The organism is Streptomyces sp. NPDC046925, assembly GCF_040644915.1.
Classification (GTDB): domain Bacteria; phylum Actinomycetota; class Actinomycetes; order Streptomycetales; family Streptomycetaceae; genus Streptomyces.
In genome coordinates, this window is the sequence record NZ_JBEYWZ010000002.1 from 1,248,047 (window position 1) to 1,305,078 (window position 57,032).

Below are 57,032 nucleotides of genomic sequence, written 5' to 3' on the forward strand. Positions count from 1 at the left end.
CCGGTCATGCCGCACATGCAGGGCGCCGAGGGTCACGAGCCCGCGGCAGGACCCCGCGGCACGCGCGCCGGGCGACCCGGCGATGCCCCGCACCAGCTCCCCGTTCACCCGGTTGATCTCCTTGCGGACCTCCGCGAGGTCAGGCCGCTCCTCCGGCGTCGGCGCCTGCGAAGGGTCCGCGTCCCACCGCCGGTGCAGTTCGCGCTGCACGACCTTGTTGGCCTCGATCTGGTCCCGGAAGATCCGCACGGTCGCCTCGGGGTCGGCGCCCAGCTCCCGCGCCTGCCGCGCGACGTCGTCGAGCACCTGCTGCTCACGGGCAGGGTCGTCGATCGGGCTGTCCGTGCCGTACTTCGCGGCGGCGACGAGATCGGCGGTGGCCAGGCGCTGGGCGGCGAGATCGGCCAGGGAACGCAGCTTTGCGTACGAACCCCCGGCGACGGAAACCGCGGACGGCTGCGCGGGGGCAGCGGCGACGGCGCCCCCGCTCCCGGCCAGCAGAACCGCACACACGGCCCCGGCAGTGAACAGACGTCCCGCGGACGAACCGATACGCACGATGACTCCTCTGGTAGCTCTAGTCCTGCGCGAGGAATCCTGCCACCCGTCGCGCGAACCACTCCGGGTCGTCCAGCCACGGGAAGTGCCCGCCGCCCGGCTGCACTTGCCGTGTGGCGCCCGGGAAGAACGCGGCGAACTCCTGTGCGTGCGCGGGGTTGGGGACACCGTCGTGCTCCCCCGCGAGGACAAGGACCGGCGCCGTGAGCGCGGTGAGGGCGGCGCGCGTGGCGGGCGGGTCGAAGGCACCGTCGCCGTAGAACACGGCTGCCGCGCCGGCGTTCTTCTCCCGCGCGCTCGCCGCCTGGTGCGCCTGCGCCGCGGCGTCCCAGCGGCCGTACCCCAGGGGCGCGAGCGCGTCCCACACCTCGGCGGGGCTGCGCCCGGCCTCGATCTCGTCCAGCGCGGCCTCGGCGGCCGGGTACCAGGGCTCGTCCCGGTGGGCCGCCGCGGCGTCACGGTGGTCCCGGGGGCCCGGCGTGAGGCCGAGCACGTGCGTGGCCGGAGTGATCAGGACGAGGCGGCGGACGCGCTTGGGGTGGCGTGCCGCGTACAGCGTGGCGATGTTGCCCGCCGCCGAATGGCCGAGCAGGTCGATCCCGTCGAGCCCCAGGTGCTCGCGCAGCGCCTCGACGTCGTCCACGAGCCGGTCGCAGCGGTACGTCGCCGGGTCGGCAGGCGCCGCGGAGTCGCCCGTGCCGCGCAGGTCGAGCATGACCAGGCGGCGGTGCGCCGCCAGACCGCCGAGATCTCCGAGATAGGCGGAGGCGCGCATGGGGCCGCCCGGCACACAGAGCAGCGGCTCGCCCTGCCCCTTCTCGTGGTAGGCCAGCTCGGTCCCGTCGTATGCGGTGAAGGTCGGCATGAAGGTGATCATCACATCTCGCGCCACACCCGGACAACGTTGTTCGGCCAAGGTGTCCCAGCTCAAGGCCGGGCTGCGAGATCTCTTGACGACCGCCCCCGGGGGCTGGATTACTGAGCTCGACGGAAGATCGACGACCGAATGATCGGTCGCCCGTTTGGGACGGGAGAAACCGCATATGACGGCGATGCTGGACGCGGCGGAGCGCCTGGGGCGCGAGGAGCTCGAGGCACTGCAGCTGGAACGTTTGCAGGACACCTTGCTGCACGCGTACGAGAACGTGCCCTTCTACCGGGCGGCCTTCGACAAGGCGGGGCTGCACCCCGACGACTGCCGTACGCTCTCCGATCTGGCCCGCTTCCCGTTCACGGCCAAGAGTGATCTGCGGGACAACTACCCCTTCGGGATGTTCGCGGTCGAGCAGTCCGAGGTGCGGCGCCTGCACGCGTCCAGCGGCACGACGGGGCGCCCCACGGTCGTCGGCTACACCGAGCAGGACCTGTCGATGTGGGCGGACGTCGTCGCGCGCTCGATCCGCGCGGCGGGCGGCCGTCCCGGGCACAAGGTGCATGTGGCGTACGGGTACGGCCTGTTCACCGGCGGCCTCGGCGCGCACTACGGGGCCGAGCGGCTCGGCTGCACGGTGATTCCCGCGTCCGGCGGCATGACGGCACGCCAGGTCCAGCTGATCCAGGACTTCCGCCCCGAGATCATCATGGTGACCCCCTCGTACATGCTGACGCTCCTGGAGGAGTTCGAGCGCCAGGGCGTCGACCCGCGCACGACGTCCCTCAAGGTCGGCATCTTCGGCGCCGAGCCGTGGACGGAGGAGATGCGCCGCGAGATCGAGGAGCGGTTCGCGATCGACGCGGTGGACATATACGGGCTCTCCGAGGTCATCGGCCCCGGAGTCGCCCAGGAGTGCGTGGAGACCAAGGACGGTCTGCACATCTGGGAGGACCACTTCTATCCCGAGGTGGTGGACCCGATCACCGGCGAGGTCCTTGCGGACGGCGAGCGCGGCGAGCTGGTCTTCACCTCCCTCACCAAGGAGGCCATGCCCGTCGTCCGTTACCGCACCCGCGATCTCACCCGCCTGCTGCCCGGCACCGCGCGGACGTTCCGCCGGATGGAGAAGATCACCGGCCGTTCGGACGACATGGTGATCCTGCGCGGCGTGAACCTCTTTCCCACCCAGGTCGAGGAGATCGTCCTGCGCACGCCGGGCGTCGCCCCGTACTTCCAGCTGCGCCTGAGCCGCGAGGGCCGTATGGACGCGCTGACGGTCCGGGCCGAGGCCCGCGCGGACACGACTCCCGAGCGGCGCGAGGCGGCGGCCCGGGAGATCGCGACGGCGGTGAAGGACGGGATCGGCGTCTCGGTGGCGGTCGAGATCGTCGATCCGGAGACGATCGAGCGGTCGGTGGGCAAGTTCAAGCGGATCGTGGACCTGCGGGGCAAATAGCCGGTGGGGTGCCTATGAGGCGCTGAAGCGGTCCCGCAGCTCCCGCTTGAGGATCTTCCCGCTCGCGTTGCGCGGCAGCTCGTCCACGAAGAGGACCTTCTTGGGTGCCTTGAAGTGGGCGAGCTTCTCGCGTGCGTGGTCGATGAGTTCGGCTTCGGTGACAGCTCCGTTGCGTACGACGACCGCGGTGACCGCCTCGATCCAGCGCTCGTCCGGCAGCCCGATCACGGCCGCCTCCGCGACCCGCTCATGGGTGTAGAGCGCGTCCTCGACCTGGCGCGAGGCGACGAGGACGCCGCCGGAGTTGATGACGTCCTTCACCCGGTCGACGATCGTGAAGTAGCCGTCCTCGTCGCGCACGGCGAGGTCCCCGGAGTGGAACCATCCGTCGCGGAACGCCTCCTTGGTCTCCTCGGGCTTGTCCCAGTAGCCCTCGCACAACTGCGGCGAGTGGTAGACGACTTCTCCGGCTGTCCCGTCGGGCACCTCAAGGCCGTGCTCGTCGACGACCCGTGCCTCGACGAACAGGACGGGCCGACCGCAGGAGTCCATCCGCCCCTCGTGCTCGTCGGGCCCGAGGACGGTGGCGAGGGGGCCGATCTCGCTCTGCCCGAAGCAGTTGTAGAAACCGAGCGACGGCAGCCGTTCGCGCAGGCGCTCAAGCACGGGGACGGGCATGATCGACGCCCCGTAGTACGCCTTGCGCAGCCCGCCGAGGTCGCGGGTGGCGAAGCCGGGGTGGTTCGAGAGGCCGATCCACACGGTGGGCGGCGCGAAGAGGCTGTCGGCGCGGCCCGCTTCGACCAGCTCGAAGATCCGCTCGGTGTCGGGCGCGTCGATGATCGTGTTCTCCGCGCCCACCGCGAGGTACGGCAGGAGGAAGACGTGCATCTGCGCCGAGTGGTAGAGCGGCAGCGAGTGGACGGGCTTGTCCGTCTCCTTGAGGTCGAGGGCAGTGATGGCGCTGACGTACTCGTGCACGAGCGAACGGTGCGTCATCATCGCGCCCTTGGGCAGGGCGGTGGTGCCGGAGGTGTAGAGCAGCTGGACGAGGTCGCCGTCGCCGGGCGCGTCCCCGTCGAAGGCCGGTGCGACGGCGAGCCGCGCGAGCAGCGAGTCCTCCGTGTCCCGCAGGGTGAGCACGCGTACGTCACCGGGCAGGCGCCCGGCGAGATCCGGGTCGGCGAGGACCACGGAGCTGCCGGACTGGCTCACGATGTACGCCAGGTCGTCGCCGACGAGGTTCTGGTTGACCGGCACATGGACGAGGCCCGCCCGCGAGCAGGCCAGGAAGCCGATCAGATACGCGTCGGAGTTGTGCGCGTAGGCGCCGACCCGGTCGCCCGCGCCGAGGCCCGCGTCGCGCAGCACCCGGGCCGCGCGCGAGACGGCCGCGTCGAGCTCCGCGTAGGTCCACACCCGCTCGCCGTAGCGCAGGGCCACGCGCCCCGGAACGCGCCGGGCACTGCGGTGGAGGACATCGTCGACCGTATTGCTGCGTACACCCGTCATGGCGTGATCCTGTGCCGCACGCGTCACGGCGGTCAAGGCTCCGGACGGGGCACGAACAGGTCCGTTCCGGTACTCGAATTCACATACCGGTTGGTACGCTCAACCGCCCCTTCCCTCAACCCCGTTGGGAGGCTTTATGCGCAGCCGCACCAGACGCCTCATGGCTCTGGGCATCAGCCTGTTGACCGCCGGAGCCCTGCTGCCGTCATCGGCCGGCGCGGCGGAGGACCGTGACGCCCACCCGTCGGGCGGCGGCCTGTCCGCGACCGTCCGCTACACCCAGTACGGCATTCCGCACATCCTGGCCAGGGACTACGAGAACCTCGGCTTCGGCACCGGCTGGGCGCAGGCCGCCGACCAGGTGTGCACCCTCGCCGAGGGATATGTGACCGTGCGCGGGGAGCGGTCACGTCACTTCGGCGCCGACGGCAAGCCCGACGGCTCGCTGTCCTCGGCGACCACGAACCTCGCAAGCGACCTCTACTTCGGCGGTGTCCGCGACACGCACACGGTGGAGAAGCTTCTGAAGCAGCCCGCGCCCGCGGGGCCGAGCGCCACGTCGAAGAAGCTGATGCGCGGCTTCGCCGCGGGCTACAACGCCTGGCTGAAGCAGAACCGCGTCACCGACCCGGCCTGCAAGGGCGCCGCGTGGCTGCGCCCGATCACCTCCCTGGACGTGGCCAGGCAGGGCTTCGCCGTCCAGGTCCTCGGCGGTCAGGGGCGCGGCATCGACGGCATCACCGCCGCGCAGCCCCCGGCCGCGTCGGCCCCGGACCGCGCCCCCGACCCCGGGCGCACCGCCGAGGAGGCACGCAAGCTCTTCTCGGCCGACGAGGCCGTGATGGGGTCCAACGCCGTCGCGTTCAGCGGGAAGACCACCGCGAACGGCAAGGGCCTGCTGCTCGGCAATCCGCACTATCCCTGGCAGGGCGGCCGCCGCTTCTGGCAGTCGCAGCAGACCATCCCGGGCGAGCTGAACGTCTCGGGCGGTTCGCTGCTCGGCACGAGCGTCGTCAACATCGGCTTCAACGGCGATGTGGCGTGGAGCCATACGGTGGCCACGGGCGTGACCCTCAATCTGCACCAGCTCACGCTCGACCCGGCCGATCCGACCGCCTATCTGGTGGACGGCAAGCCGGAGAAGATGACGAAGCGGACGGTCGAGGTGCCGGTCAAGGGCGGCGCCCCGGTGACCCGCACGCAGTGGTGGACCCGGTACGGCCCGGTCACCAACGGCCTCGGCGCGCAGCTCCCGCTGCCCTGGTCGGCGAAGACCGCGTACGCCCTGAACGACCCGAACGCCAGGAACATGCGCGGCAGCGACACCGACCTCGGTTTCGGCAAGGCGCGCTCCACCGACGGCATCCTGAAGGCGCTGCGCGACACGCAGGGACTCCCCTGGGTCAACACCATCGCCGCCGACCGCAAGGGCCACTCGCTGCTCAGCCAGTCGCAGGTCCTTCCCCGCATCACCGACGACCTCGCACAGCGCTGCTCCACCGATCTGGGCAAGGTCACGTATCCGGCGTCGGGTGTGGCCGTGCTCGACGGCTCGCGCGGCGACTGCAAGATCGGCTCGGACAAGGACGCCGTACAGCCCGGTGTCTTCGGTCCGTCGAAGATGCCCACCCTCAAGGACGCCCCGTACGCGGAGAACTCCAACGACAGCGCCTGGCTCACCAACGCGGACAAGCCGATCACGGGCTACGAGCGGGTCTTCGGGACGATCGGCACCCAGCGCTCCATGCGCACGCGCGGCGCGATCGAGGATGTCGCCGCGATGGCGAAGGAGGGCGGTCTGACGGTCAGGGACCTCCAGAAGCAGCAGTTCGCGAACCGGGCGCCGGCGGGCGATCTGGCCGCCGACGACGCGGCGCGCGCGTGTGCCGCGCTGCCCGGCGGCACCGCGACGGGCACGGACGGCAAGGCCGTCGACGTGCGCAAGGCCTGTGACGTCCTCAAGACCTGGGACCACAGCATGAACACGGACAGCAGGGGCGCCCTGCTCTTCGACCGGTTCTGGCGCAAGCTGGTGGCCTCCGTGCCGAACGCCCGGCTGTGGAAGGTGCCGTTCTCCGCCGCCGACCCGGTGCGCACCCCGAACACCCTCGACACGGACGCGCCCGGCTTCGCGCCCGCGCTCGCCGACGCGGTGTCCGAGCTGGGCGGTGCGGGCATCGCCCTGGACGCCCCGCTGGGCAAGAACCAGTTCGTCGTACGCGGCTCCCAGCGGCTGCCGGTGCACGGCGGCACGGAGTCGATCGGCGTGTGGAACAAGGTCGAGCCGGTCTGGGACGCGAAGGGCGGCGGCTACACCGAGGTGGCGCACGGTTCGAGCCACATCCAGGCGGTCGGCTGGGACAAGAGCCGCTGCCCGCAGGCGCGCACGCTGCTCACCTACTCGCAGTCGTCGAACCCGAACTCGCCCCACTACAGCGACCAGACACGGCTGTACTCCGGTGAGCGGTGGGTGACCTCGCGGTTCTGCGAGAAGGACATCATGCGCGACCCGAAGCTGAAGGTGGTCAAGGTGCGCGAACGCCGCTGAGGCCCCCCGCCACGCCGATCGCCACAGGGTCACCCCGCGTCCTGCCCGACGCGGGGTGACCTGCGGGTGCGGACTACAGCGCGCGTTCCCTTCCCTCCCAGTACGGCTCACGCAGCCTGCGCTTGTAGAGCTTGCCGTTCGGGTCGCGTGGCATCGTCTCGATGAAGTCGACGCTCTTGGGGCGTTTGTAGCCCGCCAGTCGGCGCTCGCAGTGGTCGAGGATCTCGGTGGCCAGCGCGTCGTCCGCCGTGCGGCCGTCCGCGACCTCCACGACCGCCTTGACCTGCTCGCCCCACTCGTCGTGCGGGATGCCGAACGCGGCGGCGTCCGCCACGGCGGGGTGGGTGAGCAGGGCGGACTCGATCTCGGCGGGGTAGATGTTGACCCCGCCCGAGATGATCATGTCGATCTTGCGGTCGCGGAGATAGAGATAGCCGTCCTCGTCGAGATAGCCGAGGTCGCCGACCGTGAAGAAGTCGCCGATGCGGTTCTTCTTCGTCTTGGACTCGTCCTTGTGGTACGAGAATCCGCCGGTGCTCATCTTCATGTAGACGGTGCCGAGTTCACCGGCGGGCAGCTTGTTGCCGTCGTCGTCGAAGACGGCCAGTTCGCTGATGGGCCAGGCCTTGCCGACGGTGCCGGGCCGCTTCAGCCAATCCTGCGCGGTGGCGAAGGCGCCGCCGCCCTCGCTGGCCGCGTAGTACTCCTCGACGCACTCGCCCCACCACTCGATCATCGCCCGTTTGACGTGGTCGGGGCAGGGAGCGGCGCCGTGGATGGCGTGCCGCATCGATGACACGTCGTACGCCTCCTTCGTCGCGTCCGGCAGTGCGAGGAGGCGGTGGAACTGGGTCGGCACCATATGGGTGTGCGTGCACTTGTGGGTGTCGATGAGGCGGAGCATCTCCTCGGGCGTCCACTTGTCCATCAGGACCAAGGGGTGGCCGATGTGCAGGGCGGCGCCGGCGAACTGGAGGACGGCCGTGTGGTAGAGCGGCGAGCAGACGAGGTGCACGTTGCCGTCGAAGGGCCTGACGCCGAAGATGCCGAGGAAACCGCCGAGGTAGGACTCCTCGGGGAGCTTGCCGGACAGCGGGCGCCGGATGCCGCGTGGGCGTCCCGTGGTGCCCGACGTGTAGTTCATGACCCAGCCGAGGGTGCGGTCCTCCGGCACGGACTCCGGCTGCCCGGCCAGGAGTTCGGCGTACGGGCAAAAGCCGTCGATCGCGCCCACGGAGTACCGGTGGGTGGCCGGGAGCTTCGCCTCGTCGGCGGCGTCGGTCGCCGCCCGGCCGAAGCGCTCGTGCGCGACGAGCACCTTCGCTCCGGAGTCGGCGACGATCCAGGCGATCTCGGGCCCGACCAGGTGGTGGTTGACCGGCACGAGATAGAACCCGGCCTGCGAGGCGGCCAGATACGCGGTGAGGAACTCGACGCCGTTGGGCAGCACGACGGCGAAGGCGTCGCCTCGTTCGAGGCCCGCGGCGCGCAGCCCGTGGACGAGCTGGTTGACGGCCGCGTGCAGGCGCCGTGCGGTCCACTCCTCGCCGTCGGGCGCGATCAGTACGGCACGGTCCGGGTCGGCCTGGGCCTGCGCCCAGAAGCCGTTGGGGGGCGCGCTGTCCGGCATGCTGCTCATAAGGGCCTCTCCTCCGTCGTCTCGTCAGTCGCGTCCGGAGCGTCAGTCGCGTCCGGCGATGCGGTTCACGCGGTCGATGGCGCGCTCGAAGCCGCGGGTCAGGTCGTCGAAGACCGCCTGGACGCTGCGTTCGCTGTTCATCCGGCCGACGATCTGCCCGACGGGCGTGCCGAGCAGCGCCTGGACCTCGTACTTCTGGATGCGCGAGACCGCCTCGGCGACCAGGAGCCCTTGCAGCGGCATGGGCAGGGTGCCGGGCCCGCTGGGGTCGTCCCAGGCGTCGGTCCATTCGGTGCGCAGCTGGCGTGCGGGTTTGCCCGTGAGGGCGCGCGAGCGGACCGTGTCGCCCGAGCCCGCCGCCAGGAGTTTCTCGGTCAGGGCCCGCGAGTGCATGTCGGCCTCCGTGGTGGTGAGCCAGAGGGAGCCGAGCCACACGCCCTGCGCGCCGAGCGCGAACGCCGCCGCGATCTGCTCGCCGCTGCCGATGCCGCCCGCCGCGAGCACCGGCAGCGGCGCGACGGCCTCGACGGCTTCCGGGGTCAGGACCATGGAGGCGATCTCGCCGGTGTGCCCGCCCGCCTCGTAGCCCTGCGCGACGACGATGTCGATGCCCGCGTCGGCGTGCTTCTGCGCGTGCCGGGCGCTGCCCGCGAGCGCGGCGACCAGGACGTCGTTGTCGTGCGCGCGTTGGATGACGTCGGCGGGCGGTGAGCCGAGCGCGTTGGCGAGCAGCTTGATCGGATAGTCGAAGGCGACGTCGAGCTGGTTGCGCGCGACCTGCTCCATCCACCCGGTGATGCGCCAGCCGGAGGCTTCGCCCTCGGCGAGTTCGGGTACACCGTGCTTGGCGAGGGTGTCCTCGACGAACCGGCGGTGGCCTTCGGGGATCATCGCCTCGACGTCGGCCTCGCTCACCCCCTCGACCTTCTTGGCGGGCATCACGACATCGAGTCCGTAGGGCCGGTCCTCGACGTGCTCCTGCATCCAGTCGAGGTCCCGGGCCAGCTCGTCGGGCGCCGTGTAGCGGACCGCGCCGAGCACACCGAATCCGCCCGCCCTGCTGATGGCGGCCGCCACCGCCGGGAAGGGCGTGAAGCCGAAGATGGCGTGCTCGATCCCCAGTTTCCTGCTCAGCTCTGTCTGCATGGGCGCAGGATGCCGCAGCCGTCCGGACGACGGAAGAGATTTTCTGATGCAGTGTCAGATCTTTACGGGGCGCGCTCGGTTGACAGGGCCGGGCGCTGACATGAAAGTTTCAGCAGTCTCTTGTGATCCCGAAAGATAATTTCAGCTCAGAAGAGTTCCAGGAGGGGGCGCGGTCATGGCCGAGGACAGCGGGGCGGCGGGCAGAGCGGGCGGCGGTCTGAGCCGACGCCAACTGGGAGCGCGGGCCGTGGCCCTCGGCGGGGCGCTCGCGCTCGTGCCGTTCCCCGCGGGTCCCGCTGCCGCCGCGGCGGGTGCGGCGTCCGGCGCCGGGCATCCGACGCTGCGGCCCGGCACCCCCGAGCGCGCCGGGCTCCTCGCCGGGCACCTGCGGCAACTGGTCGCCGACGCAGAGCAGTTCCTCGGCCCCTCGCCCAAGCACCCCTGGTACGCGGGCGCCGTCCTGCTCGCGGGCCGCGGCGGCACGGTCGCCCTGCACCAGCCCATCGGCAAGGCGGTGCGCTACGCGGCGTACGACGAGAAGACCGACACCGGCACCGAGTTGCCGGCCGACCGGCAGATCGCGATGGCCAAGGACACGGTCTTCGACCTCGCCTCCGTCTCGAAGCTGTTCACCTCGCTGCTCGCCGTGCAGCAGATCGAGCGCGGCAAGCTGGACCTCGAGGCGAAGGTCGCCTCGTACATCCCCGACTTCGGGGGCGGGGGCAAGCAGGACGTCACGATCCGCCAGCTCCTCACCCACACCTCGGGTTTCCGCGCCTGGATCCCCCTCTACAAGGAACCCACGCGCGAGGGTCAGCTGCGCCTCATCTGGCAGGAGAAGCCGCTCAACCCGCCCGGCACCAAGTATCTCTACTCGGACCTGAATCTGATCTCGCTCCAGCTGGTCCTCGAAGAGATCACGGGCCGCCGCCTCGACGCCCTGCTCCGCGACGAGATCACCGCTCCGCTCGGAATGCACCGCACCCGCTACAACCCGCCCGCCTCCTGGCAGCGGAAGATCGCCGCCACCGAGGACGCCCGCCTGCCCTGGTCGGGCCTTGACCGCGGCATGGTGTGGGGCGAGGTGCACGACGAGAACGCCTTCGGCTTCGGCGGGGTCGCCGGGCACGCGGGAGTCTTCTCCTGCGCCTGGGACCTCGCGATCCTCGGCCGGACCCTGCTCAACGGCGGCGTCTACGGCCGCTCCCGCATCCTGTCCGACGCGTCCGTGAAGCTGATGTTCACCGACTTCAACACCGACTTCCCCGGCGACGAGCACGGCCTGGGCTTCGAGCTCTACCAGCACTGGTACATGGGCGCGATGGCGACGCCGCGCACCGCGGGCCACACGGGCTTCACCGGCACCTCCCTCGTCCTGGACCCGACGACCGACTCCTTCCTCGTCGTCCTCGGCAACTCGGTCCACCCGGTGCGCAGCTGGCGCTCCGGCTCGGCCCCCAGGGTGGCGGCGGCGAACCGCATGGCACGCGCCGTTCCGGTACGCCCCGCGCGGGGCCGCACCGCATGGTTCTCCGGCATGGCGAACGCGGCATCGGCCACCCTGACCCTGCCGCCGCTCACCCTCGCCACCGACCGGGCGAGGCTGCGCTGCGAGCTGTGGTGGGACACCGAGCCGGGCTCCGACCAACTGCGCCTGGAGGCCTCGCGGGACGACGGCGCGACGTGGCAGCCGGTGCCGTTCACGACGCAGCACCGGGGCTCCGATCCCCGCCCGCACCCCGACGGCACCGCCTCCGGCTGGTCCGGGCGCGTCTGGCACCGCCTCACCGCCGACCTCTCCGGGTTGCGGGGCGAGCTGGTGCGGCTGCGCTGGCGCTACGCGACCGACCAGCTCTACGTGGGGCGCGGCGCGTACGCCGACGGGCTGCGGGTCGAGGACGGCGGCCGTACCGCCTTCGACGAGGCGCGGCCCGCCGACGCGGCCCGCATCGAGGCGGTGGGCTGGGCCCCCTCGGCCGACTGAGGCGGGGCGGGGCCCTGGCGGGACTCTGGCGGGGGCCTACTCCCCCAGCGCTGCCATGGCCGCGTTGTGTCCGGGGATGCCGCTGACCCCGCCGCCGCGCACGGCACCCGCCCCGCACAGCAGGACGTTCGCGTGCCGCGTCTCCACGCCCCAGCGCCCGGTGCCTTCCTGCGCGTACGGGAAGGCCAGGTCGCGGTGGAAGATGTTGCCGCCGGGAAGGCGCAGGTCGCGTTCGAGGTCGAGCGGGGTCTTGGCCTCGATGCAGGGGCGCCCGTCTTCGTCGGTGGCCAGGCAGTCGGCGAGCGGCTCGGCCAGGTGGGCGTCCAGCTGCGCCAGGGTCGACTTCAACAGTTCGGCCCGTGCGGTGTCGTTGTCCCGGGCGAAGAGGCGGGCGGGCGTGTGCAGTCCGAAGAGGGTGAGGGTCTGGCAGCCGCGCTCCACCAGCTCGGGGGCGAGGATGCTGGGGTCCGTGAGCGAGTGGCAGTAGATCTCGGACGGCGGTGCGGCGGGCAGCTCACCGGCCGCGGCCTGGGCGTACGCGGTGGCCAGCTCGCCGTACCCCTCCCCGATGTGGAAGGTCCCGGCGAAGGCCTCGTGCGGGTCGACCGAGGTGTCGCGCAGCTTCGGCAGCCGTTCGAGCAGCATGTTGACCTTGAGCTGCGCGCCTTCGGCGGGGGCGGGCGGTGCGTCGCCGACGAGGGCGGCGAGCTCCTGCGGGGACGCGTTGACCAGGACGTGCCGCGCGGCGACGGTGGCTTCGCGCCCGGGCGTGCGGTACGTGACCTCGGCGCTCCGTCCGTCCGACTCGATGCGGGTGACCTCGTGGTCCGTGGCGAGCTCGGCGCCCGCCGCGCGAGCCGCGTCCGCGAGGGCGCCGGTGAGCGCGCCCATGCCGCCGACGGGCACGTTCCAGTCGCCGGTGCCGCCGCCGATGACGTGGTAGAGGAAGCAGCGGTTCTGGCGCAGGGACGGGTCGTGGGCGTCGGCGAACGTCCCGATGAGGGCGTCGGTGAGCACCACCCCGCGCACCAGGTCGTCGTGGAACCGTTCCTCGATGGCGGCGCCGATGGGCTCCTCGAAGAGCGTCCGCCAGGCGTCCTCGTCGCCGATCCGCTCGCGCAGCGCCTCGCGCGTGGGCAGCGGCTCGGTGAGCGTGGGGAACACCTGCTCGGCGACCTGCCCGGTCATGGCGTAGAACTCCCGCCACGCCTCGTACTCCCGCGGGCCGCCGGTGAGCCGCTCGAACGCGTCCCTGGTACGTGCCTCGCCCCCGCCGACGAGCAGTCCCGCCGGGCGCCCGTCGCGCTCGGTCGGCGTGTAGGAGGAGACGGTGCGGGTGCGCACCCGGAAGTCCAGGTCGAGATCCCGGACGATCTTCCGCGGCAGGAGGCTGACGAGGTACGAGTAGCGCGAGAGGCGGGCGTCGACGCCGGCGAAGGGCCGGCTGGACACGGCCGCGCCGCCGGTCCCGGACAGCCGCTCCAGAAGCAGGACGGAGCGCCCGGCACGGGCGAGATAGGCGGCGGCGACGAGGCCGTTGTGACCACCGCCGACGATGACGGCGTCGTAACGATCGCGAGGAGGCATAGCCCTTGGTAACACGCGGGGGCGCCGAGCGCCCCCAAGGGGCGCGGGGAACTGCGCGCCCGGCCACGACGCACCGGCAGGCGGCCACGAACCCGGGACGCCCCCGCGGGTCAAGCCCGCCGCTGGCGAAGCGCCGCCACCCGCCGGTAGAGCTCGACCGCCTCGGTGCCCCGGCCCAGCTGCTCCAGACAGTGCGCCTCGTCGTTGCGGCTGGCCAGGGCGTCGGGGTGGTCGGCGCCCAGGACTTGTTCGCGGGCGGCCGCGACCCGGCGGTACTCGGTCAGGGCGTCCGCCCAGCGGCCGAGCCAGCCCAGGCCCACGGCCACCTCGCGGCGGCTGACCAGGGTGTCGGGGTGGTCGCCGCCCAGGACGCGTTCGCGGATCGCGCAGACGTCACGGGCCTCGGCCAGGGCTTCCTCCCAGCGGCCCTGACGGCCGAGATTGACGCCGAGGCCGTGCCGGGCGCGCAGGGTCTCGGGGTGGGAGGGGCCGTTGACCCGGGTGCGGTCGTCGATCAGGTCGCGGTACAGCTCGAGGGCCTCGCCGCTGCGGCTGAGCCGTCCCAGGCTGATGCCCACCTCGTAGCGCGCGGCGAGGGTGTCGGGGTGGTCGGCGCCGAGCGCCCGCACGCGCGCGTCGGCGACCTCGCGGTACGTCTGGAGCGCCTCGGGCCATCGGCCCAACTGCCCCAGGGCGTAGGCGACTTCGTAGCGGGTGACCAGGGTGTCGGGGTGGGTGGCGCCGAGGACGCGGGCCCTGGCCGTCGCGACCTCGCGGGCCAGCCGGTAGGAGTCCTCCAGACGGCCGAGCCTGCTGAGGTTGTATGCGAGGTTGTGGCGGCAGCGCAGGGTGTCGGGGTGATCGGCGCCCGCGGTCCGCTCCCGCACGGCGAGCACCGAGGTGTACATCTGGTGTGCCTCGAAGTGCCGTCCCAACTGCCCCATGACGTACGCCATTTCCTGCCGGGCGGCGAGCGTGTCCGGGTGCTCGGGGCCGAGCGTGCGCTCCCTGCCCTGCGCGACGCGGCCGTACTCCCGCAGGGCGTCGGCCGCGCGGCCGGTGCGGCTGAGGGTGAAGCCCACTTCGTAGCGGCTCGCGAGGGTGTCGGGGTGGTCGGGGCCAAGGGCGTGCTCCCGCTCGGCGGCCACCGCGCGGTGCACCTCGCCCGCCTCGGCCCAGCGGCCCAGGCGCCCCAGGCTCAGGCCCGCGTTGTGCCGGCTGAGGAGGGTGGCCACCACCTCCGGGGACGGGGTGGGCCGTTCGGGCTGCCGCGGGGTGGCGGCACGGCGCGCGTCGGTGCGCGGGATCCACTCGCCGGTCAGGCCCGCCGCCGCGTCGGGCGGTGTCGTGCGCAGTTCGGACACGCCGTTCGCCTTGTGTCCGGTGGTCATGCCGCGGGTCCACGAGGGCAGCCGCGGTTCGTGCGAGGGCGGCTGCTCGGGGCGGCGCACGGGCGGGGTGACGACGGTAGGGACGTACGAAGGGACAACGGGGACGACGCTGCGGCCCGAGACGATGCGGCGCCCCAGTTCGCGGGCGTCGCCCGGCCGCTCGTCCGGTTCCTTGGCGAGCAGGTCGAGGACGATCCGCTCGAAGTACTCGGGCAGTTCGCCGCGGTGCCTGCGGGGCGGCTCGGGAGTCGTGTCGCGGTGGCCGACGAGGACGGCCCACGCGTCCTCCAGGTCGAACGGCGGCGCGCCGGTGGCGATCTCGTACAGCACGCAGCCGAAGGAGTAGAGGTCGCTGCGCTGGTCGACCGGGGCGCCGCTGATCTGCTCGGGCGACATGTAGTGCGGGGTGCCCATGGCGATGCCCGTGCCGGTCAGGCGTGAGGTGAAGCCGATGTCGGCGCCGAGCCTGGCGATGCCGAAGTCGCAGATCTTCACCGTGCCGTCCGTGAGCCGCATGATGTTCGCGGGCTTCAGGTCCCGGTGCACGATGCCCTGTTCATGGGTGTACGCGAGCGCCGCCGCGACCTGGTCGGCGATCTCCACGACGTCCGCGACGGGCAGCGGATGCTGTCGGTTGTCCTCCAGGAGCTGACTGAGGTTGCGGCCTTCGAGCAGTTCCATGACCAGATACAGGACGCCGTCGTGTTCCCCGAAGTCATGGACCACGGTGACGCCGCGGTGCTGGAGGGCCGCCGCGACGCGTGCCTCGCGCCGGAACCTCTCGCGCAGCACGCGGGTGAAGGACTGGTCGGTCTGGGGCCCGAGAGGCTTGAGGCACTTCACGGCGACCCTGCGTCCGAGGGATTCGTCGCGCGCACGCCACACTTCGCCCATGCCGCCGCGCCCGATCAGGTCCAGCAGCCTGTAGCGGCCCTGGATCAGCCTGGTGTCCGCCATCTCCCGCCGTCGCCCCCGTTGCTTCGCTTCGCCCTCCCCGGCCCGTCCAGTATGGCTGCCCGCCTGTCGAGTTTGTACGGGGCAGGCCGGGCGCCGGGCCCGAGCCTGGCCATGGCGCGCAGAATGTGCTTCGGGGGAAGTTGCCAGCGTATACGCGCGGGGACGGTGCGCAGGATGGTGCCGGTGGTGACGAGTCGCCGGGTCACGGTGGCGGGCGGCGGGGCCGTTCTGCCGTACAGCTCGTGGGCGTAGGGCGGCAGCGAGGAGTACGCCAGATTCGCGACGCGCCGCCACAGCAGGGCGCGCGCCGGAACAAGCAGCGGGTGGGTCGGCGGGCGCCGCAGGAAGTCGTCGACGTCGCGTGCCTCGGGCCCGGCGGCCAGTTCGGGCCGGACCCGCTCGAAGTAGGCGGCGAGTTCCGCGGTCGACGCCGGTACGCCGTCGGGGTCGAGGCCGACGAGCCGGGCGCTCTGCCGGTGTTCGTCGACGTACCGGTCGGCGAGTTCGCCGGTCAGGCGGAAACCGGACCGGCGGGCGACGTGCAGATAGGAGTCGATCTCGGCGCAGTGCACCCAGAGCAGCAGCCCGGGCTCGTCCACGCCGTACCGCTCCCCCGTGTCGGGGTCGGTGGCCGTCAGCATCGTGTGGATCTTCCGCACCCGTGCGCCCGCCTGCTCGGCGACCTCGGTGGTGCCGTACGTGGTGGTGCCCACGAAGCTGGCGGTGCGCATGAGGCGGCCCCAGGCGTCCTTGCGGAAGTCGGAGTTCTGCATGACGCCGCGGACCGCGCGCGGGTGCAGGGCCTGCAGATACAGGGCGCGTATCCCGGCGACCCACATCATCGGGTCGCCGTGCATCTGCCAGGTCACGGACGTGGGGCCGAAAAGGCCCGGATCTCCCGGCGCCGGGTGCCCCGATGAGGATGCCTCGCGCATACAACCACCTCCTGATCGCAGGCTACGCCGCCGGGGCCCGCCTCAACCCGCCCGGATGACCTCGGGGTTGGCGCAGTGCGCGAGGGGTTCGCCGCGCAGGAAGCGGCCGACCTCCGCCGCCGCGATGCCCGCCGCCTTGTGCGCGACCTGCCTGCTGCCGCCCGCGATGTGCGGGGTGAGGACGACACCGGGGGCGGTCAGGAGGCGGGAGTCCGCGGGCAGCGGCTCCTCGGGGAAGACGTCGAAGCCCGCCCCCGCCAGGTGCCCCGATTCCAGCGCGTCGCAGGCGGCGTCGTAGTCGAGCAGCGCACCGCGGGCGCAGTTGACCAGGATCGAGCCGCGGGGCATCGCGGCGATCTGCGCGCGGCCGATCATGCCTTTGGTCTCGTCGGTGACGCGGGCGTGCAGGGAGACGACGCGCGAGCGGCGCAGCAGTTCATCGAGGGAGACCTGTTCCGCCACTCCCTCCAGCGCGTCGGGCCGTACGTACGGGTCGTGCACGAGGATGTCGGCGCCCAGGGCGCGCAGGACCTTGGCGACGCGGCTGCCGATGGCGCCGTAGCCGATCAGGCCGACGGTCGCGCCTTCGATCTCGATGCCGCAGTTGTCGTAGTCGTAGTAGTCGCCGCGCCAGGTGCCCTCGCGCAGGTCGGTGTGGGTGTCGCCGACACCGCGGGCGGCGGCGAGCAGCAGGGTGAGGGTGTGTTCGGCGGTGGCGGTGGCGTTGCGGCCGGGGGCGTAGCAGACGGCCACGCCGTGCTTCGTCGCCGCTTCGAGGTTGGCGTTGACCGGGCCGCCGCGGCTGGTGCAGAAGAGCTCCAGGTCGGGGCAGGCGGCGAGGATGCGCTCGGTGAGCGGGCCGTGTTCGGTGACGCAGATCCGGACGCCCCGGAGCGCCTCGATCATCTCCTCCTCGCTGCCGGATGCCTCGATGACCTCGGCGACGGGGCCGAAGGGGGTGTGCGGCCAGGGGAATTGCAGCTCGCGGACGTCCAGCGGGAGTTCCCCGGCGGCGGCGCGCACGGCCTCGGCGAACAGGCCCGGGCGGATGAAGTGGTTGCCGGCGGCGAGGACGGTGGTGCTCATGGGTGGGTGTCTCCTGAGGGGCGGTGCGGGTGGCCGGTCGGTGGCAGCCGGGTCAGTGGCAGGCGGAGGTGTGGGTCGTCGCGGGGGCGTTGAGCCGCAGCAGCGCGGTGTGGCCGTCCTCGACCCGGATCTCCGTGAGGGCGCCGTTGAACAGTTGCGGGAAGACCCGGCGGTAGTCGCCGAGCGGGATGCCCAGGAGGTGGCAGAGCAGGACGCGTACGAGGGTGGAGTGGGCGACCAGGAGGACCCTGCCGTGCGGCTCCTGCCGGGCGATCCCGGCCAGGCAGTCCGCGGCGCGTGCGGCGGCCTTGCGGGGGTCCTCGCCGCCGGGCAGATGGTGGTCGACCGGGTCGTCGAGGAAGGCCGCGAGCTCCTCCGGGAACTGCTCGCGCATCTCGTCCCTGGTCAGTCCGTCGCCCCGGCCGAAGTCGAGTTCGCTCAGGCGCTCGTCGACGCGCGCGGGCAGCCCACAGGCCGCGGCGGCGGGCTCGGCGGTGAGCCGGGCCCGGGAGAGCGGGGAGCTCCAGACCGCGCTGAGCCCCGCGGTGGCGGCCCACTCGGCGAGCGCGGCGGCCTGCCCGCGGCCGAGGTCGGTGAGGGGCACATCGGTGCGTCCCGCGTAGCGGTTCTCCGCGTGCCAGACGGTTTCGCCGTGGCGTACGAGGATGAAGTCGGTCACTGGGCTGCCCTCCTGCGGGCGTGATCGGCCACGGCCCGGCTGAGCCAGCCGCGGCGGGTGAGTTCGTCGGTGAAGCGGAGGTAGAGGGGGAGGTAGCGGGCGGTGCGGGCAGGTGACGGGCGGATCTCCTCGCCTGCCCTGACCATGGCGGCGGCTGCTTCCTGGAGGCTCGCGCCACCGGAGGTGGCGGCGAGGACCGCCATGCCGACGGCGCCCTCTGCCTGTTCCGGCAGGCGTACGGGACGCCCGAGGACCTCGGCCCGCAGCCGGCACCAGTAGCGGTTGCGGGCGCCGCCGCCGGTGAGGGTGAGCGGGCCGTCGACGGGGGCGCCGAGGTGGTCGAGATAGTCGAGGCAGAGGCGTTCCAGACAGGCGACGCCGAGCAGGTACGCGTGGAACTCGGCCGCGCGGGAGGGGACTTCGCCGAGGATGAAGGGTTCGGCTTCCGGGGCGCGGAAGGGGAAGCGTTCGCCGCCGGTGGAGACCAGGGGGTAGGCAACCGCGTCCGGGTCGAGCGCGGCGGCCTCCCGGGTGAGCGCTTCCAGATCCTCGCCGTGGAAGTACCGGGAGACGACTCCCGCGCCGCTGCTCGACGCGCCGCCCGGCAGCCAGGTGTCGCCGGGGCCGCGGTGGCAGTACACGACGCCCTCCGGGTCGCGGACCAGGTGCGTGCTGGTGCCCTTGAGGACGAGGGTGGTGCCGAGCACCGCGTTCCAGGCGCCCGGTTCCAGGGCTCCGGCGCCGATCTGGGCGGCGCAGCCGTCGGTCATTCCGGCGACGAGGGTGGTGCCCTCGGGGATGCCGGTGGCTTGCGCGGCCGCGGCGCATACGGTGCCGAGGACGCTGCCGGGGCGTACGACGTCGGGCAACATGTCTTCGGGGACGCCGAGTTCGGCCATGACCTTGTGCGGCCAGCGCTCCTCGACGAGGTGATAGCCGGTCTTGAGGGCGTGGCTTGCGTCGGCGGCCACCTGATGCCCGGCGAGCCGCCAGGTGATCAGGTCGACCTGGTGCAGCAGCCGGACGCCCGCGGTGGCCGCCGCAGGGTGGTGGTCCAGGAGCCGGCGCAGTTTCGGCAGCGCCCAGGACGGCTGCATGCTGCGGTAGCCGAGGTCCCGCCAGACCTCCCCGCCCGCCTCGTTGACGGTGACCGCCTGATCGGCGGCGCGCCCGTCGTCGTACATCAGGCCGGGGGTGAGCGGGCGCCCCGCCGCGTCGGCGAGCAGGATCGTCCCGGAGGTGCCGTCGATCGCGAGCCCGCGGACGCGGCCCGCGTCGAGTCCGCTCAGGGCCTCGCGGCAGGCGGCGGCCAGGGCGCTCCACCACTGCTCGGGGTCCTGTTCGTGCCGTACGCCGTCGCGGTGGCTGGTCAGCGGCCGGGAGGCGGCGGCCAGAAGCTGTCCGGTGCCGTCGACGGCGACACAGCGTGCGCTCTGGGTGCCGAGGTCGAGGCCCAGCCAGATGCCGTCGAGGGATTCGGGCGGGCGGTCGGCGGAGCGGGTCTCAGACATGGGTGCCTCCCGGCGTCGTGCGGATACCGTCGCCGTCGTACGGGGTCGCTTCCGGGCCCGGGGCGCTTGTCCCCCGCCAGACCGCGTTGCCGCGCCAACCGGCTTCGCGCGCGAGGGCCCGCCGGTCGGTGAAGTCCTCGTACAGGGCGGAGTAGAACTGCGCGCGTTCCGGGTCGGGTTCCCAACCGCGCTGCATGCGGACGTACTTGGCGGCGGCCGTGTGCATGCTGCTTTCGGCGCCGGTGCGGACGAGGCCGGTGAGGAAGGCTCCCTTGGCGCCCAGTTCGGTGTCGCCGGAGCGGGCGGTCGGCACGCCCGTCGCATCGGCGATCAGCGCGCACCACGCGTCGCTGTTGGCGCCCCCGCCGCACAGCCGCAGCTCGCTCACCTCCGTACGGGCCGCTGCGAGCGAGTCGCGCAGGACCAGCGAGAGTCCGTCGAAGACGGCGCGGGCCAGGTCGGCGCGCGTGTGCTCGAGGGACATGCCCCAGAAGGAGCCGCGGGCGTGCGGGTCGAGGAACGGCGCGCGTTCGCCCGCCGGGGAGAGGTAGGGCAGGAACAGCAGGCCACGGGCGCCGGGCTCCGACTCGAAGGCGAGGCGCGCGAGTTCCGGCGGCCCGGCGAGGCCGAGCATCTGCGCGGACCAGCCGAGCACCTCGGCGCCGTTGAGGGTCGGGAAGGCGCGGAGGACCCGTTCGCGGCCGCGGTAGGCGATGTTGATGCCCGAGGGTTCGCCACTGGTGTCCACGTCCGTGCGGACGATCTCCGTGCACAGGGTGGTGCCGAGGATGCTGCACGCCTGGCCGGGGTTGACCACGCCGACGCCGCGGGCGGTGGCGGCGATGTCGTACGGCGACATCACGACCGGCAGCCCGGCCGGCAGGCCCAGTTGGGCCGCGGCCTCCCCGGTGATCTCGGCGATGCGCTCCGACTCCCCGAGGACGGTGGGCAGGAGGCGGTGGTAGGCGCTCAGGCCGAACAGGTCGAGGATCCGCGGGTCGTAGTCGCCGGTGGTGTGGTCGAGGAAGGGCGCCGACGCGTCCGACTCGTCGCAGGCGCGGACCCCGGTCAGGCACAGGAAGAGCCAGCCCGCGGCGGTGAGCGAGGTGCGGGAGCGCGCAAGGCGGTCCGGATCGTGGGCGGCGAGCCAGCTGAAGAGGGCATTGGGCATGCCGGCACAGGTCAGCGAGCCGTTGCGGCGGAAGGCCGCTTCGAGGACGCCCTCGCGCTGCCAGTCGGCGAGCAGGTCACCCGCGCGGCCGTCGGACCACAGGATCGCGGGTCCCGTGGGGCGGCCGTCGGCGTCGACGAGCCAGGCGCCGTCGCCCTGGGCGGTGAAGGACACCAGCCAGACCGGGTCGTCGAGGCCGGACAGGGCGCCGCGGACGGTGTGGACGACGGCGTTCCAGACGGCGTCCATGTCCTGCTCCGCCCAGCCGGGGTGGGGCCGCAGGACCTCGGTGGCCAGCCGGGAGACGGCGATCTCCGTGCCCTGGTCGTCGAAGACGACCGACTTGATCATGGTGGTGCCGACGTCGATGGTCAGTACGGACACGGGCCAAGTCCTTTCATGTCGGAAGCGCGTCGGAAGCACGTCGAGGTCACGCCGGGGCCGATGCGGAGGCGGGCGCGGCGCCCGGCGAGGCACTGACCTTCTCCGCCGTGCCCGCGTCATCCGGCACGTCCGGCAGCCTGAGGAAGAGCGCGAGCACGGTGCTCACCGCATGCATCCCCGCGAAAATCCAGACCACCCCCGTGACGCCGAGCGGTCCGACGAAGGCGGCGACGATCGCGGGACCCACGAAGGTGCTGGCTCCCGCGCCCAGGTTGAGCGCGGCGAGCGCCTGCCCCTTGTGCCGCGGTTCCAGCGAGGGCACCAATGCCGAAAGCGGTACATATCCGGCCAGCGTAGCGCCGTAGAGGGCGGCGGCCGCCAGGGCGAGGGGGAAGTTGTCGCCCGCCGCGTCCGGGACGTAGAAGAGCAGCAAGGTGCTGACGGTGCAACCGGCGCCGCCGCACCAGGCGATGGTCCTGCGCCAGCCGAACCGGTCCCCCACCACGCCGAACAGCAGGTTGGCGAAGATGTTGGTCGCGAACATCGCGCTCAGCAGGTGCAGCCACTCGGTGAGGCTGAAGCCGACCGTCTTCGTGAAGTGGATCGGCATGATCACGAAGAAGCCGAACTGCGAGGCCGTGTTGATGACCCGCGCGAGCGATCCGGCGCCGACCCGGGGATTGCGCCACAGGACGGTGACGCTGCCGAGCAGTGTGGCGAGCGGCCCCTCTCCCGCGCCGCGCGGCTGCTTGGCGCCCCGCTCGTCACGGACGAGAAGCAGGGCGATGAGCCCGCCCGCGGTCACCAGGGCCAGCGCCGACCACAGCGTGGCGTACGCGCCGATCCGCGGGATGAGCCCGCTGGCGACCAGGGAGCCGAGGGTGGGCAGACCGCCGGTGAAGGCGAACCAGAACCAGCCCATGGCCGTGCCGAGCCGGGCGCGCGGCGCGACCGAGGCGATCCACACCAGGAACCCGTAGGCGAACAGCGGATAGCCCAGGCCGCGCAGGCCGTACCCGAGCATCATCAGCGGATAGCTGGTCATGGGGATCGCGAGGACGAGGAAGAGGAGCTGGAAGACGCCCCAGATACCCAGGCCGGTCCACATGACGCGGCGCGGGCCCCACAGATCGGACAGCACCCCGGAGAGCCAGGCGGCGACGGCCGCCGCGGCGCCGTAGACGGTGAAGAGCAGCGCGACCCGCGGCTGCGAGATGCCCTCGTCGATCAGGTACGGCGAGAGATAGCCGGACTCGACCCCGTCTCCGATCATGAAGAGGAGCAGCCCGAGGTACCCCCATGCGAGGGTCGGCGGAATGCCCAGGCGTGTGATCAGTGAACGCGGCGGAGAGGGCGGGGGTGTCGGCATCGACGCTCCCCTTTCTGCGGCGGGGGCAGGAGGGACGGACGAGCCGATGGAACAGGTGGCCTCAAAGGCGAGTCAATGGCGGCCGGAATCTTCCCATCAGGGCGGCGACCTGCCGTGTTCGATCGGACCGCGGCCGCTCGTGGACGCCGTCCTCCACGGGAGAGCCGCGTTACATCCGTGGGAACATAACGCGGCGAGTTCACACACGTGCCGCGTACAGCACGGGGCACGGACACCGGAGGGAGCGCTGCGATGGACCGGGTCGAGGCCCAGGAGGAGCGGCGGCGCCAGATGCGCGAGGCCGTCGTCGGGCGCGGCTTCGTGCGCACCGCGGACCTCGCCGGGGAGTTCGGCGTCAGTCTGATGACCGCGCACCGCGACCTGGACGCACTGCAGGCCCAGGGGTGGCTGCGGAAGGTACGCGGGGGCGCGACCGGGCTTCCCTCGGCGCAGTTCCACGGCGGTTTCGCGGAGCGCATGGCAACGATGGCGCAGACCAAGCAGCTCCTCGCGCGGGCCGCCGCGACGCTCCTGGTGCCGGGTCAGACGGTGCTGCTCGACGACAGCACGACCTGTCTGCTGCTCGCGCACCAGGCCACCGAGCACACCCCGCTGACGGTCATCACCAACTCGCTGCCGGCCGTCACCACGCTCGCGAAGGAACCCGGCATCTCGCTGATCACGCTGGGCGGCGCGTACTTCCCGGCGTACGACGCGTTCATGGGCCTGCACACCGCGGACGCGGTCCGCGCCTTCAGGGCCGATGTCCTCTTCATGTCGACGACGGCCGTCACCAACGGCCGCTGCTACCACACGTCACCGGAGACGGTGCAGGTCAAGCGGGCGATGATGGAGTGCGCCGCGCGCCGGGTGCTGGTCGCGGACCACACCAAGTTCTGCAAGGACGGGCTGTATTCGCTTGCCCCGCTGACCGACTTCGATCTGCTGGTCGTGGACGACGGCCTCGCGCCGGAGCAGGTGCGGGCGGTGCGCGCGGCCGGTACCGAGGTGCTGGTGGTGCCGACGCGGAACCAGACGGCAGGCGGGAGCGGCCGGGATCAGGCGGGATGAGGCGGGATCAGGCGGGAGAGGTCAGGCAGGGGACGTCAGGTAGGAGATGACCATGTCTCCCAGCATCGTCCGGTAGTGCTCGCGGCGCGCCGACTCGGTGAGGTCGCGGCCGAAGAGCGCGCGGAACGTCTGCCGGTTGGAGACCCGGAAGAAGCAGAAGGAGCTGATCATCGCGTGCAGGTCGACGGCGTCCACGTCGGCCGTGAACACGCCCTGCTCACGTCCGGCTTCGAGGATGGAGGCGATGACGTCGATCGCCGGGGAGCTGAGTGAACCGAGGCTCTCGGAGGCGGCGATGTGCTGCGCCTCGTGGATGTTCTCGATGCTGACGAGGCGGATGAAGTCCGGGTGTGCCTCGTGGTGGTCGAAGGTCAGCTCGGCCAGGCGGCGGATGGCGGACACCGGGTCCAGATGTCCGACGTCGAGCTTTTGCTCCTCGTCCCGGATGACCTTGTACGCCCGCTCCAGGACCGCGGTGAACAGCTGGTCCTTGCTGCCGAAGTAGTAGTAGATCATCCGCTTCGTGGTGCGCATGCGGGCGGCGATCTCGTCCACCCTGGCCCCCGCGTATCCCATGCGGGCGAACTCCTCGGTGGCCACGTCGAGGATCTCGCCCTGCGTACGGGCCGCGTCCCTGGTGCGCTTGGCGGGCGGGGACGGCTGGGGTACGGCGGCGGCCATGCAGCTCCTCAGGGCGGACTCTCCGGCCGGTCAGTCTAGTGCGGGCCATGGCTGGTGAAGATGCTGGGCTGCGAGCCGTACGGCCGCGTTCGACGCCCCGTATCCCCGATAGCCGCCGGTCCGCTGCACCAGCTCGAAGAAGACCCGCCCGACCGTGGCGGTGTAGCAGTGGAGAAACTCGCCGTTCGCGTCCCGGTCGTAGAGGATCCCGAGGTCCGCGAGGACGGCAAGACGCCGCGGATCCAGGGCGTGGCGGGCGTCGAGGTCGTCGTAGTAGTTGGCGGAGATCGGCAGGAGTCTCGCGCCCTGTTCCTTCAGGCGCCGGGCGGCGCCGACGATGTCGTCCGTGGCGAGCGCGATGTGCTGGAGGCGGGTGCCGTCGGCGTCCGGCGCGGGCGCGACGTTGAGGACGATGCGCACACCGCCGTCGGGCGACGCGACGGCCCGGCTGCGCACGAGTCCGTAGGGGTCGGCCAGGTCGAGGCTGTCGTCCGCCTCCAGGCCGAGCACGCCCCGGTGGAACAGCGATGCCTCGTCGAACTGGTGCCAGGGCTGGGTGAGCGCGATGTGGTCGATGTGCCGGACGGTCCCGGCCGGTTGTGCATGCTCCCCCGGCGGGGTGCGCGGTGGTATACGGGTGAAGTCGCCGGTCCAGCTGGGGTGTTCGGGCTGTCCGGTGCGGCAGAAGAAGACCTCGGTGCCGTCGGGTGCGGCGACGGCGTCCAGCGGGGCGTCGCGCGGGGCCCGGCGGCGCGGCACCACAGGCGCGAGTACCGCCTCGGCCCGCCGTGCGGCTTCGTCCGGGCCGGAGGTCTCCACGCCGATCGCGGTGAGCGCCGGATCCTGACGGCGGCCGCTGACACCGGTGTTGAGCAGAATCCGGGCCTCCCCCTGCTCCCACAGCTCGACCGGCTTCCAGGTGTGCCGCGCGGTGTGGGCGAAGCCCAGGGCGCTCAGTACGGCGCGCAGCGGTTCGGTGTCGGCGGCGGTCAGCTCGGCGAACGCGAAGCCGGAGGGCACGGGGGCGGCGGGCAGCGCGGACAGGCCGGCCGACTCCTCGAGCAGGAGCAGCGAGCGGAGCGCGTCGACGGCGGTGGAGGCCGCGCCCGCCTGGCGGAAGACGTCGTTGAACACTTCGAGCGACAGGGGCCCTTGGTATCCGGCCCGTACCGTGGCCGCGACCAGGGGGGCGAGGTCGAACCCGCCCTGGCCGGGGAAGCAGCGGTAGTGCCTGCTCCACTGGAGGACGTCCATCGCCATCAGCGGCGCGTCCGCCAGTTGCAGGAAGAAGATCTTCTCGCCGGGGATGTCCGCGATGCCTTTGGGGTCGGATCCGCGGGAGAGGATGTGGAAGCTGTCGAGGCAGGTGCCCAGGGCCGGATGGTCCGCCTGCTCGACGATCCGCCACGCATGGTCGTACGTGCTGACGTGCCGGCCCCAGGCCAGCGCCTCGTAGGCGATACGGATGCCGTGGTCCGCCGCCCGGTCGGCGAGCAGACGCAGCTGCTCGGCGGCGAGTTCGTCGTCGTTTACCGCGTCGGGGGCGACGCTGGAGCAGACGAGGAGCAGGTCGGCGCCCAGCCGCTCCATCACGGCGAACTTGCGTTCCGCGCGCCGCAGATTGCGGGCGAGGACGTCGGCGGGGACGGCCTCGAAGTCACGGAACGGCTGGTAGAGGTCGATGCCAAGGCCCAGATCGGCACAGCGCAGCCGTACCTCTTCGGGACTGAGCGGACCGCCGAGAAGATCATTCTCAAAGATCTCCACACCGTCGAACCCGGCGGTGGCGATGGCGATGAGTTTCTCGGAGAGCGGGCCGCTGAGCGAGACGGTGGCGATGGATTTACGCATGGTGTCCTTCGGTCGGGCCGGAATCGTCAGGTAGGGGGGTGGCCGGAGCGGATGCGGTCGGGCGACGGGCTCCGGGGAGGGCGGGAGCTGGGAGGGTGGGAGCGGTCGGACGGGATGTCCCACGGTCGGGGCGTATGCCGTCGGGCGACGGGCCAAGAGAGCGGGAGCCGGGAGGGCGTAAGCCAGTCGGGCGGGATGCCGCCGCGCCGACCACGGCCAGAGCGGAGCCCGCCAAACCGGTACCGGCCGAACCCAACACCGCCAGACCGGCAAGGGCAGAGCCGGATGTCCTCACGCAGGGAGGGCGGGAGCCGGCCGGAGCGGATGCCGTCGGGCCGGCCGCAGCCAGAGCGGAGCCCGCCAGGCCGGTACCGGCCTGACCCGGTACCGGCCTGACCCGGCGCCGCCGGGCCGGCGAGGCAGCGCAGGGCCGGCCTCAGGCCGGAAAGGCGGCGAGGTCGCCGAAGTCGGCCAGCATCGGTCCGGTGTGCGGTTCGAGTCCGGTGAAGAGCCGGAAGGCGTCGGCCGCCTGGAAGACGGCCATGCCGCCGCCGTCGAGGGTGCGGCAGCCGACGGCGCGCGCCTCGCGCAACAGCTCGGTCTCCAGGGGCCGGTAGACGACCTCGGCCACCCAGAGATCCGGCCTGAGCAGCGCGACCGGCAGGGGCAGGCCGGGATGGGCGGCCATGCCGGTTGGTGTGGCATGGACCAGGCCGTCCGCGGCGGCGAGGCACCGGGCGATCGCACCGCTCGCGGCGGACACCGCACGCCCTTCCCCGAAGCGCGCGGCCAGCGCCGCGGCGAGGGCGGCGGACCGGCCCTGATCGGTGTCGACCAGGGTGACGCGGTCGACACCGAGGTTGAGCAGGGCGTGCGCCACGGCGGCGCCCGCCCCACCCGCCCCGAGCTGCACGACGTCACCGGTCGGCGCGTCGGCGAGGCCGCGGGCGAAGGACTGGGCGAAGCCGGTGGCGTCGGTGTTGTGCCCGATGGCGCGACCGCCCCTGAAGACGACGGTGTTCACGGCGCCGAGCCGGGCCGCCTCGGGGGCGAGCTCGTCCAAGTGCTCGATGACCAACTGCTTGCAGGGGTGGGTGATGTTCAGCCCGTCGAAGCCGAAACGGCGCGCGGCGTGCAGCAGTTCGCCGACGGCCTCGGGCGCCACGCCCAGCACGTCGATGTCGAGGGTGCGGTAGACGAGGCGCACACCGTGCCGGTCCGCCTCCCGTTCGTGCAGGGCGGGGCTCAGGGAGGGTCCGATACCGGAGCCGATCAGGCCGGTGAGGTACGAGGTCATCAAGTGTTCCTGTGGGTCGGCGTGGCGCTGTGGGTCACGATGTCGCGCTCCGCGCGACCGTTCGGGGGGCTTCGGTGGCTTCAGAGGGCCGCCGCCTCCGGCGCCTTCGCCGGCGTCGTCGTCCCGTCGCCGCGCAGCCCGAGTCCGGCCGTGGGCACGCGGTGCGTCTCGCGCCCCGTGGCCACGGCGATCGCGCAGATCGCGCAGAACACGGCGGTGAAGATGGCGACGCCGAGCCAGTTGTCGCCGTCCGGGCCCGCGATCTGCGCCGCGAAGGTCACCGCGAAGCCGGCGACGGCGAACCCGATCTGGGTGCCGACGGCCATGCCGGAGAGCCGGACCCTGGCGGGGAACATCTCGCCGTAGAAGGAGGGCCAGATGCCGTTGGCCGCGCTGTAGACGACGCCGAAGAGGAGCACTCCGGTGACGAAGACCAGCGGGTAGCTGCCGGTGGAGATCGCCCACAGGTAGACGAAGATCATCACTCCGCTGCCGAGCGCGCCGACGAGGAAGACGGGCTTGCGGCCGATCCGGTCCGAGAGCCTGGCCCAGAGCGGGATGGCGAGCAGGGCCACGGCGTTGGCGCTGCCCGCGACCCAGAGCATGCCCGTCTTGTCGAGGCCGACCGCGTCACTGGTGGCGTACGAGAGGGCCCAGACGGAGAAGATCGTGCTGACCGTCGCGATCAGTGCCGCCGCGACCACCCGCAGCACGTCGGCCCAGTGGTCCCTGAGCAGTTCGGCAAGGGGCATCTTCGCGACCTTCTGGTCGGCCGACACCTGCTGGAAGACGGGGGTCTCCTCCAGGGTGCGGCGGATGACGTATCCGGCGACGGCGACGAGGGCGCTCAGCAGGAAGGGAATGCGCCAGCCCCAGCTGTAGAGCTGCTCGTCGGGGAGCGCGGCGACCGGCAGGAACACCAGGGTCGCCAGGAGCTGGCCGGCCTGGGTCCCGTTGAGGGTGAAGCTCGTGTAGTAGCCGCGCCGGTGTTCGGGCGCATGCTCGAGGGTCATCGCGTTGGCGCTGGCCTGCTCGCCTGCCGCGGACAGGCCCTGGAAAACCCGCATCAGCACGAGCAGCACCGGAGCGACGGTGCCGACCTGCGCGTACGTGGGCAGACAGCCGATGAGGAAGGTGGAGAGCCCCATCAGGACGAGCGTCCAGACCATGATCTTTCGGCGGCCGAGCCGGTCGCCGAAGTGGCCGAGGACGAGCGCCCCCAGGGGGCGGGCGGCGTAGGCGACGCCGAAGGTCGCGAGCGAGATCAGGGTGGCGGTGGCCGGGTCGTCCGGGTCGAAGAAGACCTTGGGGAAGACCAGGGCGGCGGCGCTGCCGTAGATGAAGAAGTCGTAGTACTCCAGGGCGCTGCCGATCCAGGCGGCGAAGGCGGCCTTGCGCGGCCTGCCCCGTGGCGGCACGGCCGGGGCCCGGTCGTCCTGCGGGTGAGCGGACACGTGAACTCCTCGGTGGAGAGCGGCCCGGCCGGGTGGGGGTTTCGACGGGCAGCGGGGGACGGGGGTGGGCGCCGTGGAGGGGGCGCCGGTACGGGTGGCGAGCGGTGCGCACCCGGCACGTGCTGTAGTTAACGCACTAGATAGTTAATTAACGTGGAAGTGATGCTGGCCCCACCCCCCGGGCCGTGTCAATACATCACGCCGTAACAGACGGCAGAGACGGCGGAACCCGGATCGGTGAGCTTCCCCGGATCGGGACACTCGCCGCAGCACCGTGCCGTACGCTGCGGCGCTAGGTCGGATATGACTAAAAATGGGGAGTAGTCACGTGGCTGAACAGGGCAGTGCGGGCGAGCTGGTGGGGTTGCTGTCGGTCAAGGGCCGTGACGTGGCTGGGGGATGGGTGCAGCAGGTACTCGGCACGCTGAAGGGCCGCGTGAGTGCTGCCGAACTGGGCCGTGAGCTGGGCGAGTTGCACGAGGCGCTGGTGCAGGCGCTGACCCAGGGGGCAGCCGACGTGCACGGGGAACAGATGTCGGAGGTACGAGCCCTCTTGACGGAGCTGTCGAGGAACCGGGCACGGCAGGGCTTCTCCCCCACGGAGACGGCGGTGAGCGTCTTCGCGCTGAAACAGGTCCTCGAACCCGTGCTCCAGGACGGTTCCGCCGACGAGATCCGCGCCTTCGGACGCCTCAGCCGCGTACTGGACGGGCTCGGCCTGTTCACGATCGAGACGTACACCCGGACCCGTGAGGAGCTCATCTCCGCGCAGGCCGAGCAGTTGATGGAGCTGTCCACCCCCGTGGTGCGGCTGTGGGACGGCGTCATCGCCGTGCCCCTGGTGGGCACGCTGGACTCCGCGCGGACCCAGGTCGTCATGGAGAAGCTGCTCCAGGCCTTGGTGGACACCGGTTCCGAGCAGGCCATCATCGACATCACCGGCGTACCGGCGGTGGACACGCAGGTGGCCCAGCATCTCCTGAAGACCATCGTCGCGGCCCGCCTCATGGGCGCCGAATGCACCGTCTCCGGCATCCGTCCGCAGATCGCGCAGACGATCGTGGCCCTCGGCATCGAGTTCGAGGGCATCGTCACCAAGGCGAGCCTCGCGGACGCGCTCAAGCTGGCCCTGAAGAGGTCGGGCGTCGAGATGGTCGCCCGTAAGGCCGGTCAGCTGTGACCGAACGGGTGCCGATCCTGCGGATCGGCGAAGTGCTCGTGGTGTCCATCCAGTTCGACCTGGAGGACCAGACGGTCCTGCAGTTGCAGGAGGACCTGGCCGAGCAGATCGTGAACCGCTCCGCGCGGGGTGTCATCATCGACATCACGGCGCTGGAGATCGTCGACTCCTTCGTCGGGCGCATGCTGGCGACGATCGCGGACATCTCCCGCATGCTCGACGCCGAGACCGTGGTGGTCGGGATGCGGCCCGCCGTCGCCATCACGCTCGTCGAACTCGGACTCTCGCTGGGCGGCGTGCGCACGGCTCTGGACCTGGAAAAGGGACTGGCGCGGCTGCGGCGCTCCTCCTCTGCGGACGAGGCGTGAACGCGCCCTGGCTGCCTGGTGAGGCGCCGCAGGTCTACTCCATCACACACAACAGGGATGTCGTCGGCATCAGGCAGACCATCCGCGTCCTGGCGCAGCAGTGCCGGCTCTCGCTCGTGGATCAGACGAAGATGATCACGGCAGCGAGCGAACTTGCGCGCAACACCCTCGTGTACGGGGGCGGCGGCGTCGTCAGGGCGGGGCTCGTCGAAAAGGACGGCCGCCGGGGAATTGCCGCGCTTTTCGAGGACAGCGGGCCGGGTATCGAGGACGTAGGTCTCGCGATGACGGACGGCTGGACCTCGGGCGGCGGGCTGGGCCTCGGACTCAGTGGCGCCCGCCGCCTCGTCGACGAGTTCGACCTGACATCGGAGGTCGGCGTGGGCACCACGGTCACCATCATCAAGTGGGCCCGGTGAACACCCGGACCATACTGGCCAGCAGGGACATGAGCTGGTTCCGGGACGGCCCTTCCCTGTCCACCTCGGCGCGCGGAGCGGCGGCCGCGCTGGCCCGGCGGGTCGGTCTCGACACCCATCGAGCCGCGGAGGTCGGCCTGGCCGTCACCGAGGCCGCCACCAACATCCAGCGGCATGCCACGGACGGTGCGCTGCTGCTGCGGACCTTGCACACGGACGACGAGGCCGCGGTCGAGTTCGTCACCGTCGACTCGGGGCCCGGCATGGTCGACGTGTCCGCCGCGCTGGCGGACGGAGCGTCGAGCACCGGCACACTCGGCATCGGGCTCGGAGCCGTGGCCAGGCTGGCCGATCATTTCGACGTCCACTCCGTGCCCGGCAAGGGGACGGTCATGGCGGCACAGTTCTGGTCCCGCCAGGCGGACGAGGAGGGAGTGACGCCGGCCCGGGCGGCCGGGAGCCAGCGTGTATCCGGTCTGACACGGCCCATCAGCGGTGAGATGACCTGCGGTGACGCCTGGAGCGCCCGACTCGACGACGTCACGGCCGGCGGAACGGGCCCCGACCGCCCCGCCGTTCTCGTCATGGTGTGCGACGGCCTGGGGCACGGCCCGCTGGCGGCCCGCGCCAGCGCGGCGGCCGTGGAGGCGTTCCATTCCACCACCGCCACCGATCCGGAAGGAGTCATGAGAGCCATCCACCGTGCTCTGCGGGGAACACGCGGCGGCGCGGCGGCGGTTGCCCGGATCGACCCGGCGGCGGGGCGGGTCCAGTACTGCGGCATCGGCAACATCAGCGGCTTCCTCGTCGATCATGCCTCCCGCAAGGCTCTCCTCTCGGTGCCCGGCATCGTCGGCGCGAACATGCGCCGCCTGCGGACCTTCGAGGAAACGCTGCCCGAAGGCGGCGCCCTGACCATGCATTCCGACGGACTCACCGAGCGATGGGATCACACGGCTCTGTCCGGACTTCTGCACCACTCGCCGCTCGTCATCGCCGGGCAGCTGTTGCGTGAAGCCGGGGTACGCCGGGACGATGCCAGCGTGGTGGTGGTCAAGGGGGTTTGGTGACCAGCGAAAGGCGGGACCCACGTGCCTGCTGACTCTCCCCGACGGGCGCCCGGCACCGGTGTCGCCGACGCGGCCTCCGAGCTGCGCACGGCGGCTTCTCTCGGTCTCGCCTCGGCGCAGGACGTGTTCCGGCTCAGACGGGGTGCGCAGCGGGCCGCCTCGGCACTGGGCCTGGACCATCAGGACCAGGTCCGTCTTGCCACCGCGCTCAGCGAGCTGGGCCGGGAGCGGCTGGGCTGCGGCGCGAGCACCGTCTCCTTCCGTTCCGAGTCCGGCGAGCGGCCCACGCTCGTCGTGACGCTCGAATGGACCGGTGGCACGGAGCCGGCCCCGGCGACCCTGCAACTCGTCTCCCGGCTCGTCGTGATCGCGTACGAGCAGCACGGCACACGCGGCCGGGTCACCATCCGCCAGCCGCTGCCGCCCAACCGGCTCACGGTCACCGCCATGGACGAGTGCCTGGCCCGGGCCCTGGGTCAGGCAGGTCCCACCACGGAGGCCGACTTCCTCAGGGCGCAGACGCGCGACCTGATCGCGACACTGGAGGAGACGCGAGCCCAGCGCGAAGAACTGCTCCGCCTCAACAAGGAGCTTGAGGAGACCAACCAAGGGGTGCTCGCCCTCTATTCGGAGCTCACCAAGGAGCTCGAGACCACCAACACCGGTGTGCTCGCCCTGCATTCGGAGCTGGACGACAAGTCCCGGCAGATCCGGGAGGCCAGCGAGGCGAAGACGCGGTTCTGGACCAACATCAGCCATGAACTGCGCGCACCCATCAATTCCGTCGTCGCGCTGGCCCGCTTGTTGCTCGACCCCGGTTCGGAGCCTGTGTCGCGCGAGCAGCGGCAGCAGATCACGCTGATCGAGGCGTCGGGGCAGACGGTCCTGTCCCTCGTCGGCGATCTGCTGGACGTCGTCAAGGCCGAATCGGGTCTGCTCGACGTCCGGCGCGCCCCGGTCGACCTGCGGCTGCTCGTGTCGCAGCTGAGCGCCACTTTCGAGGGCACCTACGGAGACAAGGGCGTCCCCCTGGTCACCCCGGAGCTCAAGGAACTCCCCACGGTGATCACGGACGAGAAGCTCCTCACGCAGGTCCTGCGCAACCTGATGTCCAACGCCTGCAAGTTCACCGACGAGGGTGAAGTGCGGCTGGACGTCGACGTGGTCGACGTGAGCGAGGACCGGTCGGCGCCGTCGCTGCGCGTCACGATCACCGACACGGGAGTCGGCATCCCGGCCGCGGAACTGGGCCGGGTCTTCGAGGAGTTCTACCAGGTCCGGGGGCCCCACCAGAGCGGGCACGCGGGAACCGGACTCGGGCTGCCCTACGCCCGCACCCTCACCGAACTCCTCGGGGGCACCCTCACACTCTCCAGCACTCCCGGGGCGGGCACACGCGTGGAGGTGTGCGTCCCGGTGCACGAGCCGGACGGCCCCGGCCAGGAAACCGGCGGAGGCGCACCATGACCGACAACGCGCGGGACACCGCTCCCGCCACCATCCTGGTCGTCGAGGACAGCGAGACCAATCTGTATCTCCTGACCAGCTGGCTGGAGCGCGCGGGGCACCTCGTGATCGGCGCGGAGAACGCGGCCAAGGGCCTCGACCATCTGGCCGCGGCACACGGCCCCTTGCCGGAGATCGCCATCGTGGACGTGCGGCTGCCGGACATGAGCGGCTTCGAGCTGAGCGAGAAGATCAAGAGCGACGCCCGCACGGCCGCCCTGCCCGTCATCCACATCTCCGCGTCGGCCGTCAGCCCGGAGGATCACGCCGAGGGGCTTCGACGGGGCGCGGACGCCTATCTCAACCAGCCTCTCGACCCCGGCGAGTTGCTCGCCACGGTCACGGCCACGCTGCGCTACACCCGGGCACGGCACCGGGCCGAGCAACTCGCAGGGCAGCTCCTCACCCTCAACGAAGCGACCATGTCCGTCTACAGCGCCGTCGGGTTCCATTCGTTCGCCTCCGCGGCCACCGGGGGCACCGCCCGGCTGCTGTCGTCGCCGGCCAGCGCGGTCTTCCTCTCGCCCGAAGGGCAGGCGGTCCACAGCACGAGCGAAGGACCGGCCGCCACGACCCGGACGTACGTGGCACGGCCGGACGTACTCGACCGGCTGCTCCAGCAGAGCCTGGGCGACGGGACCGGCGCGACGGTCGCCCGGATCCCGCGGGGACAGTGGCAGACGTTGCTGAGCGCGCGCCACTTCGGCGGGAACATCGCCGTGGCGGTGGCGAGGACCAAGCGCGGACGCCCCCCTGTCTGCCTCGCCGTCCCCGCCGACGCACTCACCGGAACGGATGACGAGCATCTTCTCCAACAGCTGGCCCACGCCTGCGCGCTGGCCCTGGAGGCGCTGAGAACCTACAACGAGGAGCACACGCTCGCCCTGGCCCTGCAACGCTCCTTCCTGCCGAGCGACCTGCCCGTCGTCGACGGCGTCGACTTGGCCTTCCGCTATCTGCCCGCCTCCGAGAACGCGGAGATCGGGGGCGACTTCTACGAGGCGATCCCCACCGCAAACGGGCTGCTCCTGGCGATAGGAGATGTGCTCGGCCACTCGCTCGGGGCGGCCACCGTGATGGGCGAGTTGCGCCACGCGCTGCGCGCCTACGCCATTGAAGGGCACCCGCCGCAGCAGGTGCTGGGCCACCTCGAAACCCTCCTGGCCCACTCGCAGCCGACCGTGACCGCCACCCTCTGCCTGGTCCTCGTCGAGCCCGGCGGACGGCGTCTGCAGGTCGCCAACGCCGGTCATATCCCGCCGCTCGTCATCGGCCCGGACGGCAGCGCGCGCTTCCACACTCCGCACGGACCGATACTGGGACTGCGTGCGCCCCACCCGGCCCCGACGACCCTGGGCACACCACCGGGCACCCGGCTGCTGCTCGTCACCGACGGCCTGGTCGAGGTGCGCAACACGTCGCTGAACGCGACGCTCGACGCCTTCATGGCGGCGGCCGCGGCCGGACCTGCCGGGCTGCAGGACCTCAGCGACCACCTCCTGGACCGGTTCGGCAGGGGCAAGGACGACGACATCGCGCTGCTCGCCGCGGATCTGCACTGATCATGAGCGGCCGGGCCGACGAGGGGGTCGGGGAGGGGTCACCCGTCGAGGGCCGCGTCGAGTGTGGGGCAGATGTCGATGAGGGTGTCGATGCCGACGATCTCCAGCGTCCGGCTCACGGACTCCGCGGGCCCCGCGAGACGCAGCAGGCCGCCGACCCGGCTCAACGCCCGGTGGCCCGCGATGAAGACGTTGATGCCGCTGGAATCTATGAAGGAGACCCGGCGCAGGTCGACGACGACGCGGGCGCCGGGCGCCTCGGCGGCTTCGAGTGCCTGCTGTACGAGGGCACTGGTGTCCATGTCCATTTCACCCGAGAGCGTCAGAACCGTGACGTCGTCGAGCGGCGTCGACACGACCGAGAAGTCTTCGGTCTGCTGGGCTCGTTCGCTGCCAGCCATGCGTTCCTCAGCCATGCAGATGATGCTTGCACATCCGGGGCCTCGTGTGTTGTGCCGACGGTAACGTACGCACGATGCCCGGCAGTTCGGACAGGACGCACGGAAGAGACACATCGGGCCGTCATCGCGGGCAGGGAATCGCCGGCACGATCGGGAACGGGTACATGGGGCGAATGATCTGCGAGCCAGGCCATGCGTGACGACGGCGAGCCGCCGGAGGAACCGGCGCCGGACCGTGCCGGGAACGCGGCGGCCACGGAGTTCGCCTTCGAGCTCGACGGAACCAGCACCTGCATCGCCCGGGCGCGGCGGCTGGCCGCGGGCTTCCTCCTGCGGATGCGGACCGATCACGGCGTTGCGGTCTCGCGGCGTGCCACGGATCTGACGCAGCTGGTCGTCAGCGAGTTGGTGACCAACTCCCTCAAGTACGCCCCCGGCCCCGTCCTGGTGAACCTGCGGATCAGCGCCGGGGCGGTCGAGGTGGCGGTGCGGGACTCCGGTCCCGAGCTGCCCGGCGCCCGCGCCGCCGACACGGGCCGGGTGGGGCAGCACGGGCTTGAGATCGTGCTGGCCGTCGCCCGGCGTTTCGAGGCGCGCCAGGAGACGGGCGGCAAGAGCATCACCGTCAGCATCACCCTCGACGACCGGTGACGGCCGGGCCGGCCCGGCCGCTGGAGGCCGCACCGACCGGTCGCCGATCACCGCACGTGCCCTACACGTGGTCGAGGTCCCGTTCCCTGGTCTCCGGCAGCGCGAGCACACAGAGCAGCGAGAGCAGGGCCATGCCGCTCATGAACCAGCCCCCGACCGCCGGACTGTAGGTCTCGGCGAGGGCGGTCACGATCAGCGGAGCCGCCGCGCCGCCGAGCACTCCCCCGAGGTTGTACGAGAAGCCGGCGCCGGAGTACCGCATCTTCGTGCCGAAGAGTTCGGGCAGGTAGGCACCGGCCGGGCCGTAGATGATGCCCATGCAGAGCAGGGCGCCGCTCAGTGCGACGGCGATCAGGACGTAGTTGCCGGTGTCGAGGAGCGGGAAGAGGACCGCGCCCCAGACCACGCCGAACGCGGCGCCCCCGATGATGAGGCGGCGGCGGCCGACCCGGTCCGACCAGCGGGCCACGAAGAAGGTGGAGAGGCCGAGCACGACGACGGCGACGAGGGTGAGGGCGAGCATGTCGTTCTTGGGGATGTCGAGGGTGCCGGTCGTGTACGTCATGCAGTAGGTGGCCGCCGTGTAGAACATCACGTACACCACAGTGATCATGCCCGCGCCGAGGAACATCTCCCGGGGGTGCCGGCGGAACGCTTCGACGAGGGGTGCCTTGGCGGTCTCGCGCTCGTCCATGACCTTCGCGAAGGCAGGGGTCTCGGCCACCTTCAGCCGGATGACGAGACCGACGGCGACCAGGACGAAGGACAGCAGGAACGGTATGCGCCAGCCCCAGCTGTCGAACGCGTCGTCGTCGAGCACCGCGGACATCAGCAGAAAGGTGACCGTCGCCGCGAAGTAGCCCGCGGGCGAGCCCATTTGGGGAGCGGCCGCGTACAGGCCGCGCTTGTCCTTGGGGGCGTGTTCGACGGCGAGCAGTGCCGCGCCGCCCCATTCGCCGCCCAGGCCGAGGCCCTGGACCACCCGCAGCAGCACGAGCAGGACCGGAGCCGCGACGCCCAGTGTGTCGTAGCCGGGCAGCAGTCCGATGAGGCCGGTGGACAGGCCCATCATCAGGAGGGAGACCACGAGTACCGTCTTGCGGCCGACACGGTCGCCGTAGTGGCCGAAGATCGCCGCGCCGAGGGGGCGGGCCGCGAATCCGACCGCGAAGGTCGACAGGGTGGCCAGGGTGCCCGCGGTAGGCGAGAGGTCGGGGAAGAACGCTTCGTTGAGGACGAGGGCGGCGGCGGTTCCGTAGATGTAGTAGTCGTAGAACTCGATCGCCGTACCGATGAAGCTGGCCGACGCGATGCGGCGCATGCCGCCGGGGGACTCGGCGGCTTGTGGCGTCGCGGCCTGGCCGGCGGCGCGTCGGGCAGGGGTGCTCATGGTCTGCTCCGGGATGTGGGAGAGGCTGGCCGCCGCAGAACGCGAACGGGCTGTGAACCTAAGCCCGCGCCGGGCCCTCTCTCCTTGTCCGTCCGGACAGCGTTCGACCCCGGCGCCCTGTCCGCACGGACAACTGCCCTCAGGAGACGGGGAAGGGACTTCCGCCCTCGGTGGAGCAGGTCAGGCGCAGTTGGAGCATGGCGGCCAGGCGGTGCTCCGGGTCGTCGAGGTCAAGGCCGGTCAGGGCGGCGGCCCGGCGGACCCGGTAGCGCAGGGTGTTGGGGTGCACGTTCAGTTGCCCGGCCACCCGGGCGACGTCCCCGAAGGCATCCAGGTACAGCAGCAGGGAGCGGGCCAGATCGGTGCCGTGCTCGGCGTCCCTCGCGACCAGGGCCGCCACGGCCGGGTGGCGTATCTCCCGGTGCTTGTCGAGGAGTTCGAGCAGATCGCGCACCATGAGCGGGGCCGTGAGGCGGCTGTGCGTGTCCACGGCACGGTCGGGGGTGCGGGCCAGGAGGCGCAGGGCGTGGTGGCCGCGCAGTTTGACCGCCGGGATGTCGTCGAGCCGGGTCGCGGTGCCCGCGAGGACGGCTTGGGCGGGCGTTCTCGTGTGCCGGCGCAGTGCGGCCACGAGGTCGGCGGCCCAGCGCAACACCGGTTCGTCGTCGGGCTCGCCGCTCTGGGGGCGTGCGGGATCGGGGTGCGCGGGATCGGGGCGTGCCGATTCGGGCAGCATCGCGTAGATCTGCCCGCACGCCTGGGCGACGAGCGCGTTCGTGCGGTACGCGGCGGCGTGCACGGAGACGATCTCGGCCGCCTCGGCGCGGCGCACGTCCGCTCCGCTGGAGTCGCCGTCGTCGCCCAAGGGTTCGCGCAGGTCGACCGCGACGACGCGGACCGCGGCGGACGGCGCGATCCCCAGGTGGACGGCGACCGCCCCGGAGTTGAAGCGGCCGGTCAGCAGGCCGTGGGCCAGGTCGGCCCTGGAGGGCAGCCGGGCGGCCGAGTCGCCCTGGTAGTAGTGGTCGACCAGTTGGGAGGCGGCGAGCCGGGCGGCGCCGCGCATCGCCTCGGCGGAGCGCTCGGCGAGCGGCCGCTCGCCCTCCTGTACCCAGATGGTGCCCAGCGGGCGGGCGCCCGCGTTGATGCCGATGACGAGCCGCCGCCGGATGCCCATCTCCGGTCGCTCCTCCACCTCGACCAGTTCGTCGGTGCGCACCCGCCGGTAGACGCCCCATTGCCGGAGCAGGGCGAGGTAGGGCTCGGGGCAGTTGCGGCCGAGGATGGACCGGCGGCGCAGTTCGTCGGCCTCGTCGCCCGAGTCCGAGTACGCCATGACGCGGTGCGCGCTGTCCTCGATGCTGACCACGCCGTGGGTGAGCGTGGCGACGGTCTGGGCGAGGGAGTAGAGATCGCCGCGGGTGTCGGGCCCCGCGGCGCCGCGCTCCGTCGCGCCGCGCACCGCGGACTCGACCTCGTGCCAGCGGGTGGCGACGGGGACGGCGCAGACGGCGACGCCGGCCTTCTCGCCGGCGGCGCGCAGGAGTTCGGGCAGCCCCTCCTCGCTGTCCGCGCACTTCACCGCCACGGCGGCGGCGCCCGCGCTGCCCGCGGCGGCGACGACGGCGACCGCGTCGGCGCCGCGCGCCCCGATGGCCAGGACCAGCGCGCCCCCGGCGTCCGCGAGGGTCTCCCCCGGTTCCGCGATGATCACGCCCCTGACCTCGGCCGCACGCGGGTCGGCGCGGACCACGGCACCGTTGAATGCCGCGACGAGTCGGCCGAGCGGCGTCTCGGGGCTGGCTGCTGCGCTGCTGTCGGCCGGATTCATCCCCGCAGGGTAAGGGTCACCAGGTCAGCGGCGCACCCGGGGCATTCCGAGGCCGATCCAGGAGATGATCTCGCGCTGGATCTCGTTGTTGCCGCCGCCGAAGGTGAAGATGACGGCGCTGCGGTAGCCGCGTTCCAGTTCGCCGTGGAGCACGGCGCCCGCGGAGCCTTCCTTGAGGACGCCCGCCGAGCCGACCACTTCCATCAGCCAGGCGTACGCGTCCCTGCGCGCCTCGGAGCCGTAGACCTTCACGGCGGAGGCGTCCTGGGGGGTGAGGGTGCCTTCCTGGACGGCGTTCACCATCTGCCAGTTGAGGAGCTTCATCGCGTCCAGCCTGGTGTGCGTCCTGGCCAGGCGCTGGCGCACCCAGCCCAGGTCGATGACGCGGCGGCCGTCGGCGAGTTTGGTGTCGGCGGCCCAGCGCTGCACGTTGTGGAAGGCGCGGATGGCCATGGTGCCGTGTGCGGCGAGGGTGACGCGTTCGTGGTTGAGCTGGTTGGTGATGAGCCGCCAGCCCTTGTTCTCCTCGCCCACACGGCGGGAGACGGGGACGCGGATGTTCTCGTAGTAGCTGGCCGTGGTGTCGTGCGAGGCGAGGGTGTTGATGAGGGTGCAGGAGTATCCGGGGTCGGACGTCGGCACGAGGAGCATGGTGATGCCCTTGTGGGCGGGGGCGTCCGGGTCGGTGCGGACCGCGAGCCAGACCCAGTCGGCGGTGTCGCCGTTGGTGGTCCAGATCTTCTGGCCGTTGACGACGTATTCGTCGCCCTCCCTGACCGCCTTCGTCTTCAGTGACGCGAGGTCGGTGCCCGCATCCGGCTCGCTGTAGCCGATCGCGAAGTCGAGTTCGCCGGAGAGGATCTTCGGCAGGAAGTAGGCCTTCTGCTCGTCGGTGCCGAACTGCATGAGGGTCGGCCCGACGGTGTTCAGGGCCATCAGGGGCAGCGGGACACCGGCCTGGGCGGCCTCGTCGAAGAAGATGAACTGTTCCATCGGGGAGAGCCCGCGCCCGCCGTACTCCTCGGGCCAGCCGACCCCGAGCCAGCCGTCGGCGCCGAGCCTTCGGATGGTCTCCCGGTAGAACCGCTTCTGCGCGGCGGGATCGGCGTATCGCGCGTAGGCGTTGTCGGGCACCAGCTCGGCGAAGTACGTGCGCAGCTCGGTGCGCAACTGCCGCTGCTCAGGCGTGTATTCGAGGTGCACGGCCCCTCCTGCTTTCGCTGGCTCTCCCGGCTCGAGCTTGACGGCGCACACAGTAGAACGCGTTTCAGTAATTGGGAATGGCGGCGGCACATGTACGCGCCGACTTCGGCTAGGACGGTGGACCGGCCACGTACAGGACCTGCGCCGCGCCCCATTCGACGAAGCTCTCCGCCTGCTGCATCCCGATCGATTCGAGCAGCCTGCGCGACCGGACATTCGCCTCCTGCGTGACCGCGACCACCTCCGCGCCCCAGGGGGTGGTCGCCTCGCGCGCCCAGCCGACCGCGGCGGTCACCGCCTCCCGCCCGTACCCGAAACCCCAGTGCTCGGGCAGCAGTTGATACGACACCTCGACCCGCCCCGCACGACGCGGATCGGCCTCGACCTGGACACCGCCGACCACCGCCCCGTCCTCGCGCAGCACCACGCTGAAGGCACCGCGCGCACCGACACAGTGCTGCTCGCGCAGGCGCAGCGTCGCCGCGTCGACCGGACCGCCGAGGTGGCGGCGGACGTCCGTGTCCGTCCAGAGCCGGGACATGGCGGGGACGTCACCGGCCTCGATCGGGCGCAGCACGAGGCGGTTCGTGATCAGGGTGGTGGGCCAGGGGAACGTGATCGGGGAGGGTGGCATGGGCTGATCCTGCCGGAGTCGTTCGGCGGGCCCGGACACGGGTCCGCCCCGGCAGCCGGGGGGCTGCCGGGGCGGGCCGGTGACGGGCGGGGGCTCAGCCGAGGAGGCCGAGGGCCTTGTTCAGGGTGGCCGACGGGCGCATGACCGCCGCCGCCTTGGCCTCGTCGGGCTGGTAGTAGCCGCCGATGTCGGCGGGCGAGCCCTGGACCGCGTTCAGCTCGTCGACGATGGTCTGCTCCTGCTCGACCAGCGTCTTGGCCAGCGGCGCGAACTCCTTGGCGAGCTCGGCGTCCGCGGTCTGCTTGGCCAGCTCCTGGGCCCAGTACATGGCCAGGTAGAAGTGGCTGCCGCGGTTGTCGATGCCGCCGAGGCGACGCGTCGGCGACTTGTCGTTCTCCAGGAAGGTCGCCGTGGCGCGGTCGAGGGTGTCGGCCAGGACCTGGGCGCTCGCGTTGTCCGTGGTCTGCGCGAGGTGCTCGAAGCTGGAGGCCAGGGCGAGGAACTCACCCAGGCTGTCCCAGCGCAGGTAGTTCTCGCGGACCAGCTGCTGGACGTGCTTGGGGGCGGAGCCGCCCGCGCCCGTCTCGAAGAGGCCGCCGCCGTTCATGAGCGGGACGATCGAGAGCATCTTGGCGCTGGTGCCCAGCTCCAGGATCGGGAAGAGGTCCGTGAGGTAGTCACGCAGCACGTTGCCGGTGACCGAGATGGTGTCCTCGCCGCGGCGGATGCGCTCCAGGGAGAACGCGGTCGCGTCCACCGGCGACATGATCTCGATCTGCAGGCCCTCGGTGTCGTGCTCGGGCAGGTACGCCTTGACCTTCTCGATGAGCTGCGCGTCGTGCGCGCGGGTCTCGTCGAGCCAGAAGACGGCCGGCGAGCCGGTCGCGCGGGCACGGTTGACGGCCAGCTTGACCCAGTCGCGGATCGGGGCGTCCTTGGCCTGGCACATCCGGAAGATGTCACCGGTGGAGACGGTCTGCTCCAGGACGACGTTGCCGGCCGAGTCGAGCGCGCGCACCGTACCGGGCTCGGCGATCTCGAAGGTCTTGTCGTGGCTGCCGTACTCCTCGGCCTTCTGCGCCATGAGGCCGACGTTGGGCACGGAGCCCATCGTCGCCGGGTCGAAGGCGCCGTTGGCGCGGCAGTCGTCGATGACGACCTGGTACACGCCGGAGTAGCTGGAGTCGGGAAGCACCGCGAGGGTGTCGTGCTCGCCGCCGTCCGGGCCCCACATGTGGCCGGAGGTGCGGATCATCGCGGGCATCGAGGCGTCGACGATGACGTCCGAGGGCACGTGCAGGTTGGTGATGCCCTTGTCGGAGTCGACCATCGCGAGCTCCGGGCCCTCGGCGAGCTCGGCCTCGAAGGACGCCTTGATCTGCTCGCCCTCGGGCAGCGCGCCGAGGCCGTTGAGGATCCCGCCGAGGCCGTCGTTCGGGGTCAGGCCCGCACCGGCGAGCGCCTCGCCGTACGCGGCGAACGTCTTGGGGAAGAAGGCGCGCACGACGTGGCCGAAGATGATCGGGTCGGAGACCTTCATCATCGTGGCCTTGAGGTGCACGGAGAACAGCACGCCGTCGGCCTTGGCCTTGGCGATCTGCGCGGTGAGGAACTCACGCAGCGGACCGACCCGCAGGACGGAGGCGTCGACGACCTCGCCCGCGAGGACCGGTACGGACTCGCGCAGCACAGTGGTGGCGCCGTCCTCGCCGGTGAACTCGATGCGCAGGGTGTCGGCCTCGGCGATGACGGTCGACTTCTCCGTGGAGCGGAAGTCGTCGACGCCCATGGTGGCGACGTTCGTCTTCGAGTCGGCGGTCCAGGCGCCCATGCGGTGCGGGTGCGCCTTGGCGTAGTTCTTCACCGAGGCGGGGGCGCGGCGGTCGGAGTTGCCCTCGCGCAGGACCGGGTTAACGGCGCTGCCCTTGACCTTGTCGTAACGGGCGCGGATGTCCTTCTCCGCGTCGGTCTTCGGGTCGTCCGGGTAGTTCGGCAGTGCGTAACCCTGCGACTGGAGCTCGGCGACGGCCGCCTTCAGCTGCGGGATCGAGGCCGAGATGTTCGGCAGCTTGATGATGTTGGCGCCGGGCGTCTTGGCCAGCTCGCCGAGCTCGGCGAGGGCGTCGTCGATGCGCTGGCTCTCCTCGAGGAACTCGGGGAAGAGAGCGATGATGCGCCCCGCCAGGGAGATGTCACGGCTCTCCACGCCGACCCCGGCCGTCGAGGCGTAGGCCCTGACCACCGGCAAGAACGAATACGTCGCGAGGGCCGGGGCCTCGTCGGTCTGGGTGTAGATGATGGTCGAGTCAGTCACCGGGTGCTCCGCTCCACGTCTGCAACATTGCTCGACATCAAGATATCTCGTGATCGACCTGCGCCACGAAGCGGGCCCGATTCCGTACGTCACACTCCGTAGCGCCCCTGACGCTCCGTGGCGGACCGTGTGGGCTGCGCAGTCAGCGCGTCAGCAGCAGGGCGTCGCCCACCGCGCGCTCGGAACCGTCCGACGGCGAGTTGATCACCTTGCCGTTCACCGCCATCGTGACGGAGCCGCCCCCGTCCAGGGCCATGGCGCGCACCGCCCCGAGCGACTTCATCAGCTCCGCTCCCTCGTTGAGGCCGAAGCCGTCGCTCCGGCCGGGCTGCCGTCCGTCCGCGCCGACCAGGAGCATGCGGCCCTGCCGGTCGACCCCCAGGAGCATGCGCGGATTGCGCTTGATGCCCCAGGTGTACGCGAAGGAACGGTCACCGGCGCGCTCGATGCCGTCGGCGGCGTAGTTCACCGCGACCCGGCCGTCGCGCACCAGCTCGGGGCCGCCGTTGACGATGTCGTCCCGGGGCCCGAGCTTCAGCTCCCGGCCCCGCTCGTCCAGGATCCGCTCGCGCACCTTCACCGCGCCGCCCGGCTTCACGTGCGTACGCAGCCAGGACGCGCCCGTGCCGATGCCCGCGAGGACGCTTCCGCCCGCCGGCACGGCGCCGCCGCGCGGCCGCAGCTCCTGTACGCGTCCGCCCGCGTCGAGGACCGCCTCGACGCCGTCGCCCGCCGGAGTGTCCGCGCCGAGTTCGTCGGTGAACTTCACGATCTCGTCCGGGTCGGTGCAGGTCACGTCATGCTGCGGGCGCTGGGTCGGGGCGTCGCCGCCGACGCCGCCGCAGTTGCGCACCAGGCCGGGTACGCGGTTGATGCCGTCCACGACCGCGGTCGCCGGGCCCGCGCCGACCCTCAGCTCCGTGCTGAGCTTCTTGAACTCCGGGCGCAGGCCGTCGCCGCGCAGCACCGCCGCGATCCGGCCGTCGGTCGCCGCGCTCTGCAGCTCGCCGTCGTAGGCGGCGATGCCCGCCGCCGCGCCCGGCACGCCGTCCTTGCCCTCCATGACGAAGAAACCCGCGTTGACGCCGAGGAGCGCGTCGTCGTCCGCGGCCATGTCGCTCACCGTCTCGCGTCCCGCGACACCCTTTCCGTACGTGCCCTTCAGCGCGCCGTGGTAGCGCTTCGGGTCGACGACGGCCACCTTGACCCGGGCCGTTCCGGTGCCAGGCACGCCATCGGCGCCGGTCCACTCGCTCACCGCGTCGAACCCGGCATCGACGAGGGCCTTCCGCGTGGCGTCGGCGTCGGTCCGCGCGGCGTACTCCCCCACCCGGACCCGCACCCCGATCACGCCGGTCCGGTCGGAACCCCGCGGCCACGACACCGGTTCGGCACGCGCGCCGAACCCGGCACCCCGCACCCGCCGCTCCAGCGCCTCCGCGTCCTGCCGGGCGGCGAGATGGGCGCCGCCTGCGCGCACGGTGACCGTCCAATGGTCGGCGCCGGGGCGGCCCGAAACGACCCCCTGGTACAGGTCGACCCCGGAGGCGAGGCGCTCGTGCTGCCAGTCGGCGAGCGGCCGGGGAACCGCGGTGGTCGGAGCGGCGGCGGCCGCGATGTCCGCGTACCGGTCGACGACGACACCGGGGACGAGGAGCCCCGCCGTGGCGGCGGCGACCACCGACACCTGAACGGCGGCTCTGAACGGACGGCGGGCACGGGCCACGGGAACTCCTGGGTCGCGTAGGGACACCCGCAGCGAACGCGAGCGTGCGGACGGAGATCGATCCCAGGAGTGAATACCAGAAGTCAGGCCGGAAAACAGGGCTCTGACCCCGTATCAGCGGAGCGCGCGCGGTGCCTGCGTACCGCGTCCCTGTTCGCGCACCGTCCGGAGCAGTAGCGCTGCCGCCCGGTGCGGGAGGTGTCGGCGAAGATCGTGGCGCATTCGGTCACGGCGCACCGCCGGAGCCTGTGCATACCCCGCCCGGACAGATGCAGCGCCGTACCGATGGAGATCAGCTGGTACAGCAGGGCGCCCAGCGGCAGCCGGTCGTCGCGGTAGTGCAGGTGCCAGCCCGAGCCCGCGTGGTCGGTCAGCCGCGGATGGGCGGCCGATGCCGCGAGCATCCCGTTGAGCAGCTCGGCGCGCTCCTCCTCGCCGCCCGCGTCGACGACCTTCTCCCACGCGTCCAGCGCCTCCAGGGTGCGGCCGAGGTCCTCCGTCACGACCTGGTGTTCGAGCACGAGCCCGGCGGCGCGGCAGCGGTCCGCGAGTTCCGCGACGGTGCCGGGACGGCGGTTGGCGAGGTCGGCGGCCAGGTTCACGACCTCCTCGCCGTAAGGGTTGAGGTGCATAAGACCATTACATCAGGCTGTCGGGCATGACTCGACGCACCGCAGACCGCGACATCCGCAGAGGGCACGGAGGCAGAGGGCACGGAGAACACGGAGAGCGGGGGGACCTCACCCCCGTACGGGAGGCGACGCGGGACGACATCGCGGAGCTCGTACGCCTGCGGGCGCTGCTGTTCGAGAACCTCGGCGGCGCGTACTTCGACCCGCCGTCGGGTGACACCGGCTGGCGGCACGCCCTGGCCGTGGTCCTCGAGGAGTGCGTGGCCAGCGGGGGCATGCGGATCCTCGTCGTGGACGGCGAACGGGGCCTTGCCGCCTGCGCCGTCGGCTCGGTCGAGCAGCGGCTGCCGGGCCCCCATCTGCGCAACGGCCGGGTGGGGCTCGTGATCGGCGTGGTCACCGACCCGGCGCACCGGCGGCGCGGACACAGCCGCTCGCTCATGCGGGGCCTGCTCGACTGGTTCCGGGAGCGCGAGGTGGCCCGCGTGGATCTGTACGCCTCCCACGAGGGCGAACCGCTCTACCGCGACCTCGGCTTCGCCGACCACCCGGACCCCGCCCTGTACTGGCGCCCGTGACGCCCCCGGCCCGTCGGGCGGCGCCGCGGCACCGCCGGGCATCCGGCCCCGCTCGTGTGGCCCGCACGGCGTCCGCGGTCCACCGTGAACCCGTACGAGGTGTTGCCGCGCCGACGGCGGGTAGCCGGGGCAGCGCACCGGAAGCCGCCGTAGAACCGCGCGGAACGACGTGACGAAGCACTGGAGGAACACCATGGGCGAGGAGCTGCCCGAGACGCGGGGCGAGGACGAGATGCCCGTCCCGAGGGATCTGCCCGATCAGCAGGCGTCGGACGAACAGGACGACTGGGAGCCGCAGGACGAGTCGGCCACCACCGGCAACGCCCCGGACGCCGACGACGACGTGCCGGACACGGACGAGGCGGGCACCGGCCGACGCGGCGCACCGCACACGGGCGGGGTGCGCCCGGACCAGCCGGTGCCGGACGAGCCCGCCGACTGAAGCGCCCCGGGGGCCGGGCAGGGACCTCGGTCAGTCGGGGATGACGGCCAGGGTGAACGAGTGGCCTGCCGGATCGCTGTAGGTCCGGGTGTCGTGGGGACCCGAGTTGTCCTTGGTGTCCACGGGCCGGGCGCCGAGGCCGACCGCCTCGCGCTCCGCCTCGTCCATGTCGCCGCGGGCCACCAGGATCCTCAGGTGCGCCTGCTGCGAGTCCTCCGGGCGGGGCCAGCTCGGAGGCGCGTATCCGTAATCCCGGTGGACCGCGAGGCGGATGCCGTCACCGTCGAAGACCTCGACATAGTCGGGGTCCTTGCTCAGGCGGGCCGTGCCTCCGAGCAGCCCCGCGTAGAACTCCGCGAGGTCTTCGGGCTGGGCGCAGTCCAGGACAAGGACGGGGGTCTTCTGTATAGGCATGGGATCCTCTTCTGTTCGCTTCCGTCGCCGCCTCGCGACTGTCCGAGTGCCCCGCCCGGCCGCAGACATGCGCCTCGCAGGCCAGTGCCCTCCCCCGTCCTGAACGGACGTCTCCGCTCCGGGAAATTCGCCGTATGATCACCGGCACAGAGTCGAACTCCACTACCACGCAGCCATGTTCGAGGGGACGGGATCGAGACTAAGTCCTCTCCACGGGGGACTGTTCTGCCTCTCCGTCCGCGCAACCCCGCGGGGTGACTAGCATGGCGCGATGTGTGGTCCGGAAGATCGCCGTCCTCTTTGGTGTTCTCGCCGGGCCCGCGGCCGATGCGTAGTCGGTCGGCTCGTTGCTCACCTGCACCCCAAGGACCGAGGGACCGCTGAATGCCCGTGCCTGCTCCCCCCAGCCCGCACCGAATAGCGAAGGCGCGGCGGCGCGCGTCGGCCGTCCCCCTGATCGTGCTCGTGGTGACCGCCGCGGCCGGCGTCGCCGCCTGCTTCGCGGCGCCCGACAACGCCCGCGTCTGGACGGCGGGTTCCGTCGCGGCCGGCTGGCTCTGTCTCGCGATCGCCCTCGTGACCGGTGCTCAGATCCTCAAGCGGGTCCGCGGGGCCGCCGCCGCGGACCACGCCGAGGCCGCTTCCCTCAAGGCGCAGCTGGCACGCCAGGGCGCCGAGTCCGCGCATCTGGTGACCGTCACCCTGCCCACGGTCGTGAAGCGGCTGCGTGACGGGGCGAGCGCGAACCAGACCCTGGCGCAGACGGCGCCGCCGTCCGATCCGCAGCTGCGTCAGGTCGTGCAGGAATTCGCGTCCGTGGTGGAGGAGACCGTGCGGCACGCCGCCGTCGTCGAGTCCCGGCGCGACCAGGCCCAGGGGCAGATCGCGCAGGCGGCCGAGGAGTTGGACCAGCTGACGGCGGTCACACTGCCCACCGCGATCGAGCGGCTGCGCGAGGGCTCGTCCGCGGACACGGTCCTCGCCGGACTCGACTGGCCGCACAATCCCCTGCTGCGGGTGCCCGCAGAATCGTTCGTACGGGAGCTGGCCTACAGCGAGCGGCGTGCCGCCGCCGCGCAGGCAGCCTCCGCCAAGGCCCTGAGCCGGGTGCAAGCCAAGTCCGTGGGCATGCTCGCCGACCTGCGGGACATGCAGGAGCGGCACGGCGCCGAGGTCTTCGGCGACCTGCTCCGCCTGGACCACAGCACCTCCCAGCTGGGCCTGATGACGGACCGTCTCGCCCTGCTGATGGGCGGCCGCTCCAGCCGCGCCTGGAACAAGCCGATCGTCATGGAGAGCATCCTGCGGGGTGCGGTGGGCCGGATCTCCGCGTACCAGCGGGTGCGGCTGCACTGCTCGACGACCGTGGCGATCGCCGGGTTCGCCGCCGAGGGCGTCATGCACGTGCTCGCCGAGCTCATGGACAACGCGGCGAACTTCTCCCCGCCCATCGACGAGGTGCACGTCTATGTGGAGGAGCGCAGCGCCGGGATCGTCGTGACGATCGAGGACAGCGGCCTGAAGATGGCCGACGCGGCGATGCGCCGTGCGGAGGAGTCGGTCTCCGGGCACGTGACGGACCTGGCCTCGCTCCAGGGCACCCGCCTCGGCCTCGCCGTGGTCGGGCGGCTCGCCGCCAAGTACGGCATGAGCGTCAACTTCCGCCCCTCCTCGCGCGGCGGCACCGGCGTCGTGGTGCTCCTGCCGCCGCAGCTCCTGGCCCAGCAGCGCGACCCCGCCCCGCAGCATCTCGCCCCCCGGAGCGCCGAGTCCGCGCCCGCGCAGGCCCCGGCAGCGTCCGCACCGCAGGCCCCGGAAAGCCCGGCAGCCCCGGAGCGCTCCGCCGCTCCTCAGGCACCCGCGGCTCCCGTGGCACCCGCGGCTCCCGTCGTGCCCGCGCCCGCCGCCGAGGTCACGCCCCCGCCGGCCCCGCCCCGTCCCGCCGCCGCCACGACCAACGGCCTGCCCGTGCGCGCCCCCGGTCGCACCATGGCCGAGGCCGAGCGTGAGCGACAGCAGCGCAGGGCGGCGTCCGACGCGGCGGCCGGGGCCGGTGCGCTCTCCGGTGACGCGGGGCTGCCGCCCCGTGACGCCGGTTCCCGTTTCGGTGCCTTCCACCGCGGACGACGGGCGGCGGGCGAGGTGCCCGGCTCCCCCGCCACCCCCGATTTCCCCGCCGACTCCGGGCCGCCGCCCGGCGAGTAGACCGCAGCCTCCCGCACGGCGCCCGGGCTCTGGCGCCCCCTTCCCCGCTCAAGATCGTGAGATTGGAGGGACGGGCAGGTGACCGGAGAACCGGCGCATCTCGCCCCGCCTACCATGCAGACCACTGACAACAGCCTGACCTGGCTCCTGCAGAGCCTCCTCAAGCGCACCCCCGGTACGCGGCACGCCCTGGTTCTCTCGCGGGACGGCCTGAAGTTGTGCTGGAGCGAGCATCTGACGCTCGACCAGGCTGACCAGCTGGCCGCGATCTGCTCGGGCATCCAGGCACTGGCCCAGGGCGCGTCGGTGGAGTTCGGCGACGGGACCGGCGGCGTGCGGCACTCGATGACCGAATTCCACGGCGGGCTGCTCTTCATCGTCGAGGCCGGGCAGGGAGCGCACCTGGCGGTCGTGGCGGAGGAGAACGCCGATCCCGGTGTGGTGGGCCATCAGATGACCGAACTGGTCGAGCAGATCGGTGAGCACCTGCGCGCCGAACCGCGCGCTCAGGGCGAAGGAAGCGGCTCCTCGTGACGCCGCGCAGGCCGGTGGACATCGGTGATCCGGACCGGCTCTACACGGTCACCGGTGGCCGCAGCCGGGCCGACGACGATTCGTTCGACCTGGTCACGCTGGTGGTGAGCGAGTGCGAGCCCACTGCCGGAATGCAGTCGGAGCACGTACGGATCCTCGAACTGTGCAAGCACCCGACGGCCGTGGTGGAGATCGCCGCGGAGATGAAGCTGCCGATCACGGTGGTGCGGATTCTGCTCGGTGACCTGCTCGCGATGGGCCGGATCACCGCCCGCCATCCCCGCGCGGCCGACTCGGCCGCCTCGATACCCGATTCCGCCCTTCTCAAGGAGGTGCTCCATGGGCTCCGCAACATCTGAGCTGCCCTCCCGTACGCCCCTGTCCGACACGGCCGAGACTGGCCTGAAGATCGTTGTCGTCGGCGGCTTCGGGGTCGGCAAGACCACGCTGGTCCGGTCGGTCAGCGAGATCCGGCCGCTGAACACCGAAGAGGTGATGACGCAGGCCGGCATAGGCGTCGACGAGACGTCCGACGTGGCCGCCAAGACCACCACGACGGTGGCGTTCGACTTCGGCCGGATCAGCCTCAACGAACGGGTGGTGCTCTATCTGTTCGGCGCTCCCGGCCAGGAGCGCTTCTGGTTCCTGTGGGACCGGCTCTTCTCCGGCACGCTCGGTGCGGTCGTCCTGGTCGACACGCGGCGGATGGACGACTCCTGGTACGCCATCGACCGTCTCGAACACCACGGGACGCCGTTCGTGGTGGCCGTCAACCGGTTCGACGACGACGGCTCCGCGCACTCCCTGGAGGAGATCCGCCAGGCGCTCGCGCTGCCCGACCACGTGCCCCTGATCGAGTGCGACGCACGGGTGAGGTCGTCGGGCAAGGACGTCCTGATCACCCTCGTGGACCACCTGTACACGCTGGCCATGGCCCAGGAGATGACACCGTGACCGAGCCGACCGGATTCCCTTCCGAGCAGAGCCCTCCGCCGGGGTGCCCGGCCCACGCGGGCGGGGTTCCGGGCGCGGTACGCCTGGGCGGTCTGGAGTACCAGCAGACGCCCTCGCAGCTCTACCGCAGCCTGCGCAGGGAGCACGGCGCGGTGGCGCCGGTCCTGCTCGACGGTGACGTGCCCGCGTGGCTGGTGCTCGGCTATTCCGAGGTCAGCTATGTGACGGGACACGACGAGCTGTTCGCCCGTGACTCGCGCCGCTGGAACCAGTGGGAGCACATTCCCGCCGACTGGCCGCTGATGCCGTTCGTCGGCTACCAGCCCTCGGTCCTGTTCACCGAGGGCGCGGAGCACCAGCGGCGGGCCGGGGTGATCACCGAGGCCCTGGAGGGGATCGACCAGTTCGAACTCGCCCGTGACAGCGCCCGCATCGCCGACCGTCTGATCGCCTCGTTCGCCGGCAGCGGCCAGGCGGAGCTGATGGACGCGTACGCCCACGCGCTGCCGATGATCGCCGCGGTGCAGATGTGCGGCATGCCGGACGCGAGCACGGACACGCAGCAGCTCGTGGACGACCTGCGGATCTCCCTCGACGCGCACGAGGGCGACGACCCCGTGGCGGCGTACACGCGCGTCGGGGAGCGGATCCAGCTCCTGGTCAAGGAGAAGCGGGAGAAGCCGGGTGCGGACATCACCTCGCGGATGCTGCAGCACCCGGCGGGTCTGACCGACGAGGAGATCGTCCAGGACCTGATCTCGGTCATCGCTGCGGCGCAGCAGCCGACGGCCAACTGGATCTGCAACACGCTGCGGTTGATGCTGACCGACGAGCGGTTCGCCCTCAATGTCTCCGGCGGGCGGCTGAGCGTGGGCGAGGCGCTCAACGAGGTGCTGTGGCTGGACACCCCGACCCAGAACTTCATCGGCCGCTGGGCGGTGCGCGACACGCAGCTGGGCGGGCGGCAGATCCGGGCGGGCGACTGTCTGGTGCTCGGCCTCGCCGCGGCCAACACCGACCCGCAGATCTGGCCGGAGTCGCACGTCGGCCCGGAGAACTCCGCGCATCTCTCCTTCAGCCACGGCGAGCACCGCTGCCCCTACCCGGCTCCGCTGCTCGCCGACGTCATCGCGAGGACCGCGGTCGAGACGCTCCTGGAGCGGCTGCCCGACCTGGTTCTGGCGGTGGAGCCGCACGAGTTGACCTGGCGCCCGTCCATCTGGATGCGGGGCCTCGCGTCGCTTCCGGTGCAGTTCACGCCCGTGGGGCACTGACACGGCGCCGGGGGCGCCCCCTCGGGCGGCGCCCCCGGTGGGGTCAGGCGGAGACGGGGGTGAACTCCACGGGCAGGGACTGCGGTCCGCGGGTGAACACGCCCTGCTCGACGGGGTCGAAGCCCTTGGCGAGCCGCACGTCGGGCATCGCGTCCAGGAGCTGGTCGACGCCGATCTCCACCTCGGCCTTGGCGAGCAGCGCGCCCACGCAGAAGTGCCGGCCGAGGGCGAAGGCGAGGTGGTCGGCGGCGGCGGAGAACGCGGTCGTCGTGGTCAGGTCGTCCCGGAAGATGTCGAAGCGGTCCGGGTCGCCGTAGCGCTTCTCGTCACGGTTGGCCGAGCCGATCAGGCAGGTGACGGTGGCGCCCGCGGGGATGATGCCGCCGGTGACCTCCACGTCGGTCGCCGACTGCCGCATGATCATGTGGACGGGCGGCGTGTGGCGCAGGGTCTCGGCGAAGGCGCGGGCGATCAGGCTGCGGTCCTGCCGGACGGCTTCGAGCTGCTCGGGGTGGAGCAGGAGGTTGGCGAAGATGCTGGCGATCGCCTTGTCGGTGGTCTCGCCGCCGGCGGCGAGCAGCAGGCTGCAGAAGGCCTTGATGTCCTCGTCGCTCATCCGTACGCCGTCCACCTCGGCGGCGCAGAGCGTGGAGAGCAGGTCGTCCCCGAGGTTGTCGCGGCGCTGCCGGATGATCGGGATCATGTAGTCGGCGAACTCCACCCGGGTGCGTTCACCGGCCGCCGCGACCTCGGGGTCGCCCGACAGGTTGCCGAGGAAGGCTATGACGGTGGTGTACCAGCCGTGGAAGCGCGCGTGGTCGGACTTGTCGAGGCCCAGCATGTCGGCGATCACGTTGACGGGGAAGCGGGTGGCGTAGTCCGCGACCAGGTCCACGCTGCCGGTGTGCCGGAAGGTGTCGATGAGTTCGCGGGAGTTGCGCTCGATGACGGGCAGGAATTTCTGCTGGAGGTCGCTGCCGCGGAACGCCGGTGCGACGAGCGCGCGGCGCACGGAGTGCTCCCGGCCGCTGAGCTGGAGGATCGTCTTGCCGTGTACGGGCTCGATCTGCCAGTCGTAGTTGTCGGTGGTGAACTGCGAGCTCTTGTCCTTGAAGACGCGCTCGACGTCCTCGTACCGCGAGACGATCCAGCTCTGTGTCGCTTCGTGCCAGTAGAGCGGCGCGTTCTCGCGCATCACCCGGTAGGCGGGATACGGGTCCTTGGCGAACTCGGGCGAGAGGATGTCGGGGACCTGCTGCGCGGTGGACATGGAGCTCCTAGGTCAGAAAACAGCAATGCTCACCAGGCTATTGATCACTTCCTGACCCAACCAGTCCCTCTTGGCCGATCGTTGAGCGCTACACTAATGTTGGCCGAAAATCACCCCTCGCCCCACCGGATCGAAGACGGCGGGGCGAGGGGGAGCGGCGACACCGGCCGCCGGTGGCACTCAGCAGCTGAGCTTGTCGCCCGTCTCGACGCCGAGGATTCCGGTGAACTGGGTGTAGTTGTTGATCCGGCTCTGGACCTGCTCGGGGTTCTTCCCGTCGCACTCCAGGCTGCCGTTGATGCTGCGGATGGTCTCGCCGAATCCCGCGCCGTTGACCATGGCGTTGTGCGGCGTCATCGTCCCCGGGCCGTTCTGCGTGTTCCAGTACCACAGGCCGGTCTTCCAGGCCACGGCCGCGTCGTTCTGCACGAGGTCGGGGTTGTTCAGGAGGTCGATGTTCAGGGCGTCGCCCGCGGCCTTGTAGTTGAAGTTCCAGCTGAGCTGGATGGGGCCGCGTCCGTAGTACTTGTCGTTGCCCGCGGGGCAGCCGTACGGCTGGGAACTGTCGCAGTAGTGCGGGTAGTTGGCGGTGTTCTGTTCGACGACGTGGACCAGGCCGCCCGTCTCGTGGCTGACGTTCGCCAGGAAGGCGGCGGCCTCCTGCTTGCGCACGGTCTCGCTGCCGGTGCCGGTGAAGTCGGGGTAGGCGCTGAGCGCTTCCTTCAGGCCGCTGTAGGTGTAGAAGGAATTCCGGTTCGGGAACATCTGGTTGAACTGGGACTCGCTGACGGGGAACTCGGCCGCCGCGGCGCGCGTCCCCTCCGTCTTGTCGGCCTTCTCGGCGGAGGCGCTGGGCGCGAGGGTCAGGAGGGTGAGGGCTGCGACGGACGCGGTCGCGGTCAGCGCGGCAAGTACACGAGGACGCATGAGGGATCACTCCTTGGGCGACCGGCGCATGCGCGACCGACCGCCGTGCGGTGGGGGGATGTGCGGCCAGGAGGCGCACCGGCACACCAGAACTGCGGCTTTCCGGAACGTCTCCCGCCGTTGGACTAGACCATACCGAGTGACGCATTCACGTCAAGAGGTCGACGGATAAGGCCAGTTGAGAGGCCCTGCCGGGCCCCTCAGGCCGAACTCGCCCCGCCCAGAGCCTCGATCTCGCCGACGACAAACGCGGCAAACGGACCCACCCGTGGACCCAGTTCCGCCCAGCGCTCCCCCTCCGCCCTCTCTGCCCTCTCCGCCCCCTCCTCCCCCTCGCCCGCTTCCCCTGCCACGTACGCGGCGCGCGCATGGGCGAGCACGGGCCGGTGGTCCCGCGGGAGCCGGGCGAGGGCCCAGTCGGCCGCGGCGTCCTTGGACGTGATGGCTCCGGTCGCCAGAGTCATCCAGATCCGGGCCAGCGTCAGGACGACGTTGCGCGTGTCCGACGCGAGCTCCGCGAGCAACTCGGGCACACCGGCGACGATCGCACGCGCAAGGTCCGCGGCAGGTACGGGAGCAAGGACCTCACCCGGCGGCGGCCCGGCCAGCGGGGTGTCCGCGAGCAGCACCATCGTGATCAGGGGCGCCAGGTCGTGGCTGGGCACCGGCGACGGCAACAGGCCCCGCTCGTACTCCTGGCGCAGCCACTCCCCGTACTGGAACTCCTGGCGCGGCGGGCAGGTCCAGGGCACGACATCGCGCCGGACGACGATCGTCAGCTCGACGGGACGCGCCCCCTCTCCCCGGGCCGGCCAGACGGACAGGCCGAGCAGCCCCTCGACGAGTCGCCCCCGCTGCGCGGCCGTCAACGGCCGTTCCACGACGGCGAACACGTCGATGTCGCTGTGCGGACGGAGGCCGCCGAGGCAGGCGGAGCCGTACAGATACACGCCGATGACGTTCCCGCCGAGCGTCTCGCGCACCAGGCGAACGGTGTCCTCGGTCTGCGTCACTGAGTTCTCCCTCGACACTGAGCTCTCCCTCGACGGCGGGGCGATCGCGTACGGCGCGGTGATGGCGTACGGCAGGCCGATCGCGGCGGTGAATGTGCGAATCATCCACCACCGCGCCGGGCGCAGTGCGAATCGGGCACTGGCGTGGTGGGGCGCACGGCGTTTACGGTCCCTGCGTTTGCCGCACAGCACCTCGAACGCCGTGGTGCTGCCGTCCCCCGGGAGCTGCCTGTGCCCATGGAGTCATCGCCGTCCGTCACCGAGATCGAGACGCACGGAGTCGAACGCATCCCGGACGCGGACCGCTCGGCCGGTCCGCTCGACCTGTTCCGGCTCGCGTTCGGCGGCGCCAACACGTTCGCCACCTGCGTGCTCGGCGCGTTCCCCATCCTGTTCGGCCTCTCCTTCTGGCAGGGGCTCGCGGCGATGCTCCTCGGACTGCTCGTCGGCTCCCTGCTGCTTGCCCCGATGGCGGTGTTCGGGCCCCGCAACGGCACGAACAACGCCGTCTCGTCGTCGGCGCATCTGGGCGTGCACGGCAGGATCGTCGGCTCCTTCCTCTCCCTGCTCACCGCCGTGGCGTTCTTCTCGCTCTCGGTGTGGAGCTCGGGCGACGCGCTCATCGGCGGTGCGCACCGGCTGCTCGGCGTGCCGGAGAGCGATATCGCCTACGGCTGCGCGTACGCCGTCTTCGCGGCGCTGGTCCTCGCCGTGTGCGTCTACGGATTCCGCTTCATGCTGCTCGTCAACAAGATCGCGGTGGTGGCGGCGACTCTGCTCTTCGTCCTCGGGCTCATCGCCTTCGCGGGGGACTTCGATCCCTCGTACGCCGGGATCTTCACCGCCGACGCCGACCGCGCGACGCGGGACCTGTTCTGGCCGTCCTTCGTCGGCGCCGCGCTGATCGTCCTCTCCAACCCGGTCTCCTTCGGCGCCTTCCTCGGGGACTGGGCGCGCTACATCCCCGCCGCGACCCCGCGCCGCAAGGTGATGGGCGCCGCCTTCCTCTCGCAGATCGCCACCGTGCTGCCGTTCGGCTTCGGCCTGGCGACCGCGGCGATCATCGCCGAGCGGGCGCCGCAGTACATGGACCCGGCCGCGCCCAACTTCGTCGGCGGGCTGCTCGCGATCGCGCCCGGCTGGTACTTCCTGCCGGTCTGCCTGATCGCGCTGATCGGCGGCATGTCGACCGGGACGACCGCGCTGTACGGCACCGGCCTCGACTTCTCCTCGGTGTTCCCGCGGCTCGGCCGGGTCCAGGCCACCGTCCTGATCGGCGCCTTGTCCATCACGTTCATCTTCGTGGGCCGCTTCGGCTTCAACCTGGTCCAGGCGATCTCCACCTTCGCCACGATGATCATCACCTGCACCGTGCCGTGGATGATCGTCATGA

General features: G+C 71.6%; 48 protein-coding genes (2 of these 48 running past the window's edge). 19 read left to right on the forward strand and 29 right to left on the reverse strand.

The genetic code is table 11. The features are described 5' to 3' along the window. Positions 1–552, reverse strand: partial view of a gamma subclass chorismate mutase AroQ gene (aroQ, locus tag ABZ906_RS12195; RefSeq protein WP_361381437.1) — the 5' portion only. It extends 63 nt beyond the left edge of the window; only the first 552 of its 615 coding nucleotides appear in the window; its start codon is at positions 550–552; the stop codon falls past the left edge of the window. A gap of 25 nt (positions 553–577) precedes the next feature. Next, the gene (locus ABZ906_RS12200) at positions 578–1,423 is read right to left on the reverse strand and encodes an alpha/beta hydrolase (RefSeq protein WP_361183177.1); all 846 of its coding nucleotides are present in this window, start codon (positions 1,421–1,423) and stop codon (positions 578–580) included. A 178-nt stretch (positions 1,424–1,601) separates the two neighbouring features. On the opposite strand from ABZ906_RS12200, the gene paaK reads away from it, so the two are divergent. Then, the gene (gene paaK / locus ABZ906_RS12205) at positions 1,602–2,888 is read left to right on the forward strand and encodes a phenylacetate--CoA ligase PaaK (protein ID WP_361380864.1); all 1,287 of its coding nucleotides are present in this window, start codon (positions 1,602–1,604) and stop codon (positions 2,886–2,888) included. A gap of 12 nt (positions 2,889–2,900) precedes the next feature. On the opposite strand, the gene ABZ906_RS12210 is transcribed toward paaK, so the two are convergent. After that, complete coding sequence (locus tag ABZ906_RS12210) at positions 2,901–4,400, reverse strand: acyl-CoA synthetase (protein WP_361380867.1); 1,500 nt, start codon at positions 4,398–4,400, stop codon at positions 2,901–2,903. A gap of 136 nt (positions 4,401–4,536) precedes the next feature. On the opposite strand from ABZ906_RS12210, the gene ABZ906_RS12215 reads away from it, so the two are divergent. Next, on the forward strand, positions 4,537–6,948 hold the full coding sequence (locus ABZ906_RS12215) for a penicillin acylase family protein (protein WP_361380870.1): 2,412 nt from the start codon (positions 4,537–4,539) through the stop codon (positions 6,946–6,948). 73 nt (positions 6,949–7,021) lie between these two features. Here ABZ906_RS12215 and ABZ906_RS12220 read toward each other — a convergent pair whose 3' ends face one another. Both ABZ906_RS12220 and ABZ906_RS12225 read right to left on the reverse strand, forming a co-directional pair. Then, positions 7,022–8,578, reverse strand: a complete 1,557-nt coding sequence (locus tag ABZ906_RS12220) for an acyl-CoA synthetase (protein ID WP_361381440.1) — start codon at positions 8,576–8,578, stop codon at positions 7,022–7,024. A gap of 51 nt (positions 8,579–8,629) precedes the next feature. Then, the gene (locus ABZ906_RS12225) at positions 8,630–9,733 is read right to left on the reverse strand and encodes a nitronate monooxygenase family protein (RefSeq protein ID WP_361380873.1); all 1,104 of its coding nucleotides are present in this window, start codon (positions 9,731–9,733) and stop codon (positions 8,630–8,632) included. A 175-nt stretch (positions 9,734–9,908) separates the two neighbouring features. On the opposite strand from ABZ906_RS12225, the gene ABZ906_RS12230 reads away from it, so the two are divergent. After that, entirely contained in the window at positions 9,909–11,717 is a 1,809-nt protein-coding gene (locus ABZ906_RS12230) for a serine hydrolase (RefSeq protein ID WP_361380876.1), read from the forward strand. Between the two features lie 36 nt (positions 11,718–11,753). On the opposite strand, the gene ABZ906_RS12235 is transcribed toward ABZ906_RS12230, so the two are convergent. The 8 genes from ABZ906_RS12235 to ABZ906_RS12270 all read right to left on the reverse strand — a co-directional run bounded on the left by ABZ906_RS12235 (position 11,754) and on the right by ABZ906_RS12270 (position 22,787). After that, positions 11,754–13,304, reverse strand: coding sequence for an NAD(P)/FAD-dependent oxidoreductase (locus tag ABZ906_RS12235; protein WP_361380879.1), 1,551 nt, complete (start codon positions 13,302–13,304; stop codon positions 11,754–11,756). Between the two features lie 110 nt (positions 13,305–13,414). Continuing rightward, positions 13,415–15,652: a serine/threonine-protein kinase gene (locus ABZ906_RS12240; protein ID WP_361380882.1), complete on the reverse strand. Its 2,238-nt coding sequence runs from the start codon at positions 15,650–15,652 to the stop codon at positions 13,415–13,417. Continuing rightward, the gene (locus tag ABZ906_RS12245) at positions 15,634–16,587 is read right to left on the reverse strand and encodes an oxygenase MpaB family protein (RefSeq protein ID WP_361380885.1); all 954 of its coding nucleotides are present in this window, start codon (positions 16,585–16,587) and stop codon (positions 15,634–15,636) included. Before ABZ906_RS12245 ends, ABZ906_RS12240 begins: the two co-directional genes overlap by 19 nt. 42 nt (positions 16,588–16,629) lie before the next feature. Then, the gene (locus ABZ906_RS12250; RefSeq protein ID WP_361380888.1) at positions 16,630–17,673 is read right to left on the reverse strand and encodes a 2-hydroxyacid dehydrogenase; all 1,044 of its coding nucleotides are present in this window, start codon (positions 17,671–17,673) and stop codon (positions 16,630–16,632) included. 52 nt (positions 17,674–17,725) lie between these two features. After that, a complete protein-coding gene (locus ABZ906_RS12255) occupies positions 17,726–18,352 on the reverse strand; it encodes a histidine phosphatase family protein (protein ID WP_361183192.1) in 627 nt (208 codons plus the stop codon). Continuing rightward, positions 18,349–19,863 (reverse strand): FGGY family carbohydrate kinase, encoded by a 1,515-nt coding sequence (locus ABZ906_RS12260; RefSeq protein ID WP_361380891.1) that lies wholly within the window; start codon positions 19,861–19,863, stop codon positions 18,349–18,351. Before ABZ906_RS12260 ends, ABZ906_RS12255 begins: the two co-directional genes overlap by 4 nt. After that, entirely contained in the window at positions 19,856–21,418 is a 1,563-nt protein-coding gene (locus tag ABZ906_RS12265; protein ID WP_361380894.1) for an FGGY-family carbohydrate kinase, read from the reverse strand. The genes ABZ906_RS12260 and ABZ906_RS12265 overlap by 8 nt, the downstream gene beginning before the upstream one ends. A 46-nt stretch (positions 21,419–21,464) precedes the next feature. Beyond that, on the reverse strand, positions 21,465–22,787 hold the full coding sequence (locus ABZ906_RS12270) for an MFS transporter (protein ID WP_361380897.1): 1,323 nt from the start codon (positions 22,785–22,787) through the stop codon (positions 21,465–21,467). 252 nt (positions 22,788–23,039) lie between these two features. Here ABZ906_RS12270 and ABZ906_RS12275 point away from each other — a divergent pair, with 252 nt between their 5' ends. Further along, positions 23,040–23,858 (forward strand): DeoR/GlpR family DNA-binding transcription regulator, encoded by an 819-nt coding sequence (locus ABZ906_RS12275; RefSeq protein WP_361183199.1) that lies wholly within the window; start codon positions 23,040–23,042, stop codon positions 23,856–23,858. 21 nt (positions 23,859–23,879) lie between these two features. On the opposite strand, the gene ABZ906_RS12280 is transcribed toward ABZ906_RS12275, so the two are convergent. The 4 genes from ABZ906_RS12280 to ABZ906_RS12295 form a co-directional block, all read right to left on the reverse strand. After that, positions 23,880–24,539 carry a TetR/AcrR family transcriptional regulator gene (locus ABZ906_RS12280; RefSeq protein ID WP_361183201.1) on the reverse strand — a complete coding sequence of 220 codons (660 nt, stop codon included), beginning with the start codon at positions 24,537–24,539 and terminating at the stop codon, positions 23,880–23,882. Positions 24,540–24,569: 30 nt separating this feature from the next. Further along, positions 24,570–26,390 carry a TIM barrel protein gene (locus tag ABZ906_RS12285; RefSeq protein ID WP_361380899.1) on the reverse strand — a complete coding sequence of 607 codons (1,821 nt, stop codon included), beginning with the start codon at positions 26,388–26,390 and terminating at the stop codon, positions 24,570–24,572. A gap of 436 nt (positions 26,391–26,826) precedes the next feature. Beyond that, a complete protein-coding gene (locus ABZ906_RS12290) occupies positions 26,827–27,687 on the reverse strand; it encodes a shikimate dehydrogenase (protein ID WP_361380902.1) in 861 nt (286 codons plus the stop codon). A gap of 80 nt (positions 27,688–27,767) precedes the next feature. Then, entirely contained in the window at positions 27,768–29,141 is a 1,374-nt protein-coding gene (locus tag ABZ906_RS12295; RefSeq protein ID WP_361380905.1) for an MFS transporter, read from the reverse strand. Positions 29,142–29,469: 328 nt separating this feature from the next. Here ABZ906_RS12295 and ABZ906_RS12300 point away from each other — a divergent pair, with 328 nt between their 5' ends. From ABZ906_RS12300 to ABZ906_RS12325, 6 genes are all read left to right on the forward strand, one after another. Continuing rightward, complete coding sequence (locus ABZ906_RS12300) at positions 29,470–30,321, forward strand: STAS domain-containing protein (RefSeq protein WP_361380908.1); 852 nt, start codon at positions 29,470–29,472, stop codon at positions 30,319–30,321. Beyond that, positions 30,318–30,689 carry an STAS domain-containing protein gene (locus tag ABZ906_RS12305; protein ID WP_361183208.1) on the forward strand — a complete coding sequence of 124 codons (372 nt, stop codon included), beginning with the start codon at positions 30,318–30,320 and terminating at the stop codon, positions 30,687–30,689. Before ABZ906_RS12300 ends, ABZ906_RS12305 begins: the two co-directional genes overlap by 4 nt. Positions 30,690–30,700: 11 nt before the next feature. Beyond that, on the forward strand, positions 30,701–31,108 hold the full coding sequence (locus ABZ906_RS12310) for an ATP-binding protein (protein ID WP_361183554.1): 408 nt from the start codon (positions 30,701–30,703) through the stop codon (positions 31,106–31,108). After that, positions 31,096–32,178, forward strand: a complete 1,083-nt coding sequence (locus ABZ906_RS12315; protein WP_361380911.1) for an ATP-binding SpoIIE family protein phosphatase — start codon at positions 31,096–31,098, stop codon at positions 32,176–32,178. Before ABZ906_RS12310 ends, ABZ906_RS12315 begins: the two co-directional genes overlap by 13 nt. Before the next feature lie 81 nt (positions 32,179–32,259). Further along, entirely contained in the window at positions 32,260–33,645 is a 1,386-nt protein-coding gene (locus ABZ906_RS12320; protein WP_361381443.1) for a sensor histidine kinase, read from the forward strand. Next, on the forward strand, positions 33,642–35,246 hold the full coding sequence (locus tag ABZ906_RS12325) for a fused response regulator/phosphatase (RefSeq protein ID WP_361380914.1): 1,605 nt from the start codon (positions 33,642–33,644) through the stop codon (positions 35,244–35,246). The genes ABZ906_RS12320 and ABZ906_RS12325 overlap by 4 nt, the downstream gene beginning before the upstream one ends. 38 nt (positions 35,247–35,284) lie before the next feature. Here the strand turns inward: ABZ906_RS12325 and ABZ906_RS12330 are convergent, their stop codons facing one another. Then, positions 35,285–35,662 carry an STAS domain-containing protein gene (locus ABZ906_RS12330; protein ID WP_361183214.1) on the reverse strand — a complete coding sequence of 126 codons (378 nt, stop codon included), beginning with the start codon at positions 35,660–35,662 and terminating at the stop codon, positions 35,285–35,287. Between the two features lie 177 nt (positions 35,663–35,839). Between ABZ906_RS12330 and ABZ906_RS12335 the strand changes: the two genes are divergently transcribed. Continuing rightward, positions 35,840–36,298: an ATP-binding protein gene (locus ABZ906_RS12335; RefSeq protein WP_361183215.1), complete on the forward strand. Its 459-nt coding sequence runs from the start codon at positions 35,840–35,842 to the stop codon at positions 36,296–36,298. Positions 36,299–36,359: 61 nt separating this feature from the next. Here the strand turns inward: ABZ906_RS12335 and ABZ906_RS12340 are convergent, their stop codons facing one another. The 7 genes from ABZ906_RS12340 to ABZ906_RS12370 all read right to left on the reverse strand — a co-directional run bounded on the left by ABZ906_RS12340 (position 36,360) and on the right by ABZ906_RS12370 (position 46,028). Then, positions 36,360–37,688 carry an MFS transporter gene (locus tag ABZ906_RS12340; RefSeq protein ID WP_361380917.1) on the reverse strand — a complete coding sequence of 443 codons (1,329 nt, stop codon included), beginning with the start codon at positions 37,686–37,688 and terminating at the stop codon, positions 36,360–36,362. A gap of 139 nt (positions 37,689–37,827) precedes the next feature. After that, on the reverse strand, positions 37,828–39,519 hold the full coding sequence (locus ABZ906_RS12345) for a helix-turn-helix domain-containing protein (protein ID WP_361380920.1): 1,692 nt from the start codon (positions 39,517–39,519) through the stop codon (positions 37,828–37,830). A 24-nt stretch (positions 39,520–39,543) separates the two neighbouring features. After that, positions 39,544–40,722, reverse strand: a complete 1,179-nt coding sequence (locus tag ABZ906_RS12350) for an acyl-CoA dehydrogenase family protein (RefSeq protein ID WP_361380923.1) — start codon at positions 40,720–40,722, stop codon at positions 39,544–39,546. 109 nt (positions 40,723–40,831) lie between these two features. Next, positions 40,832–41,356 (reverse strand): GNAT family N-acetyltransferase, encoded by a 525-nt coding sequence (locus ABZ906_RS12355; protein ID WP_361380926.1) that lies wholly within the window; start codon positions 41,354–41,356, stop codon positions 40,832–40,834. 94 nt (positions 41,357–41,450) lie between these two features. Further along, positions 41,451–43,670 (reverse strand): NADP-dependent isocitrate dehydrogenase, encoded by a 2,220-nt coding sequence (locus tag ABZ906_RS12360; protein ID WP_361380929.1) that lies wholly within the window; start codon positions 43,668–43,670, stop codon positions 41,451–41,453. A gap of 142 nt (positions 43,671–43,812) precedes the next feature. Beyond that, positions 43,813–45,396 carry a phosphodiester glycosidase family protein gene (locus tag ABZ906_RS12365; protein ID WP_361380932.1) on the reverse strand — a complete coding sequence of 528 codons (1,584 nt, stop codon included), beginning with the start codon at positions 45,394–45,396 and terminating at the stop codon, positions 43,813–43,815. A gap of 83 nt (positions 45,397–45,479) precedes the next feature. After that, complete coding sequence (locus ABZ906_RS12370) at positions 45,480–46,028, reverse strand: CGNR zinc finger domain-containing protein (protein ID WP_361380935.1); 549 nt, start codon at positions 46,026–46,028, stop codon at positions 45,480–45,482. Positions 46,029–46,054: 26 nt separating this feature from the next. Between ABZ906_RS12370 and ABZ906_RS12375 the strand changes: the two genes are divergently transcribed. Together ABZ906_RS12375 and ABZ906_RS12380 are read left to right on the forward strand one after the other, a co-directional pair. Beyond that, positions 46,055–46,606, forward strand: coding sequence for a GNAT family N-acetyltransferase (locus tag ABZ906_RS12375; protein ID WP_361380938.1), 552 nt, complete (start codon positions 46,055–46,057; stop codon positions 46,604–46,606). Positions 46,607–46,799: 193 nt separating this feature from the next. After that, complete coding sequence (locus tag ABZ906_RS12380) at positions 46,800–47,048, forward strand: hypothetical protein (protein WP_361381445.1); 249 nt, start codon at positions 46,800–46,802, stop codon at positions 47,046–47,048. Between the two features lie 30 nt (positions 47,049–47,078). On the opposite strand, the gene ABZ906_RS12385 is transcribed toward ABZ906_RS12380, so the two are convergent. Then, positions 47,079–47,462: a VOC family protein gene (locus tag ABZ906_RS12385; RefSeq protein WP_361380941.1), complete on the reverse strand. Its 384-nt coding sequence runs from the start codon at positions 47,460–47,462 to the stop codon at positions 47,079–47,081. A 384-nt stretch (positions 47,463–47,846) separates the two neighbouring features. On the opposite strand from ABZ906_RS12385, the gene ABZ906_RS12390 reads away from it, so the two are divergent. The 5 genes from ABZ906_RS12390 (at position 47,847) to ABZ906_RS12410 (ending at position 52,429) form a co-directional block, all read left to right on the forward strand. After that, on the forward strand, positions 47,847–49,667 hold the full coding sequence (locus ABZ906_RS12390) for an ATP-binding protein (protein ID WP_361380944.1): 1,821 nt from the start codon (positions 47,847–47,849) through the stop codon (positions 49,665–49,667). Between the two features lie 114 nt (positions 49,668–49,781). Continuing rightward, positions 49,782–50,201 (forward strand): roadblock/LC7 domain-containing protein, encoded by a 420-nt coding sequence (locus tag ABZ906_RS12395; protein ID WP_361183233.1) that lies wholly within the window; start codon positions 49,782–49,784, stop codon positions 50,199–50,201. Beyond that, positions 50,198–50,560, forward strand: a complete 363-nt coding sequence (locus ABZ906_RS12400) for a DUF742 domain-containing protein (protein ID WP_361183234.1) — start codon at positions 50,198–50,200, stop codon at positions 50,558–50,560. The genes ABZ906_RS12395 and ABZ906_RS12400 overlap by 4 nt, the downstream gene beginning before the upstream one ends. Continuing rightward, positions 50,541–51,155 (forward strand): ATP/GTP-binding protein, encoded by a 615-nt coding sequence (locus tag ABZ906_RS12405; protein WP_361183236.1) that lies wholly within the window; start codon positions 50,541–50,543, stop codon positions 51,153–51,155. The genes ABZ906_RS12400 and ABZ906_RS12405 overlap by 20 nt, the downstream gene beginning before the upstream one ends. Further along, positions 51,152–52,429 (forward strand): cytochrome P450, encoded by a 1,278-nt coding sequence (locus ABZ906_RS12410; RefSeq protein ID WP_361183238.1) that lies wholly within the window; start codon positions 51,152–51,154, stop codon positions 52,427–52,429. Before ABZ906_RS12405 ends, ABZ906_RS12410 begins: the two co-directional genes overlap by 4 nt. Before the next feature lie 43 nt (positions 52,430–52,472). Here ABZ906_RS12410 and ABZ906_RS12415 read toward each other — a convergent pair whose 3' ends face one another. The 3 genes from ABZ906_RS12415 to ABZ906_RS12425 all read right to left on the reverse strand — a co-directional run bounded on the left by ABZ906_RS12415 (position 52,473) and on the right by ABZ906_RS12425 (position 55,744). Continuing rightward, positions 52,473–53,699: a cytochrome P450 gene (locus ABZ906_RS12415; RefSeq protein ID WP_361183240.1), complete on the reverse strand. Its 1,227-nt coding sequence runs from the start codon at positions 53,697–53,699 to the stop codon at positions 52,473–52,475. A gap of 180 nt (positions 53,700–53,879) precedes the next feature. Further along, entirely contained in the window at positions 53,880–54,626 is a 747-nt protein-coding gene (locus ABZ906_RS12420; protein ID WP_361380947.1) for a chitinase, read from the reverse strand. Positions 54,627–54,826: 200 nt separating this feature from the next. Continuing rightward, a complete protein-coding gene (locus ABZ906_RS12425; RefSeq protein WP_361380950.1) occupies positions 54,827–55,744 on the reverse strand; it encodes an aminoglycoside adenylyltransferase family protein in 918 nt (305 codons plus the stop codon). A gap of 132 nt (positions 55,745–55,876) precedes the next feature. On the opposite strand from ABZ906_RS12425, the gene ABZ906_RS12430 reads away from it, so the two are divergent. Beyond that, on the forward strand, positions 55,877–57,032 hold the 5' portion of the coding sequence (locus ABZ906_RS12430) for a cytosine permease (protein WP_361380953.1). Its footprint extends 404 nt past the window's final position; only the first 1,156 of its 1,560 coding nucleotides appear in the window; the start codon lies at positions 55,877–55,879; the stop codon falls past the right edge of the window.

What these genes read in the sequence shown, in the direction of transcription:
- paaK (WP_361380864.1), top strand. Translation starts at nt 1,602, where the DNA reads ATGACGGCGATGCTGGACGCGGCGGAGCGCCTGGGGCGCGAGGAGCTC.
- ABZ906_RS12235 (WP_361380879.1), bottom strand. Translation starts at nt 13,304, where the DNA reads ATGCCTCCTCGCGATCGTTACGACGCCGTCATCGTCGGCGGTGGTCAC.
- ABZ906_RS12290 (WP_361380902.1), bottom strand. Translation starts at nt 27,687, where the DNA reads ATGACCTCGTACCTCACCGGCCTGATCGGCTCCGGTATCGGACCCTCC.
- ABZ906_RS12250 (WP_361380888.1), bottom strand. Translation starts at nt 17,673, where the DNA reads ATGAGCACCACCGTCCTCGCCGCCGGCAACCACTTCATCCGCCCGGGC.
- ABZ906_RS12285 (WP_361380899.1), bottom strand. Translation starts at nt 26,390, where the DNA reads ATGCGTAAATCCATCGCCACCGTCTCGCTCAGCGGCCCGCTCTCCGAG.
- ABZ906_RS12355 (WP_361380926.1), bottom strand. Translation starts at nt 41,356, where the DNA reads ATGCCACCCTCCCCGATCACGTTCCCCTGGCCCACCACCCTGATCACG.
- ABZ906_RS12415 (WP_361183240.1), bottom strand. Translation starts at nt 53,699, where the DNA reads ATGTCCACCGCGCAGCAGGTCCCCGACATCCTCTCGCCCGAGTTCGCC.
- ABZ906_RS12375 (WP_361380938.1), top strand. Translation starts at nt 46,055, where the DNA reads ATGACTCGACGCACCGCAGACCGCGACATCCGCAGAGGGCACGGAGGC.
- ABZ906_RS12395 (WP_361183233.1), top strand. Translation starts at nt 49,782, where the DNA reads ATGCAGACCACTGACAACAGCCTGACCTGGCTCCTGCAGAGCCTCCTC.
- ABZ906_RS12335 (WP_361183215.1), top strand. Translation starts at nt 35,840, where the DNA reads ATGCGTGACGACGGCGAGCCGCCGGAGGAACCGGCGCCGGACCGTGCC.
- ABZ906_RS12325 (WP_361380914.1), top strand. Translation starts at nt 33,642, where the DNA reads ATGACCGACAACGCGCGGGACACCGCTCCCGCCACCATCCTGGTCGTC.
- ABZ906_RS12230 (WP_361380876.1), top strand. Translation starts at nt 9,909, where the DNA reads ATGGCCGAGGACAGCGGGGCGGCGGGCAGAGCGGGCGGCGGTCTGAGC.
- ABZ906_RS12270 (WP_361380897.1), bottom strand. Translation starts at nt 22,787, where the DNA reads ATGCCGACACCCCCGCCCTCTCCGCCGCGTTCACTGATCACACGCCTG.
- ABZ906_RS12275 (WP_361183199.1), top strand. Translation starts at nt 23,040, where the DNA reads ATGGACCGGGTCGAGGCCCAGGAGGAGCGGCGGCGCCAGATGCGCGAG.
- ABZ906_RS12260 (WP_361380891.1), bottom strand. Translation starts at nt 19,863, where the DNA reads ATGTCTGAGACCCGCTCCGCCGACCGCCCGCCCGAATCCCTCGACGGC.
- ABZ906_RS12420 (WP_361380947.1), bottom strand. Translation starts at nt 54,626, where the DNA reads ATGCGTCCTCGTGTACTTGCCGCGCTGACCGCGACCGCGTCCGTCGCA.
- ABZ906_RS12330 (WP_361183214.1), bottom strand. Translation starts at nt 35,662, where the DNA reads ATGGCTGAGGAACGCATGGCTGGCAGCGAACGAGCCCAGCAGACCGAA.
- ABZ906_RS12245 (WP_361380885.1), bottom strand. Translation starts at nt 16,587, where the DNA reads ATGCGCGAGGCATCCTCATCGGGGCACCCGGCGCCGGGAGATCCGGGC.
- ABZ906_RS12370 (WP_361380935.1), bottom strand. Translation starts at nt 46,028, where the DNA reads ATGCACCTCAACCCTTACGGCGAGGAGGTCGTGAACCTGGCCGCCGAC.
- ABZ906_RS12380 (WP_361381445.1), top strand. Translation starts at nt 46,800, where the DNA reads ATGGGCGAGGAGCTGCCCGAGACGCGGGGCGAGGACGAGATGCCCGTC.
- ABZ906_RS12210 (WP_361380867.1), bottom strand. Translation starts at nt 4,400, where the DNA reads ATGACGGGTGTACGCAGCAATACGGTCGACGATGTCCTCCACCGCAGT.
- ABZ906_RS12390 (WP_361380944.1), top strand. Translation starts at nt 47,847, where the DNA reads ATGCCCGTGCCTGCTCCCCCCAGCCCGCACCGAATAGCGAAGGCGCGG.
- ABZ906_RS12425 (WP_361380950.1), bottom strand. Translation starts at nt 55,744, where the DNA reads ATGATTCGCACATTCACCGCCGCGATCGGCCTGCCGTACGCCATCACC.
- ABZ906_RS12225 (WP_361380873.1), bottom strand. Translation starts at nt 9,733, where the DNA reads ATGCAGACAGAGCTGAGCAGGAAACTGGGGATCGAGCACGCCATCTTC.
- ABZ906_RS12200 (WP_361183177.1), bottom strand. Translation starts at nt 1,423, where the DNA reads ATGCCGACCTTCACCGCATACGACGGGACCGAGCTGGCCTACCACGAG.
- ABZ906_RS12340 (WP_361380917.1), bottom strand. Translation starts at nt 37,688, where the DNA reads ATGAGCACCCCTGCCCGACGCGCCGCCGGCCAGGCCGCGACGCCACAA.
- ABZ906_RS12215 (WP_361380870.1), top strand. Translation starts at nt 4,537, where the DNA reads ATGCGCAGCCGCACCAGACGCCTCATGGCTCTGGGCATCAGCCTGTTG.
- ABZ906_RS12240 (WP_361380882.1), bottom strand. Translation starts at nt 15,652, where the DNA reads ATGGCGGACACCAGGCTGATCCAGGGCCGCTACAGGCTGCTGGACCTG.
- ABZ906_RS12220 (WP_361381440.1), bottom strand. Translation starts at nt 8,578, where the DNA reads ATGCCGGACAGCGCGCCCCCCAACGGCTTCTGGGCGCAGGCCCAGGCC.
- ABZ906_RS12385 (WP_361380941.1), bottom strand. Translation starts at nt 47,462, where the DNA reads ATGCCTATACAGAAGACCCCCGTCCTTGTCCTGGACTGCGCCCAGCCC.
- ABZ906_RS12345 (WP_361380920.1), bottom strand. Translation starts at nt 39,519, where the DNA reads ATGAATCCGGCCGACAGCAGCGCAGCAGCCAGCCCCGAGACGCCGCTC.
- ABZ906_RS12280 (WP_361183201.1), bottom strand. Translation starts at nt 24,539, where the DNA reads ATGGCCGCCGCCGTACCCCAGCCGTCCCCGCCCGCCAAGCGCACCAGG.
- ABZ906_RS12405 (WP_361183236.1), top strand. Translation starts at nt 50,541, where the DNA reads ATGGGCTCCGCAACATCTGAGCTGCCCTCCCGTACGCCCCTGTCCGAC.